The organism is Advenella faeciporci (assembly GCF_014652395.1).
GTDB classification, from domain to species: domain Bacteria; phylum Pseudomonadota; class Gammaproteobacteria; order Burkholderiales; family Burkholderiaceae_B; genus Advenella; species Advenella faeciporci.
In genome coordinates, this window is sequence record NZ_BMYS01000002.1 from 1 (window position 1) to 57503 (window position 57503).

Annotated in this window: 54 protein-coding genes and 1 tRNA gene (1 of these 55 running past the window's edge); 24 read left to right on the forward strand and 31 right to left on the reverse strand. The window is 48.7% G+C overall.

Annotated features, from left to right (window positions below):
• Positions 1-190: 190 nt before the first annotated feature.
• On the reverse strand, positions 191-646 hold the full coding sequence (locus tag IE074_RS01830) for a CBS domain-containing protein (RefSeq protein ID WP_189383746.1): 456 nt from the start codon (positions 644-646) through the stop codon (positions 191-193).
• A gap of 238 nt (positions 647-884) precedes the next feature.
• Positions 885-2198: a YihY family inner membrane protein gene (locus IE074_RS01835; RefSeq protein WP_229793853.1), complete on the reverse strand. Its 1314-nt coding sequence runs from the start codon at positions 2196-2198 to the stop codon at positions 885-887.
• A 180-nt stretch (positions 2199-2378) separates the two neighbouring features.
• Here IE074_RS01835 and IE074_RS01840 point away from each other — a divergent pair, with 180 nt between their 5' ends.
• Genes IE074_RS01840 through aroC form a run of 3 tightly spaced genes read left to right on the forward strand, consistent with a single transcriptional unit; the run spans position 2379 to position 5353 of the window.
• Positions 2379-2759 carry a DUF2069 domain-containing protein gene (locus IE074_RS01840; protein ID WP_189383990.1) on the forward strand — a complete coding sequence of 127 codons (381 nt, stop codon included), beginning with the start codon at positions 2379-2381 and terminating at the stop codon, positions 2757-2759.
• Position 2760: 1 nt separating this feature from the next.
• On the forward strand, positions 2761-4245 hold the full coding sequence (locus IE074_RS01845; RefSeq protein WP_189383747.1) for a protein adenylyltransferase SelO: 1485 nt from the start codon (positions 2761-2763) through the stop codon (positions 4243-4245).
• A 49-nt stretch (positions 4246-4294) separates the two neighbouring features.
• Positions 4295-5353, forward strand: a complete 1059-nt coding sequence (gene aroC, locus IE074_RS01850) for a chorismate synthase (RefSeq protein ID WP_189383748.1) — start codon at positions 4295-4297, stop codon at positions 5351-5353.
• A 74-nt stretch (positions 5354-5427) separates the two neighbouring features.
• On the opposite strand, the gene fahA is transcribed toward aroC, so the two are convergent.
• Together fahA and aptA are read right to left on the reverse strand one after the other, a co-directional pair.
• Positions 5428-6747, reverse strand: a complete 1320-nt coding sequence (fahA, locus tag IE074_RS01855; protein ID WP_189383749.1) for a fumarylacetoacetase — start codon at positions 6745-6747, stop codon at positions 5428-5430.
• Between the two features lie 248 nt (positions 6748-6995).
• A complete protein-coding gene (aptA, locus tag IE074_RS01860) occupies positions 6996-8312 on the reverse strand; it encodes an omega-aminotransferase AptA (RefSeq protein WP_229793854.1) in 1317 nt (438 codons plus the stop codon).
• A 360-nt stretch (positions 8313-8672) separates the two neighbouring features.
• On the opposite strand from aptA, the gene leuC reads away from it, so the two are divergent.
• The 9 genes from leuC to IE074_RS01905 all read left to right on the forward strand — a co-directional run bounded on the left by leuC (position 8673) and on the right by IE074_RS01905 (position 17432).
• Positions 8673-10079, forward strand: a complete 1407-nt coding sequence (gene leuC, locus IE074_RS01865) for a 3-isopropylmalate dehydratase large subunit (protein ID WP_189383750.1) — start codon at positions 8673-8675, stop codon at positions 10077-10079.
• Position 10080: 1 nt separating this feature from the next.
• Entirely contained in the window at positions 10081-10737 is a 657-nt protein-coding gene (gene leuD / locus IE074_RS01870) for a 3-isopropylmalate dehydratase small subunit (RefSeq protein WP_189383751.1), read from the forward strand.
• 12 nt (positions 10738-10749) lie between these two features.
• Complete coding sequence (gene leuB, locus IE074_RS01875) at positions 10750-11826, forward strand: 3-isopropylmalate dehydrogenase (protein WP_189383752.1); 1077 nt, start codon at positions 10750-10752, stop codon at positions 11824-11826.
• Between the two features lie 126 nt (positions 11827-11952).
• Positions 11953-13083 carry an aspartate-semialdehyde dehydrogenase gene (gene asd / locus IE074_RS01880; RefSeq protein WP_189383753.1) on the forward strand — a complete coding sequence of 377 codons (1131 nt, stop codon included), beginning with the start codon at positions 11953-11955 and terminating at the stop codon, positions 13081-13083.
• A gap of 2 nt (positions 13084-13085) precedes the next feature.
• Positions 13086-13286 (forward strand): hypothetical protein, encoded by a 201-nt coding sequence (locus IE074_RS01885; RefSeq protein WP_189383754.1) that lies wholly within the window; start codon positions 13086-13088, stop codon positions 13284-13286.
• Positions 13287-13294: 8 nt separating this feature from the next.
• Positions 13295-14125 carry a tRNA pseudouridine(38-40) synthase TruA gene (truA, locus tag IE074_RS01890; protein WP_189383755.1) on the forward strand — a complete coding sequence of 277 codons (831 nt, stop codon included), beginning with the start codon at positions 13295-13297 and terminating at the stop codon, positions 14123-14125.
• 239 nt (positions 14126-14364) lie between these two features.
• Positions 14365-14973: a TRAP transporter small permease subunit gene (locus tag IE074_RS01895; protein WP_189383756.1), complete on the forward strand. Its 609-nt coding sequence runs from the start codon at positions 14365-14367 to the stop codon at positions 14971-14973.
• A 2-nt stretch (positions 14974-14975) separates the two neighbouring features.
• Positions 14976-16667, forward strand: a complete 1692-nt coding sequence (locus tag IE074_RS01900) for a TRAP transporter large permease (protein ID WP_189383757.1) — start codon at positions 14976-14978, stop codon at positions 16665-16667.
• A gap of 123 nt (positions 16668-16790) precedes the next feature.
• Positions 16791-17432: a phosphoribosylanthranilate isomerase gene (locus tag IE074_RS01905; RefSeq protein ID WP_189383758.1), complete on the forward strand. Its 642-nt coding sequence runs from the start codon at positions 16791-16793 to the stop codon at positions 17430-17432.
• A gap of 134 nt (positions 17433-17566) precedes the next feature.
• On the opposite strand, the gene IE074_RS01910 is transcribed toward IE074_RS01905, so the two are convergent.
• The 7 genes from IE074_RS01910 to IE074_RS01940 form a co-directional block, all read right to left on the reverse strand.
• Positions 17567-19495, reverse strand: coding sequence for an ATP-binding cassette domain-containing protein (locus IE074_RS01910; protein ID WP_189383759.1), 1929 nt, complete (start codon positions 19493-19495; stop codon positions 17567-17569).
• 26 nt (positions 19496-19521) lie between these two features.
• The gene (gene prmB / locus IE074_RS01915) at positions 19522-20421 is read right to left on the reverse strand and encodes a 50S ribosomal protein L3 N(5)-glutamine methyltransferase (RefSeq protein WP_189383760.1); all 900 of its coding nucleotides are present in this window, start codon (positions 20419-20421) and stop codon (positions 19522-19524) included.
• Between the two features lie 28 nt (positions 20422-20449).
• The gene (gene dapE / locus IE074_RS01920) at positions 20450-21580 is read right to left on the reverse strand and encodes a succinyl-diaminopimelate desuccinylase (RefSeq protein WP_189383761.1); all 1131 of its coding nucleotides are present in this window, start codon (positions 21578-21580) and stop codon (positions 20450-20452) included.
• A gap of 5 nt (positions 21581-21585) precedes the next feature.
• A complete protein-coding gene (dapD, locus tag IE074_RS01925; protein ID WP_189383762.1) occupies positions 21586-22407 on the reverse strand; it encodes a 2,3,4,5-tetrahydropyridine-2,6-dicarboxylate N-succinyltransferase in 822 nt (273 codons plus the stop codon).
• A 77-nt stretch (positions 22408-22484) separates the two neighbouring features.
• Positions 22485-23678: a succinyldiaminopimelate transaminase gene (dapC, locus tag IE074_RS01930; RefSeq protein ID WP_189383763.1), complete on the reverse strand. Its 1194-nt coding sequence runs from the start codon at positions 23676-23678 to the stop codon at positions 22485-22487.
• 200 nt (positions 23679-23878) lie between these two features.
• A tRNA-Leu gene (locus tag IE074_RS01935) sits at positions 23879-23963 on the reverse strand.
• 230 nt (positions 23964-24193) lie between these two features.
• Positions 24194-24391, reverse strand: a complete 198-nt coding sequence (locus IE074_RS01940) for a hypothetical protein (protein WP_169294534.1) — start codon at positions 24389-24391, stop codon at positions 24194-24196.
• A 248-nt stretch (positions 24392-24639) separates the two neighbouring features.
• Between IE074_RS01940 and IE074_RS01945 the strand changes: the two genes are divergently transcribed.
• Positions 24640-24846, forward strand: a complete 207-nt coding sequence (locus IE074_RS01945; RefSeq protein ID WP_169294533.1) for a dodecin — start codon at positions 24640-24642, stop codon at positions 24844-24846.
• 126 nt (positions 24847-24972) lie between these two features.
• On the opposite strand, the gene IE074_RS01950 is transcribed toward IE074_RS01945, so the two are convergent.
• The 8 genes from IE074_RS01950 to catA all read right to left on the reverse strand — a co-directional run bounded on the left by IE074_RS01950 (position 24973) and on the right by catA (position 32855).
• Positions 24973-25215, reverse strand: coding sequence for a DUF2789 domain-containing protein (locus tag IE074_RS01950; RefSeq protein WP_169294532.1), 243 nt, complete (start codon positions 25213-25215; stop codon positions 24973-24975).
• A 191-nt stretch (positions 25216-25406) separates the two neighbouring features.
• Positions 25407-26732: an MFS transporter gene (locus IE074_RS01955; protein WP_189383764.1), complete on the reverse strand. Its 1326-nt coding sequence runs from the start codon at positions 26730-26732 to the stop codon at positions 25407-25409.
• A gap of 125 nt (positions 26733-26857) precedes the next feature.
• On the reverse strand, positions 26858-28093 hold the full coding sequence (locus tag IE074_RS01960) for a benzoate/H(+) symporter BenE family transporter (protein WP_189383765.1): 1236 nt from the start codon (positions 28091-28093) through the stop codon (positions 26858-26860).
• Positions 28094-28099: 6 nt separating this feature from the next.
• Complete coding sequence (locus IE074_RS01965; protein ID WP_189383766.1) at positions 28100-28891, reverse strand: 1,6-dihydroxycyclohexa-2,4-diene-1-carboxylate dehydrogenase; 792 nt, start codon at positions 28889-28891, stop codon at positions 28100-28102.
• A gap of 3 nt (positions 28892-28894) precedes the next feature.
• The gene (gene benC, locus IE074_RS01970) at positions 28895-29911 is read right to left on the reverse strand and encodes a benzoate 1,2-dioxygenase electron transfer component BenC (protein ID WP_189383767.1); all 1017 of its coding nucleotides are present in this window, start codon (positions 29909-29911) and stop codon (positions 28895-28897) included.
• A 78-nt stretch (positions 29912-29989) separates the two neighbouring features.
• Positions 29990-30481, reverse strand: coding sequence for a benzoate 1,2-dioxygenase small subunit (gene benB, locus IE074_RS01975; RefSeq protein ID WP_189383768.1), 492 nt, complete (start codon positions 30479-30481; stop codon positions 29990-29992).
• Complete coding sequence (gene benA / locus IE074_RS01980; protein ID WP_189383769.1) at positions 30481-31836, reverse strand: benzoate 1,2-dioxygenase large subunit; 1356 nt, start codon at positions 31834-31836, stop codon at positions 30481-30483. Before benA ends, benB begins: the two co-directional genes overlap by 1 nt.
• Positions 31837-31934: 98 nt before the next feature.
• Entirely contained in the window at positions 31935-32855 is a 921-nt protein-coding gene (gene catA, locus IE074_RS01985; protein WP_169294525.1) for a catechol 1,2-dioxygenase, read from the reverse strand.
• A 154-nt stretch (positions 32856-33009) separates the two neighbouring features.
• On the opposite strand from catA, the gene IE074_RS01990 reads away from it, so the two are divergent.
• On the forward strand, positions 33010-33921 hold the full coding sequence (locus IE074_RS01990) for a LysR family transcriptional regulator (RefSeq protein WP_189383770.1): 912 nt from the start codon (positions 33010-33012) through the stop codon (positions 33919-33921).
• Between the two features lie 73 nt (positions 33922-33994).
• Here IE074_RS01990 and ehuA read toward each other — a convergent pair whose 3' ends face one another.
• The 4 genes from ehuA to ehuB are packed head-to-tail and all read right to left on the reverse strand — an operon-like array spanning position 33995 to position 37051.
• Positions 33995-34768, reverse strand: a complete 774-nt coding sequence (gene ehuA, locus IE074_RS01995) for an ectoine/hydroxyectoine ABC transporter ATP-binding protein EhuA (RefSeq protein ID WP_308429743.1) — start codon at positions 34766-34768, stop codon at positions 33995-33997.
• The gene (ehuD, locus tag IE074_RS02000; protein ID WP_189383771.1) at positions 34765-35457 is read right to left on the reverse strand and encodes an ectoine/hydroxyectoine ABC transporter permease subunit EhuD; all 693 of its coding nucleotides are present in this window, start codon (positions 35455-35457) and stop codon (positions 34765-34767) included. Before ehuD ends, ehuA begins: the two co-directional genes overlap by 4 nt.
• Before the next feature lies 1 nt (position 35458).
• A complete protein-coding gene (gene ehuC / locus IE074_RS02005) occupies positions 35459-36133 on the reverse strand; it encodes an ectoine/hydroxyectoine ABC transporter permease subunit EhuC (protein ID WP_189383772.1) in 675 nt (224 codons plus the stop codon).
• A gap of 57 nt (positions 36134-36190) precedes the next feature.
• Positions 36191-37051, reverse strand: a complete 861-nt coding sequence (gene ehuB, locus IE074_RS02010) for an ectoine/hydroxyectoine ABC transporter substrate-binding protein EhuB (RefSeq protein ID WP_189383773.1) — start codon at positions 37049-37051, stop codon at positions 36191-36193.
• Between the two features lie 532 nt (positions 37052-37583).
• Between ehuB and trhP the strand changes: the two genes are divergently transcribed.
• Both trhP and IE074_RS02020 read left to right on the forward strand, forming a co-directional pair.
• Positions 37584-38948 carry a prephenate-dependent tRNA uridine(34) hydroxylase TrhP gene (gene trhP / locus IE074_RS02015; protein ID WP_189383774.1) on the forward strand — a complete coding sequence of 455 codons (1365 nt, stop codon included), beginning with the start codon at positions 37584-37586 and terminating at the stop codon, positions 38946-38948.
• A 300-nt stretch (positions 38949-39248) separates the two neighbouring features.
• Positions 39249-39674, forward strand: a complete 426-nt coding sequence (locus tag IE074_RS02020; protein ID WP_486303668.1) for a TolC family protein — start codon at positions 39249-39251, stop codon at positions 39672-39674.
• Between the two features lie 160 nt (positions 39675-39834).
• Here IE074_RS02020 and IE074_RS02025 read toward each other — a convergent pair whose 3' ends face one another.
• The 3 genes from IE074_RS02025 to IE074_RS02035 all read right to left on the reverse strand — a co-directional run bounded on the left by IE074_RS02025 (position 39835) and on the right by IE074_RS02035 (position 42941).
• Positions 39835-40539 (reverse strand): fumarylacetoacetate hydrolase family protein, encoded by a 705-nt coding sequence (locus tag IE074_RS02025; protein WP_189383775.1) that lies wholly within the window; start codon positions 40537-40539, stop codon positions 39835-39837.
• Positions 40540-40649: 110 nt separating this feature from the next.
• On the reverse strand, positions 40650-41858 hold the full coding sequence (locus IE074_RS02030) for a 3-hydroxybenzoate 6-monooxygenase (protein WP_189383776.1): 1209 nt from the start codon (positions 41856-41858) through the stop codon (positions 40650-40652).
• Positions 41859-41897: 39 nt separating this feature from the next.
• Positions 41898-42941: a cupin domain-containing protein gene (locus IE074_RS02035; protein WP_189383777.1), complete on the reverse strand. Its 1044-nt coding sequence runs from the start codon at positions 42939-42941 to the stop codon at positions 41898-41900.
• Positions 42942-43136: 195 nt separating this feature from the next.
• Here IE074_RS02035 and IE074_RS02040 point away from each other — a divergent pair, with 195 nt between their 5' ends.
• Complete coding sequence (locus IE074_RS02040) at positions 43137-44066, forward strand: LysR family transcriptional regulator (protein WP_189383778.1); 930 nt, start codon at positions 43137-43139, stop codon at positions 44064-44066.
• On the opposite strand, the gene IE074_RS02045 is transcribed toward IE074_RS02040, so the two are convergent.
• Complete coding sequence (locus tag IE074_RS02045) at positions 44052-45995, reverse strand: LTA synthase family protein (protein WP_189383779.1); 1944 nt, start codon at positions 45993-45995, stop codon at positions 44052-44054. The two genes, IE074_RS02040 and IE074_RS02045, sit on opposite strands and share 15 nt — an antisense overlap.
• A gap of 254 nt (positions 45996-46249) precedes the next feature.
• Between IE074_RS02045 and nadC the strand changes: the two genes are divergently transcribed.
• The gene (gene nadC, locus IE074_RS02050; protein WP_189383780.1) at positions 46250-47149 is read left to right on the forward strand and encodes a carboxylating nicotinate-nucleotide diphosphorylase; all 900 of its coding nucleotides are present in this window, start codon (positions 46250-46252) and stop codon (positions 47147-47149) included.
• Between the two features lie 85 nt (positions 47150-47234).
• On the opposite strand, the gene IE074_RS02055 is transcribed toward nadC, so the two are convergent.
• The gene (locus IE074_RS02055; RefSeq protein WP_189383781.1) at positions 47235-48557 is read right to left on the reverse strand and encodes a ferredoxin reductase family protein; all 1323 of its coding nucleotides are present in this window, start codon (positions 48555-48557) and stop codon (positions 47235-47237) included.
• 54 nt (positions 48558-48611) lie between these two features.
• Positions 48612-48887 (reverse strand): PepSY domain-containing protein, encoded by a 276-nt coding sequence (locus tag IE074_RS02060; protein ID WP_189383782.1) that lies wholly within the window; start codon positions 48885-48887, stop codon positions 48612-48614.
• Positions 48888-49077: 190 nt separating this feature from the next.
• Here IE074_RS02060 and IE074_RS02065 point away from each other — a divergent pair, with 190 nt between their 5' ends.
• The 5 genes from IE074_RS02065 to ahpF all read left to right on the forward strand — a co-directional run bounded on the left by IE074_RS02065 (position 49078) and on the right by ahpF (position 53939).
• Positions 49078-49437 (forward strand): PepSY domain-containing protein, encoded by a 360-nt coding sequence (locus IE074_RS02065; RefSeq protein WP_189383783.1) that lies wholly within the window; start codon positions 49078-49080, stop codon positions 49435-49437.
• Entirely contained in the window at positions 49437-50090 is a 654-nt protein-coding gene (locus tag IE074_RS02070; protein ID WP_189383784.1) for a response regulator transcription factor, read from the forward strand. Before IE074_RS02065 ends, IE074_RS02070 begins: the two co-directional genes overlap by 1 nt.
• 6 nt (positions 50091-50096) lie before the next feature.
• Positions 50097-51488, forward strand: a complete 1392-nt coding sequence (locus tag IE074_RS02075) for a sensor histidine kinase (protein WP_189383785.1) — start codon at positions 50097-50099, stop codon at positions 51486-51488.
• A gap of 177 nt (positions 51489-51665) precedes the next feature.
• On the forward strand, positions 51666-52229 hold the full coding sequence (gene ahpC / locus IE074_RS02080; protein WP_189383786.1) for an alkyl hydroperoxide reductase subunit C: 564 nt from the start codon (positions 51666-51668) through the stop codon (positions 52227-52229).
• 123 nt (positions 52230-52352) lie between these two features.
• Complete coding sequence (gene ahpF / locus IE074_RS02085; protein WP_189383787.1) at positions 52353-53939, forward strand: alkyl hydroperoxide reductase subunit F; 1587 nt, start codon at positions 52353-52355, stop codon at positions 53937-53939.
• A gap of 62 nt (positions 53940-54001) precedes the next feature.
• On the opposite strand, the gene mdeB is transcribed toward ahpF, so the two are convergent.
• Positions 54002-56665: an alpha-ketoglutarate dehydrogenase gene (gene mdeB / locus IE074_RS02090; RefSeq protein WP_189383788.1), complete on the reverse strand. Its 2664-nt coding sequence runs from the start codon at positions 56663-56665 to the stop codon at positions 54002-54004.
• A gap of 147 nt (positions 56666-56812) precedes the next feature.
• Between mdeB and IE074_RS02095 the strand changes: the two genes are divergently transcribed.
• Complete coding sequence (locus IE074_RS02095; RefSeq protein WP_189383789.1) at positions 56813-57295, forward strand: Lrp/AsnC family transcriptional regulator; 483 nt, start codon at positions 56813-56815, stop codon at positions 57293-57295.
• 19 nt (positions 57296-57314) lie between these two features.
• Here the strand turns inward: IE074_RS02095 and IE074_RS02100 are convergent, their stop codons facing one another.
• On the reverse strand, positions 57315-57503 hold the final stretch of the coding sequence (locus IE074_RS02100) for a tripartite tricarboxylate transporter permease (RefSeq protein WP_189383790.1). The gene runs 1299 nt beyond the window's last position; the window shows 189 of its 1488 coding nt (coding positions 1300-1488); its start codon lies off the right edge, out of view; its stop codon occupies positions 57315-57317.

Genomic DNA, 57503 nt, shown 5'->3' on the forward strand with positions numbered 1-57503 from the left:
ATCGCCGAACAGATACTCCTTTACTAATTTGACTTTGAATTGCACATCATATTTTTCCATTGAAAAACCCCTAAAAGTTGAATGGGTGTCCAACTTTTGGGGGTCAGTTCAGAGCGTGGGAACGAGTTTCGCTTGGGAACGAGTTTTGAGTTCCTTGTGGGGACAGCTTGTCTGAAAATCCGGTTGACGCTTATTCCTCTTCTGGTGTGCCTGAAGGCCAGTCACGAATATAGGCCTTGAGCATGGTGTTTTCAAATTTTTGGGCCTCAAGGATGGCGCGGGCCATATCGTAAAAAGAAATCACGCCCAGCAGGGTGGGACCATCCATGACCGGCACATACCTGGCGTGATGCTCAAGCATTAAGCGCTGTACCTCGTTGGCATTGGTGTTGGGTGAAACGCTAACCGGAGCATCATCCATGATTTTTCGAATGGTGGTGTTACCTGCCTGGTTGTTGTTGTCGCTAAGATGACGGATGATTTCACGAAAAGTAAGCATTCCGGCCAGTTGACCCTGGTCCATAATGACTAAAGAGCCAATATCATGAACACTCATGGTTTCAATGGCCTGGGCAACGGTTTGGTCTGGTGTGGCTGTATAAAGCGTATTGCCCTTAACGCGCAGAACTTCACTGATTTTCAACATATTGCTCTCCCTGATGCTTGCCAGCCGTATTTTTATAATTTAAGTGCTTTTGAAAGCCGCTTAAACGGACCTGGCTGCTTTTACTGTAATAAATGAAATTTGATATATAGAAATGTACACCATACAAAGAGTCTTTTAAAGTTAAATTTTCATGTGAAGCTGCTGGGCGACAGGGAAACAGTTGTTTTGCCAGTATTAATACCCAGGCGTATTGAATATTGGCGTTGTTGTGGATTCTTTATTGTTTTTTGATGATGTCGCCCAGTTTGACGGTGTCATCATTCAGGATAAGTGCCGGAACAGCCTTGCGGATTTCGGGTTCATCATGCAGGGGGTTGGCTTGGCGGTCAAACAGGAAGTAATTGGACAGGGCTGTTAAACTGGCGTTTTCACTGCTGGCCAGTGCCCAGCGTTCAGATCTTTTGCCAGTGGTGTTAACGATGTAACCCATTGCCTGCAGTGGGTCAAGCACCTCTGGCAACTCATCGTGGTTGATTTTAAGTGAAGAAGCAAGAAAAGCGGTACTTCTGCCAGGCGGGTTGTCATCACGGTTGGCATGAAGCAGGCGCAAAACACGTATGGCCGCCATAAACCGGGTGCCCGGCAAAGTGTTGTGCTGAAAGCTGCCAAGCCGGATCTGTGGGGCAATGGCCGTTACCGAGGCGCCAAACAGCACAACCAGCCACGACAGGTAAATCCATAATAAAAAAAGCGGGATCGTGGCAAAAGTGCCATAAATAAGCGTGTAGGAAGGAAAACGGGTAATGTAGTAGGTAAATCCGGCTTTCATGATTTCCAGCAAAATGGCCGTGGTTAAGCCGCCAATCAGCGCGTCTTTTAAGGCAACCTTGCCATTGGGGGCTACCAAATACAACAGGGTAAAGCCAATTACCGATAGCAGAATGGGTATCAGGGATACCAGGATACTGCTTAACAGCGAAAGATCATCGGTAAGGCCAAATTTTTCACGGGCCAGGAATGCAGTTGCCCACAGGCTGGCACCCAGCATGATGGGACCCAATGACAAGATGGCCCAATAAACCAGGATACGCTGGGAAATCGGTCGTTGTCGCCTGATATGCCATATTTTGTTAAGTGCCTCGTCTATCGTCATCATGAGCATGATGGAAGTAATAATCAGGAAACCCACCCCGATGGTGGTTAGCCGGTTTGCCTGCTGGGCAAACGTATTAAGGTAACTCATGATGTTTTCCGACATCGAGGGGGGCATCAGGTTGTTGGTCAGGAAAGTGTCAAGCGATGCCTTGAAGTCGATGAATAGCGGAAAGGCAGTGAAAAGGGACAAGATAACCGCAAGCAGGGGAACAATGGCCAGTACGGTGGTAAACGTAAGGCTGGAAGCGACTTGTGTGAGATTGTCACGCATAAGCCGGGTAAAGGCAAACAGAACAGCATCCCTGTAAAACAGCAGGCGGGATTGATTGGTAAACCTGGAAAGCTGCTCCTGTTCTTCTTGTGCTTCCTGGGCTTCCTGCCTTTGCTCCAGATGCTCTTCCTGGTCCAGATAGTTTTGTTTGTCTTCGGTTTTCATGAAAAAGTAGGGGGGGTGACCATTTTAAAGGCAGTATAACAAGATTATCCCCGTGCTTTAAGTCAGGCTGCGCTTATAATACGGTAATTAACGTCAACATGATGATTGAGTATTTTTGTGTCTGCACCTGTAATTGCTTCTCCTGATCCGGAAAACCCCGTTTATTCTGTCAACCATCCCATGACAGTCACGCTTAATCCGGTCTACCGTTATATCTGTTTTGCCAGTCTGTTGGCTTTGTTGCTGCTTTGTGTTCTATGGGAGCTGGTTCTGGATCCGCTGGTACCGGGGGGTAGTATCTATGTCCTGAAAGCCTTGCCCCTGATTTTTCCCTTGTATGGTGTTTACAAAGGTAATTTATATACCATGCAATGGTCTTCCATGCTGGTCCTGCTTTACATGATGGAGGGTACCGTGCGTTGGTATTCAGACTTAAGCGCTACTTCAATGTATCTGGCAATGGCAGAAACCCTGCTTTCATTGGTGATTTTTGTGAGTGCCATTTTGTATGTTCGCCCTGCCAAGAAAGTAGCGCGTGCCACCAAAAAACAGGGTAAATAAAATGCTTGCCCATTTGTCTGTCAGTAACAGCTTTGCCCAACTGTCTCCCGAGTTTTACACCCGGTTGCAGCCTCGTGGGCTGAATAACCCATCCCTGCTGCATGTCAACAGCGATGTTGCAAGTTTGCTGGGACTTGACAAAACGCAAACAGAAAGCGATGAGTTTCTGCAAATCATGTCCGGTAATGCGCCATTGCCAGGCGGAGTGACCTTATCTGCCGTTTACAGCGGCCATCAGTTTGGTGTTTGGGCCGGGCAGCTGGGTGATGGCAGGGCGCATTTGCTGGGGGCTGTTGCAGGGCACGATAGCAATGGCAAGCCCTGCGACTGGGAGCTGCAGTTAAAGGGGGCCGGTCTCACCCCTTATTCCCGTATGGGAGACGGCCGCGCGGTTTTGCGTTCTTCGGTGCGCGAATACTTGGCCAGTGCGGCCATGGTTGGCCTGGGTATTCCCACCACTCTGGCCTTATGCATTACCCAGTCTGATGATCCGGTTTACCGGGAAACCACTGAAACAGCGGCTATCGTCACGCGCGTGGCGCCCAGTTTTGTCCGTTTCGGTTCTTTCGAACACTGGTATGCCAACCGTCGGCCAGACCTGCTGCGTGAGTTGCTGAATTATGTGGTCAGTCATTTTTTTGCCGATGAAGTCAAGGTGGCACAAAATGATGCGGATTTGCCCGCAATGGTTTGTGGTTTCCTGGATAGCGTTGTCAGAAGAACAGCCTTGTTAATGGCTGACTGGCTGTGTGTGGGGTTTTGCCATGGCGTCATGAATACCGACAACATGTCCATTTTAGGTTTAACCATTGATTACGGGCCGTATGGGTTTATGGACGGGTTCCAGGCCAACCATATTTGCAACCATTCGGATAGCGAAGGGCGGTACGCCTGGAATCAACAGGCATCGGTGGGTTTGTGGAATTTATACCGTTTGGCCAATTGTTTTGTCTCGCTGGGGGTTCCCCAAGAGGAGCTCACCCAATGCCTTGATCGTTACGAGTCAGTCTTTACCGATGCTTTTCGGGAAAAAATGATACGCAAAATGGGACTTGTGCAGTGGCAGGATAATGATGAACAGCTGCTTGAACAGTGGTGGCAGATGTTACATGGCCAAAAGGCTGATTTCACTTTAAGCTTCAGGTATTTGTCCGAGGTCATGCACGATGACTCGCGGTTTCTGGGCCTTTTTTCAGACAAGCCTGCCGCGCAGCAGTGGTTGCTGCAATACAAAGCGCGTATTGCCGGTATTGAAGGGAACGAGCAGGAACGGGTGGATGGTATGAATGCGGTAAACCCCTTGTATGTTTTGCGCAATTATCTGGCCGAAAAGGCCATTTGGGATGCCAAACGTAAAAACCCGTCAACCATTGAAAACCTGTTGACAGTGTTAAGAAACCCGTTTGTGGAGCAGGCAGGCATGGAACAGTTTGCCGTCTTGCCACCCGAGTGGGCTAACGAGATTGCGGTAAGTTGTTCTTCTTAAGTAAGATACATCCTCAGCAGAAATAAAAACGATATGGGTAAGAGAAAAAATGTCAGGTAATACATTAGGAAAAATTTTTACGGTCAGTAATTTTGGCGAGTCGCACGGGCCGGCCATTGGTTGCGTTATTGATGGCTGCCCGGCCGGCATGGAGTTGTCAGCTGAAGATATCCAGCTGGAACTGGACAGGCGCAGGCCCGGTACCTCACGGCACGTGACCCAGCGCCAGGAGCCCGATCAGGTGGAAATCCTGTCGGGTGTCTACGAAGGTAAAACCACCGGTACGCCCATTGGGCTGCTTATCCGCAACCAGGACCAGCGCAGCAAAGATTATTCGGCCATTTCAGATACATTCCGCCCCGGTCATGCAGACGTTACGTACTGGAAAAAGTACGGTATTCGTGATCCGCGGGGTGGTGGACGTTCTTCGGCCCGTTTGACCGCACCCACGGTGGCTGCCGGCGCTGTGGCCAAAAAATGGCTTAAAAAAGAGTTCGGCACTATTATTCGTGGCTATATGAGCCAGTTGGGTCCTATCGAAATACCCTTCATTTCCTGGGATCACGTTACCAGTAACCCGTTTTTTGCGGCTAACCAAAGTCTGGTTTCAGAACTGGAAAGTTACATGGATGAATTGAGAAGGGACGGCGACTCTATTGGGGCACGTATAGAAGTGGTGGCCCAAAACCTGCCTGCTGGCTGGGGTGAGCCTATTTATGATCGCCTTGATGCCGATATTGCACACGCCATGATGGGTCTTAATGCCGTGAAGGGGGTTTCAATTGGCGCAGGCTTCGAATCGGTGGTCCAGCGCGGTTCTGAGCATGGTGATGAATTAACACCCGATGGCTACTTAAGCAATCATGCGGGCGGTATTCTGGGCGGCATTTCTACCGGGCAGGATATTACGGTGTCTCTGGCCATCAAGCCAACTTCCAGTATCCGTATTGAACGCAAATCGCTTAACAAGGCTGGCGAGCCGGTCATGGTGCAAACCCTGGGCAGGCACGATCCTTGTGTGGGTATTCGTGCAACCCCTATTGCCGAGGCTTTGCTGGCGCTGGTTTTGATAGATCACGCACTCAGGCAGCGGGCTTATCGCTGCTAATTAACGGGTAAGTGCCCTGCAATAAAAAAGGACGGTTTTAGGGGTCGTCCTTTTTATTGGCTAGATGAAAATGCCTAGAACAATGCTTTCAGTACGGTTCCGGAAACAGAGCCCAGACTGATATCGGGATAACCTTCTTTGCGGCAGACACCCTTGATAATGATTTCATCACCATCTTCCAGGAAGGTGCGTTTTTCACCCCAAGGCAATTCGATGGGTTTTTTGCCCCCCACGCTCATCTCCAGCAATGAGCCTGCTTCTTCAGGTTTGGGGCCAGACAGGGTACCGGAACCCAGCAGGTCTCCGGGTTGCAGATTGCAGCCGTTAACAGTGTGGTGTGTAACCATTTGCGCAATAGTCCAGTAGGCATCCTTGAAGTTGCTGCTGGCAAGATGTGCCGGAGGCTGATGGCTGTTGCGTGATTGTTCGGTACTGAGTAAAACATCCAGTTTAAGGTCATAGGCACCGGCCTTGCTGTTTTCTTCAGAAGTCAGGTACTCAAGAGGCTGAGGGTCTTCAGCCGGGCGAGAGAAGGCGGTCTGGAAGGGGGCCAGGGCTTCGGTGGTCACGACCCACGGAGAAATCGTGCTGGCAAAATTTTTAGCCAGGAATGGGCCTAGTGGCTGGTATTCCCAGGCCTGCAAGTCGCGGGCAGACCAGTCATTCAGGATACACAGGCCAAAAATGTGTTTTGGGGCATCTTCAATTTTAATGCGATGCCCCAGTTCGTTGCCGCTGCCAATGAAAACGCCTAATTCAAGTTCATAATCAAGACGTTTGCAAGGGCTTAGTTCCGGTTTGCCGTCCTCGGTGGCAGGACGCAACTGTCCAACCGGACGATGAAATTTCTGGCCCGATACCCCAATGCTGGAGGCGCGGCCATGGTAACCAATGGGAATCCATTTGTAATTGGATAACAGCGGATTGTCGGGGCGGAACTGTTTGCCGACGGCGGTGGCATGGTGGACCGAAATATAAAAATCGGTGTAATCGCCAATTCTTGCGGCCGTGGTGTATTCGGCATTGGCTTGGGGAACCAGTAAAGGCTGAATGCTGGCCTGCAGTCCGGAACCGCTTTTGAGCGCGCGAGACAAGGCCAGACGTAAAGCAGACCAGTATTCCTGGCCAAGTGCCATGAGTTCGTTCAGGTGGGTGCCTCGGCAGGCATTAAGGGCCTCTTGGGCTGCACCCTCAAACAGGTTCAGGTTTGCCAGTGCGGCCAGATCAACGATTTGATCACCAATGGCAACACCAGGGCGGAAGGATTCTTGCGAGCCGGCTTTGCGAAAAGAGGCAAAAGGCAAATTCTGGATAGGAAAACCGTTACCTGGTACGTTGGCGGATTCTACCCAGCTTTGCAGTTGGGGGTTATGTGTCTCGTTCAGTGTTGTCATGCGTTTGAATAATTTAAAAAAGAGTTTTCAATTATAGTTGAAAGCGCAACTATTATAAGGGCGTCTACAGACTTAAAACCAACGCAGGTTTGCCTGCATGGTACTGCGTTTTGTTGCCCGGTTTTGCGTAACGGATAAAACCGTAACAAATGATACTATACCTTATAAGCAAAAAAACAGCCAGAGGTAAGTCTGGCTGTGGTTGCAAAAGTCTTGTCTGGTCAGTTTTGCCTGCTACTTTTAAAGTCTTAGTCCACTTGTTTCAGGACATTGCCAAGCACATTGAATATGTGCCCGATTTGCTCTTCGTTAATAATCAACGGGGGTGAGATGGCAATAATATCGCCTGTGTAACGCAGCAGGACACCCTGTTCGTAGCATTTCTGGAACACTTCAGCGGCACGGGCGCCAGGTGCGCCGGTTCTGGGTTTTAGCTCGACTCCTGCCACCAGGCCAAGGTTGCGTATGTCCAAGACGTGAGGGAAGCCTTTCAAGGCGTGTGCAGCCTGTTCAAACATGCCACTCATTGCTTTGGCATTTTCAAAAATACGCGCTTTTTTGTACAGTTCCAGGGTTGCCTTGACGGCTGCTGCAGACAGGGGGTGTCCCGAGTAAGTGTAACCATGAAAGAGTTCAATCCCTCCAGCAGAGCCATTGACGATCGCATTGTAAATGCTTTCCCTGGCAGCGACAGCACCCACTGGCACGGCGGCATTGCTAAGGCCTTTTGCCAGGGTGATGAGATCGGGCGTGATACCAAAATACTCACTGGCCGTTGCGGTACCCAGGCGACCAAAACCGGTAATGACCTCATCAAAAATGAGCAAAATGCCGTGTTTACGGGTAATTTCTCGCAATCGTTCCAGATAGCCCTTGGGAGGAATCAGCACACCCGTAGAGCCGGCAATGGGTTCTACAATAACCGCGGCAATGGTGGAGGCGTCATGCAGTGCGATGATGTTTTCAAGTTCATCAGCAAGGTGCGCGCCCCAGGCAGGTTGTCCTTTACTATAAGCATTGTGCTCAAGATGGTGCGTGTGTGGCAAGTGATCCACCTGGGGTAGCAGGCTATTGGAGAAAGTTTTTCGGTTGGGGCTAATGCCGCCTACCGAAATACCCCCAAAACCAACGCCATGGTACCCGCGTTCACGGCCAATCAAGCGTGAGCGGGTGGGTTCTCCGTTAGCCCGGTGATAGGCCAGGGCAATTTTCAGGGCCGTATCCACTGACTCCGACCCGGAATTGGTAAAGAATATTTTGTTGATTCCGTCTGGCATGAATTCTGCCACAGCCTGGGCCGCTTCAAATGCAATGGGATGCCCCATCTGGAAACCGGGGGCGTAATCCAGCATATTTATTTGTTCAATCATGGCCTGGGTTATTTCCTCACGGCCATGCCCGGCATTCACGCACCATAAACCGGCGCAGCCATCCAGTATCTGCCGATCATCGGTAGACGTGTAATACATGCCTTTAGCCGCCTTTAGCAGGCGAGGAGCAGCCTTGAAGTTCTTGTTGGCGGTAAAGGGCATCCAAAAATGGGAGAGATCGGGTGTCTGGCGCATGGCTTTACTCCGAAAAATGCGTGATTGAGGAAGGTGGTTTTGTCTTATATGAAAAAAAATTTATTATCTGCAATTAACCCGTGCATTATGACATGTTGTCAACATGGAAAAACAGGCGGGTTTTACCTATGAATTTTGGCTATATGATTGTTTTGCATCAGTTTGATGGGCTGAAAAAGTTGAAAAGGCAAGACCTGGTGCCTTAATTTTGAGCGATTAATGCTTTTTTATAGTAGTACCACTACTAGTATAAATAATGGGCTTGTTAAGCATAGACAATCAGCGATAATTATTGCATTGTTGACTAAAAGATTTTTGTCAACCCAACAAAACTATTCATTTAGTTGTGCGGAGAAAAAAATGGCGCAAACACTTTACGATAAACTCTGGGATGCCCACGTCGTGGACCAGGGAGAAGACGGTACCTGTTTATTGTACATAGACCGTCAATTGTTGCATGAAGTAACCAGTCCGCAGGCCTTTGAAGGCCTGACTCTTGCCGGACGCAAGCCATGGCGTTTAAGCGCCAACCTGGCAGTGGCCGATCACAACGTGCCCACTAAAGACAGGGCAGAAGGTATTGCAGACCCTGTCTCCAGGCTGCAGGTTGATACCTTGGACAAAAACTGTGAAAGCTTTGGTATCACCGAGTTCCGTATGAATGACATGCGTCAGGGAATTGTGCACGTGATTGGCCCTGAGCAGGGGGCAACTTTACCAGGCATGACTGTTGTTTGTGGCGACTCGCATACCAGTACACATGGTGCGATGGGTGCCTTGGCTTTTGGTATTGGCACATCTGAGGTAGAGCACGTTTTGGCCACCCAGACACTGTTGATGAAAAAGAACAAAAACATGCTCATCAAGGTAGAAGGGGAGCTGCCTTTCGGTTGTACGGCGAAAGACGTGGTATTACATATTATTGGCGTGATTGGCACTGCTGGCGGTACAGGCCATGCCATAGAATTTGCTGGCAGCACCATTCGTGCCCTGTCAGTTGAAGGTCGCATGACCGTGTGTAATATGGCCATCGAGGCAGGTGCCCGTTCAGGCATGGTGGCCGTTGATGAAAAAACCATTGAGTACTTCCGTGGCCGTCCTTATTCGCCAACCGGCATTTTGTGGGATGAAGCCGTCAAATACTGGAAAACATTGCACTCTGATGAAGGCGCAAAATTCGATACGGTAGTGGAAATCAATGCCAAAGACATCAAGCCACAGGTTACCTGGGGTACCTCACCTGAAATGGTGCTTTCCATTGAAGACCGCATTCCCGACCCTGACAAGGAAAAAGATGACGTGCGTCGCAGTGGCATGGAACGGGCGCTTGAGTATATGGGTCTGAAACCCAACACGCCTATCCAGGATATTCGGATCGATCGGGTTTTTATTGGTTCCTGTACCAACTCCCGCATTGAGGATTTGCGTGCCGCTGCCAAGGTGGCCCGTGGCAAGCATGTGGCCTCAAACGTTATCCAGGCCATGGTGGTGCCAGGTTCCGGTCTGGTCAAGAAACAGGCTGAACAGGAAGGTCTGGATAAAATCTTTATTGAAGCCGGTTTCGAGTGGCGTGAACCAGGCTGCTCAATGTGCCTGGCCATGAATGCCGACCGTCTTGAACCCGGTGAGCGTTGTGCCTCAACCTCAAACCGGAACTTTGAAGGCCGTCAGGGTCAGGGTGGGCGTACCCATCTGGTCAGCCCTGCCATGGCTGCTGCCGCTGCAATTGCCGGTCATTTTGTTGATGTCAGAAAATTAGGAAACTGAAATGGAAGCTTTTACAACACATGAAGGCCTTGTAGCCCCCTTGGACCGTGAGAATGTGGACACAGACCTGATTATTCCCAAGCAGTTTCTGAAATCCATCAAACGTACCGGTTTTGGTCCTAACCTGTTTGACGAATTGCGTTATCTGGATCATGGCGAGCCAGGCATGGATAACAGCAAACGCCCGCTGAACCCCGATTTTGTCTTGAACCAGCCCCGCTATCAGGGCGCTTCAATTTTGCTTGCCCGTAAAAACTTTGGTTGCGGTTCAAGCCGTGAACATGCTCCCTGGGCGCTTACCCAATACGGTTTCAAGGCTATTATTGCACCGTCTTATGCGGATATTTTCTTCAATAACAGCTTCAAGAATGGCCTGTTGCCCATTGTGCTTTCAGAACTGGAAGTGTCTCGCCTGTTTGATGAGGTGAAGGGTTTTGCCGGTTATAAACTGCGCATTGATCTGGAGCGTCAGGTTGTGATTGCAGCCGATGGCCGTGAAATGCCCTTCCAGATTGACGGGTTCCGCAAACATTGTCTGCTGAACGGGTTTGATGATATCAGCCTTACCTTGCAAAAGTCAGACAAGATCAGGGCTTTTGAGGCAGAACGCCTGGCCCGTCATCCATGGCTTGAAGGCAATGCCGGCTTGGTTAAATAACAGGATACTTACATGACTTATAAAATTGCAGTATTGCCAGGTGATGGCATTGGAAAAGAAATTGTGGATCAGGCTGTGCGCGTGTTAACCGCGCTTAAGCTGGATATTGCACTTGAAGAGGCACCGGTTGGTGGGGCTGCTTACGATCAATTGGGGCATCCTTTGCCACCCTCAACACTGGAACTGGCTAAAAATTCAAATGCCATCCTGTTTGGTGCGGTAGGTGACTGGAAATATGATTCTTTGCCACGTGAGCATCGCCCCGAACAGGCTATCCTGGGTTTGCGTAAAAACATGGGCTTGTTTGCCAACCTGCGTCCCGCCATTCTTTACCCGCAACTGGCCAATGCCTCTTCCCTTAAGCCCGAAGTGGTTTCCGGCCTGGATATCCTGATTGTCCGGGAGCTGACTGGCGATATTTATTTCGGTACGCCACGCGGTGTCCGTACCGCCGAAGACGGTGCTTTCAAGGGTGAGCAGGAAGGTTTTGATACCATGCGTTACGCCGAAACCGAGGTGCGCCGGATTGCCAGAATCGCCTTTGAAGCAGCCCGCAAGCGTAATGGCAAATTATGCAGTGTTGACAAGGCCAATGTACTGGAAACATCCCAGTTCTGGCGTGACATCATGATTGATGTGTCCAAACAGTACCCTGATGTTGCCCTGACTCATATGTATGTCGATAACGCCGCCATGCAGCTGGTTCGTGCTCCCAAAGAGTTTGACGTGATCGTTACCGGTAACCTGTTCGGTGACATCCTGTCTGATGAGGCAGCCATGTTGACGGGCTCCATTGGCATGTTGCCTTCTGCATCCCTGAATGCATCCAACCAGGGCCTGTATGAACCCAGCCATGGGTCGGCTCCGGATATTGCCGGTAAAAACATTGCCAACCCCTTGGCGACTATTTTATCTGCCGCGATGCTGTTGCGTTATTCACTTAATGAATCGGCTGCGGCAGACAAAATTGAAGAGGCCGTCCGCCAGGTACTGGCTCAAGGGTTGCGTACAGCCGACATTTATGAAGAGGGAACGGAAAAAGTTTCAACTTCTCAAATGGGTGATGCTGTATTGAAGGCATTAAGCTGATATAGTGTTGTAATATAAGCACTTAACAGTAAAGAGGGGCTTGTTGCGTAGGCAGGGATCTGCCAGCGTGACAGTGTCCCTTTTGTTGTCTGAATTTTTTGTAATTTGAAATTTTGTGAGTTAAAAATGACACAATCTGTCGGTTTGGTCGGTTGGCGCGGGATGGTAGGCTCTGTTCTCATGCAGCGTATGCGTGATGAAGGGGATTTCAATCTTATTAATCCTGTCTTTTTCTCTACCAGCAATGCGGGTGGCTCTGCGCCTGCCTGGGCGCAAGGCGCCGGTCCGCTGCAAAATGCCTACGATATAGAGGCGCTTAAGAAGCTGCCTATTATTCTGACGGCACAGGGCGGAGACTACACGACAGAAGTGTTTCCAAAGCTGCGTGCTGCCGGTTGGGATGGCATCTGGATCGATGCCGCCAGTTCATTGCGCATGAAAGACGATGCCATTATTGTGCTTGATCCGGTTAACCGTGGCGTGATTGATGCCGCGCTTGCCAAAGGCGTTAAAAACTTCATTGGTGGCAACTGCACAGTCAGCTGTATGCTAATGGGGCTGGCCGGTTTGTTCCAGCAAGACCTTATTGAATGGATGACCAGCATGACTTATCAGGCGGCTTCCGGTGGTGGTGCCAAGCATATGCGCGAACTTATCACGCAATTCGGCTTGCTGAATGCCTCGGTCAAACCCCTGTTGGACGATCCCGCCTCAGCAATTCTGGAAATTGATCGTCAGCTGCTGGCTGCCCAGAAAGATGATGCTTTGCCCCATGAGAATTTTGGCGTGCCATTGGCTGGTAACCTGATTCCCTGGATTGACAAAGACCTTGAAAACGGGCAGTCCCGTGAAGAGTGGAAAGCCGAAGCCGAGACCAATAAAATTCTTGGTCGTGGAGAGGGTTTTGGCAGTGATCCCGTACGTATTGATGGATTGTGCGTTCGTATTGGCGCCATGCGTTGCCACAGCCAGGCTTTAACCATTAAGCTTAAACGTGATGTGCCCCTGGATGAAATTACCGATATCCTTAAGCAGGGTACACAGTGGGCCAAAGTGGTTCCCAATACCAAAGAAGCTTCCATGGAATGGTTAACACCGGTTGCAACAACCGGTACTTTGGATATCCCTGTTGGCAGACTGCGTAAAATGTCCATGGGCCCTGAATATCTAAGCGCCTTTACCGTGGGTGACCAGTTGCTGTGGGGGGCTGCCGAGCCTTTGCGCCGTATGCTGCGTATTGCGATTGGTGAGCTGTAGTCATGAATTTACCTGCCTGGCTGGCCAATGAAACGGCTGTGTTGATTATTGCAGTTTGTCTTGTCATGCTCATTGTGCCTGCGGTGGCGATTGCGGTTCTTAAAAAAAAGGTCGCGCAGCAACCGAAAATGATGTCTGATGGGGAATTGAAGGCAAAACTGGAAAAAATCAACCTTGATCTTGATTCTCCAGAGAGCAAGTAAGCCTGTTTATGGATATCAAAACCGAATTGCCATTAAAAAGAATAGCCTTGGGGGTGGCCTATAACGGCACCCCTTATTATGGCTGGCAAACCCAGCCAAATGGCCAAACGGTACAAGATAAGCTTGAAGCGGCGTTGCGGCAGTTTACAACGCAGGCAACATCCACCATTTGTGCCGGACGCACTGATACCGGTGTACACGCACTTTCCCAGGTCGTTCACATAGATACACAGGCTGTGCGTCGTGATGAATCCTGGGTCAGGGGGCTGAATGCTTTGTTGCCCGATAGTATTTCGGTACGTTGGGCCAAAGAAGTGGCTCCGGATTTCAATGCTCGCTTTTCCGCCTGTTCCAGGACTTATGTGTATGTACTCAGGAACGAACGCATCTTGTCACCGCATTGGGTGGGCAGGGCAGGCTGGGATTTTCATCCCTTGAACCTTGAGGCCATGTGCAAGGCAGCTGAACACCTGGTGGGTACGCATGATTTCAGCAGTTTTCGCTCATCCCAGTGCCAGGCGGCCAGCCCGGTCAGAACCTTGGAATTGCTAAGGATAGAAAAGCAGGGTACTTTTATTGTTTTTACATTAAAAGCCAATGCTTTTTTACACCATATGGTGCGCAATATCATCGGCTCTTTGGTGTATGTGGGTAAAGGGCGTTTCCCAAGTGAGTGGGTGGCATCGTTGCTCCAGGAAAAAGATCGCAAATTTGCAGCTCCCACCTTCATGTCTGACGGCTTGTATTTGGCCCACGTTGATTACCCCGAAGAATATGGCCTGAATTCATTCAGTCAGTTCAATCCTCACCAACCTTTACGTTCCCTGTTTCAGGCCTAAGGAAAACGTGAGCACGGTGTAAATCTGCATGAATAAATCCCATGCCAATTCTGGTTTGTCAAACTAAAATTGCGTCAAGGGTTAATCTCGGCTTACAAAATGTGGTTAATCAGTTATCATCTTGCATCCCGGAATACATCCGGATCGTTCAGATAAAAAAATATATTCAGCGGATATCCTTTATTTAGCGTGTCCGGGCCTGAATATCAATGGGTTTATGTTTTACTATTGAGAGCTTCATGGGTTTTTTACTTTCCATTTCACGGCTGATAGATTCGCTCAATACCTTTACAGGCAAGTTTGTTACCTGGTTAACGCTTCTTGTGGTGGTGATTAGTGCCGGAAATGCCGTTTTTCGCAAAGTGTTTCATATCAGCTCCAATGCCTGGCTTGAAATCCAGTGGTATTTGTTTGGGGCAATTTTCCTGCTTGCCGCCGGTTATACCTTCCTGAAAAACGAACATGTACGTGTTGATATTCTTTCACAGCGTATGTCCGAGCGTACGCAGGTCAAAATTGACCTGGTCTGCGTGTTGCTGTTCATGCTTCCGGTCTGCGGCTTGATCATTTATCTGTCATGGCCTTTTTTCATGTTGTCTTATGAAACCCTGGAGCAGTCTTCCAATACTGGTGGTCTGGTTCGCTGGCCGATAAAACTGTTAATTCCGATTGGTTTCCTGTTGCTGGCATTATCCGGTATCTCTCATATCATAAAATGCACGGCTTTCCTTGGTGGTCATGGGCCTAATCCATTGGCTCGCCAAAGCACTAAATCATCTGAAGAATTGCTGGCAGAAGAAATTGCCCGTGAAGCGGCACAGCGTGAACAGCAGGCAGGAGTGAAATAAGCATGGAATTCATCATCAATAACATGCCGCCAATCATGTTCCTGACCCTGATTGGCTTTTTGCTGTTAGGCTTTCCGGTCGCATTTTCTCTGGCGGCAAACGGTATTTTGTACTGTTTGCTGGGTATTTTCATGGGAGAGTTTACCTTTGCCTTCCTTCAGGCCTTGCCTGAACGTATTTTTGGCATTGTACAAAATGACTCCCTGCTGGCGGTACCGTTCTTTACTTTAATGGGGCTTGTGCTTGAACGATCGGGGATGGCCGAAGACCTGCTTGAGACGATTGGCCAATTGTTTGGCCCCATCCGCGGAGGTCTTGCCATTGCCGTTGTTGTCGTGGGAGCCATGCTGGCGGCCACCACCGGGGTGGTTTCCGCATCGGTCATTTCCATGGGCTTGATTTCCCTGCCCATCATGTTGCGTTATGGCTATGATCGCAAGCTGGCAACCGGGGTCATTGCCGCCTCGGGAACCCTGTCGCAAATCATCCCGCCGTCTTTGGTGCTTATCGTTCTGGCCGATCAGCTTGGCCGTTCAATTGGCGATATGTACCGTGGCGCCATTGTGCCGGGCTTTTTGCTAACTGGCACATACATTCTATATATTATTATTTCATCCATCATTAAACCTTCATCAGCACCCGCATTGCCTGAAGAAGCGCGTGTTTATAATGAACCCAATGGCAGCCGGGGTCTTGGATCCCTGCTGGTGGTTACATTGATTGCCGCTGTTGCTGCCTATTATCTGGACAGTATTCTGGTCAGCGAGAGTGCGCCTGTTGATGAAAAAGTGGTGGTTTCCCTATTGTTATGGGGCGTGATTGCTTTTGTGATTGCCCTGGTTAACAAGTTTCTTCGTTTAGGCTTGCTGTCGCGTATTGCCGAACGGGTGATCTTTGTGATGGTTCCCCCCATGTTCCTGATTTTTCTGGTGCTTGGAACCATTTTTATCGGGGTGGCTACGCCAACAGAGGGCGGCGCGATGGGGGCGGTTGGCTCCATTTTGCTGGCCATGTCGCGGGGCAGGTTAAGTCTGGATCTTTTGAAACAGGCTATGGAGACCACCACCAAAATCACCAGTTTTGTGGTGTTTATTCTGGTGGGTTCAACCATCTTCACCCTTACTTTTACCGGGTTTGGGGGCCAGGTCTGGGTTCATCACCTGTTTGAGTCATTGCCGGGTGGGCAGTTTGGCTTTCTGGTTGTTGTCAGTATTGCCGTTTTCTTCCTGGCATTCTTCCTGGACTTTTTCGAGCTGGCTTTTATCGTGGTACCGTTATTGGGTCCTGTTGCAGAAAGCATGGGCATTGATTTGATCTGGTTCGGGGTGTTACTGGCCGTGAATATGCAAACATCGTTTATTCATCCGCCGTTTGGATTTGCCCTCTTTTACCTGCGTTCAGTGGCAGCCAAGGATGATTACATAGACAAAATAACCGGCAAGCTGATTACCAAGGTAACAACCGGGGATATCTACAAGGGCTCCATCGCCTTTATTGTTATCCAGTTGCTGATGGTGGCCTTGGTCATGTACTGGCCTGATGTGGTCATGCACTACAAAGGGCAGGGCTCTGGGGTTGATCCAAGTACGATCATTATTGATAGCGGTGCCGGTTCTTACGGTTCGGATCCTTACGGTTCACCTAGTCCGTATGGCGGAGACGGTTTTTCCAGTCCTGCCGATGCCTTCAAGTAGAAGCTGTCAAGCCGAGTGCCAGCCGGGTTCGAGTCTCTGTGCAGGCACCGGCTGGTCTAAGTAATTAATTTCAAATAAGTTTGTGGCTTTTTATAAAAAAAGCATCCTGGACATACATTCATTATGAGAACACGGGTAAAAATTTGCGGCTTGCGCAGCAAAGAAGACATCCATATGGTGGCTGATGCAGGTGCAGATGCCATTGGTCTGGTTGTTTATGCCAGCAGTAAACGGGCAGTCAGCGTGCAAGAGGCTGTTTTATTGCGTCGCGAGATTCCCGCTTTTGTTTCTGCCGTGGTGCTGGTGGTTAATGCCAGCCAGGCAGACATAGAACAAATCATTCATGATGTCAAACCCACTTTATTGCAGTTTCATGGTGATGAATCCGCTGAGTTTTGTGAGCAGTTCCGGTTTCCCTATATCCGGGCATTAAGGGTTGGCGGGGGTTCATTGCTTTCGCCAGACGCGGTTGCCCGAGAGGTACAAAAATACCCTAATGCCAGCGGTTTTTTGTTTGATGCTTACAGTGCAGGATATGGTGGTTCGGGCTTGACCTTTGACTTGTCTTTGCTGGAAAAAGTGCGTGAAATTCTGCCAGCCAGAAAAATCATCATTGCCGGTGGCCTGAATGCCGGTAATGTGCAGCAACTCATCAGGGATGTAAAACCCTACGCCATTGATTTGAGCAGTGGGGTAGAGTCTGCGCCTGGGGTGAAATCAGCAGAAAAAACCCGCGCCTTCATGCAGCAAGTGGCAAACGCCTGAGTTACCGAACGCAAATCTGCGTGTATAGAAGGATTTCATTCCCACGCAGAGCATGGGAATGAGAAAAACATCTGAGTTGCTGTACTCGTTCCCATGCTCCAGCGTGGGAACGAAAGTGTGCAAGGGAACGCCTGTCACACGGCAAGTGCTTCTATCTCTTCCTGCAGCATGAGCCATTCCTCTTCCAGCTCATTATGACGCTTGCTGAGTTCTCCATGCTCGTTAAGCACCTTAACGCGCTCATCGCGTCGCTCATCGGCGTAAAAAGACTCATCGGCAATGAGCAAGTCAATCTCTTCCAGCCGCTTTTGGCTTTTGATCATCTCGCTTTCCACTTTCTTGAGCTTGCTTTCCAAAGGCTTGCGCAAGGCTGAAAGGCGCTGGCGTTCTTCAGCTTCCAGTCGTTTTTGCGCCTTGCGGTCAATACTGTCCTTGCCGTTGTTTTCTGCCGCTTCCTGGCGGGCTTCGCTACGCTCAGCCTGGTTACGCTGGTTCAGCCAGTCACGGTAATCTTCCAGGTCACCGTCAAATTCCTGAACCTTGCCATCGGCCACAATCCAGAAACTGTCCACGGTGGTGCGTAAAAGGTGCCGGTCGTGGGAAACCATCAGCATGCTGCCGTTGAATTCAGCCAGGGCCGTGGCCAATGCTTCACGGGTATCAACATCAAGGTGGTTGCTGGGTTCGTCAAGCAAAAGCAGGTTGGGCTTTTGCCAGACAATTAATGACAGGGCCAAACGGGCTTTTTCACCACCAGAAAACGGGGCTACTTTGGAATTGACGCTATCACCGCCAAAACCGAAACCGCCCAGATAGTTGCGCAGCTCCTGTTCACGGGTATCGGGCGCAATCCGGGCCAGATGCTGCAAGGGCGTGGCGTCCAGATCCAGCATATCAAGCTGTTGCTGGGCAAAATAACCAATTTCCATCCCTTTGGACGGCTTGTATTGACCAGCCAGCGGTGCCAGCTCGCCGGCAATGGTTTTGATAAGCGTACTTTTACCCGCACCGTTAACGCCCAGTACGCCAATTCGGGCACCACCCCGGACCATCAGGGTGACATCGGACAGAACCGTTTTAGGTTCGCCATTTTCACAGGTGTAGCCGGTAGACAGTTTATCCAGCACCAAAAGCGGGTCTGGCATATTGGCCGGAGAGGGAATATGAATGCTGATCCCGGACTCCATTTGCAGTGGGGCCAGTTTTTCCATGCGAGCCAGGGCCTTTACACGGCTTTGTGCCTGTTTGGCTTTGCTTGCCTTGGCCTTGAAGCGATCGATGAAGCCTTGCAGGCGGGCACTTTCCCGTGACTGGCGGTCGATGGCAATTTGGGCCTGCTTCAGGCGTTCGGCACGCTGTGTCAGGAAGTCTTCATAGCCGCCTTTGTAACGAACCAGTTTGCATTGGTCAAAATGCAGGATTACTTTGGCCACGGCATCCAGAAATTCGGTATCGTGGGAAATCAGGATGACCGTGCCCTGATAAGCCGCCAGCCATTTCTCAAGCCAAAGCATGGCGTCAAGGTCAAGGTGGTTGGTGGGTTCATCAAGCAGTAGCAACTCGGAAGGAGCCATTAGGGCGCGTGCCAGGGCAAGGCGCATCTGCCACCCTCCTGAAAAGCTGTTGACCGGGTTCATCCATTGGTCTGGTTTGAACCCCAGTCCGGCCAGCAATTGTTCGGCACGTGAGGGAGCGCTCCAGGCATCTGCTTCTATCAGGGCTGATTCCAGTTCGGCAATTCTTGTGCCATCGTGTTCATCAACCTGTGCGCGTTCAGCCTGCAAGGCACGAAGATGCGTGTCACCGTCAATGACAAATTCCCGGGCTGGCTGGTTGCTAGAGACCACTTCCTGCCGGACACTGGCGATTCGCCAGGTATCTGGCATCGTTAATGAGCCGGCATCCTGATCCAGTTCGCCCTGTAAAAGGGCAAACAGAGTGGATTTTCCGGCTCCGTTTTTACCGACGATACCCACCCGTTCTCCGGGGTGTATGACAAATTCAGCGTTATCCAATAATACTTTTGTGCCTCGTCTTAGCGTGAGGCCGGTAGAACGAATCAAAATAAATCCAGATAAAAAGAAGTTTCTTATTCCAGGGTCAGCAACTGGGTCCGGTTCAACAGCAAAATGCTGTGTGAGGTGGTTTCTGTTTCAAGAAAAACAGGATCCAGGGTAGGAAAGGCATTAATGAAATTTTCATATTCATGGCCAATTTCCAACACGATGAAGCCATCATCTTTAAGATGGCTGGGAGATAGTTTCAAAATGCGACGGATAAGCGCCATGCCATCTTCTCCACCATCCAGTGCCAGTTCCGGCTCGTTCTGGTATTCAATTGGCAGGGCCTTCATAGAGGTGCTGTTTACATAGGGCGGGTTGCAAATAATAAAATCATATTGTTTATGGCCCAGCGCCTCAAACAGGTCGCTTTGTATCACATTGATTTGATGTTCAAGGCCATACATGGCCACATTCACGTTTGCCAGACGGATCGCGTAATCGGAAATATCAACCGCGTCTATGGTTGCGTTCGGAAAAGCCAATGCGGCCAATATGGCCAGGCAGCCGGAGCCGGTGCACATATCCAGGATATCAGCGGTGTTTTCAGGATCAACCATCCAAGGGTTCAATTGCTCTGAAAGCAATTCTGAAATGGGCGAACGGGGAACGATTACACGTTTATCGGCAATGAACTTATGTCCTTGCAGCCATGCCTCACCAAGCAAATAGGCCAAGGGGATCCGTTTCTTGACGCGTTGGTCTATCAGCTTGAGGCAACGTTTTTTTTCTTCTTCGAGTAAACGCGCATCCAGAAACGGGTCCAGCGTATCAAGCGGCAGGTTCAGGGTATGCAAAACAAGGTAAACCGCTTCATCCCATGCGCTGTCGGAGCCATGGCCAAAAGACAGCTTGGCTTGGTTGAATTGGGAGACCGCAAAGCGGATCATGTCCCGGACGGTTTTAAGTTCGTTATGAGTTTTTGTCATGAAGGGCAGTTAAGTGCAAAGTAAATAATTAAAGCAGAAGATGTTCGAGTGTGCGACGGTAAATGTTTTTCAGGGGTTCCAGCGTATTGATGGCGATGTGTTCGTTGACTTGGTGAATACTGGCGTTTATCGGGCCGAATTCAATCACTTGCGGGCAAATTTTGGCAATGAAACGTCCATCAGAGGTACCACCGGTCGTGGATAATTCGGTGTTGATACCGGTTTCATCCATAATCGCCTTGGCAATGGCATTGCTTAATTCTGCCCTTGGCGTCAGGAAGGGCTCTCCGCTGAGTGTCCAAGTCAGGCTATATTCTAACCCATGCTTTGTTAAGATTGTGTTAACCCGGTTTTTAAGCTGCTCGGCGGTGCTGGCGGTTGAAAAACGGAAGTTGAATAAAATGCGGGCCTCACCGGGCACGACATTGCTGGCGCCGGTGCCTGCATGAAAATTGGAAATCTGGAAGGTGGTGGGCGGAAAGTATTCATTGCCCTGATCCCATTCAGTCCTGGCCAATTCATCAAGGGCGGCTGCGCACAGGTGAATCGGATTGCGGGCCAGGTGTGGGTAGGCAACATGCCCCTGTTTTCCCTTGATGATCAGCTCTCCGTTGAGGGAACCCCGGCGCCCGTTTTTAACCACATCACCCAGTTGCTGGTCTGAAGTGGGTTCACCCACAATACAATAGTCAAGACTTTCATTTCGTGCCTTTAATGCGTCACAAACCTTGACGGTGCCGTTAACCGAAGGCCCTTCTTCGTCAGCGGTAATCAGCATGGCAATAGAGCCTTTGTGATGGGGATGGGCCTGCACAAACTCTTTGGTGGCCACCATAAAAGCGGCAATCGAGCTTTTCATGTCGGCAGCCCCGCGCCCGAATAAAACGCCGTTTTTTTCTGTTGGGGTAAAAGGGTCGGTGTCCCATTTTTCAAGTGGCCCAGTCGGGACGACGTCAGTATGTCCGGCAAAAACAAGTACCGGAGAAGCCGTACCTTTCCTGAGCCAGAGATTGTCGACCTCTTCAAAGCGCATGTTTTCTGCAATAAACCCCAAAGGGGCCAGATAGGTGGAGATTAAATCCTGGCAATCCTGGTCTTGCGGGGTTACCGAAGCGCGGCTGATCAGATCTTTGGCCAGGTCAAGCACAGCTGTTGTCATGTCAATCAAGCCCTTAGCAAGTCGTTGATACTGGTTTTGGAGCGGGTTTGTGCATCAACCCGTTTTACGATGACTGCGCAGGCAAGGCTGTGTGAGCCATCGGCAGAAGGCAGGGAGCCAGGAACGACCACAGAGCCAGACGGAATGCGACCGTATGTGATTTCACCCGTTTCACGGTTATAAATTTTGGTGCTTTGGGAAAGGAATACACCCATGGCCAGAACCGAATTCTCTTCTACAATGACCCCTTCAACCACTTCCGAGCGGGCACCGATAAAACAGTTGTCTTCAATAATGGTGGGGTTGGCCTGCAAAGGCTCCAGCACACCGCCGATGCCTACGCCACCGCTCAGGTGAACGTTTTTTCCAATTTGGGCGCAGGAGCCAACGGTTGCCCAGGTGTCCACCATGGTGCCTTCATCGACATAAGCACCAATATTTACATATGATGGCATGAGGACTACATTTTTTCCGATAAATGCGCCACGTCTGGCAATGGCCGCTGGCACGACCCGGAAGCCGCCGTTGGCAAAATCCGTGGCGGTATGGTTTTGAAACTTGAGTGGCACCTTGTCATAAAACTGCATGGGTGCGTGATTCATGATTTCATTGTCCTGGATCCGGAAAGATAATAAAACGGCTTGCTTCAACCATTGGTTGACAACCCATTCTGTTTGTTTTTTTTCTGCGACGCGAAGGCTGCCGTTATCCAGACCGGCCAAGGCCGTTTCTATGGCATCTCGCACTTCAGGGCTGACATTTGATGGTGACAGCTCGTTACGGTTTTCCCATGCTTGTTCAATTGTGTTTTGCAATGCGCAGTTCATGATATTTTTCCCGGTGGGGAGGTTGTGTTGGAAAAGGGTGTCGAATAAATGGGTTCACATGCTGATGAGGCGTGCTTTCAACGGTTGTTTTTAATAAAGCGGGCCATCCGTTGCGCACCCTCAAGGCATTGCTCAAGAGGAGCAACCAGGGCAATGCGAATGCGGTTTCTGCCCGGGTTAATGCCATGGGCATCGCGTGCCAGATAGCTGCCTGGTAAAACGGTGACGTGCTCTTGTTCAAATAATTGCAGTGTGAATTCGTCATCGGGCATAGGGGTGCGTGCCCAAAGGTAAAAAGAAGCGTCGGGCATTTTTACGTCCAGGACGTTGGCCAAAATGGGGTACACCGCTTCAAATTTGGCTTTATACCGGGCGCGGTTTTGTGCGACATGCGCCTCATCATTCCAGGCGGCAATACTGGCGGCGCTGAATACCGGACTCATGGCGCTGCCATGATAGGTTCTGTATAGCAGGAATTTTTCCAGCAGGCGGGCATCGCCAGCCACGAAGCCCGAACGCATGCCGGGAACATTGGATCGTTTGGACAGACTGGAAAAACAGACCAGATTGGGGTAGTCGGGGCGTCCTGCCAGTTGGGCTGCCTGCAGGCCGCCTATTGGCTTGTTTTCATCGGAGAAATAAATTTCTGAATAACACTCATCTGAGGCGATGATAAAGCCATAGCGGTCAGACAGTGCAAACAGGGTTTTCCAGTCTTCAAATGGCATGACATTGCCCGCGGGGTTGCCGGGAGAGCATACAAATACCAGTTCGGTTTTTTCCCAGACATCCGCCGTGACGCTAGACCAGTTGCTGCCAAAATTTTTGGCGGGGTCTGCATTCAGATAGTAAGGGGTGGCACCCGCGAGCAGGGCTGCTCCTTCGTAGATTTGGTAAAACGGGTTGGGGCAAACAACCAGGCTGTTCGGTCCGCCGTTGATCATGGCTTGCGTGAAGGAAAAAAGTGCCTCGCGTGAACCGGTGCAGGGTAGAACCTGGATTTCAATATCAGGGGCAGGAATATCGTAGCGACGGGCTATCCAGTTGGCGATAGCCTGGCGTAAAGCCGGATCCCCTTTGGTGGGCGGATAGGAAGACAGGCCGGAAAGATTGTTTTTAATGGCCTCTTCAATCAGCGCTGGGGTAGCGTGTTTGGGCTCGCCAATAGATAGATTGATGTGCGTGTTGTGTGTGGGAGGGGTGGCATTGGCAAGCAATGTCCTGAGTTTTGTGAAGGGATAGGGCTGTAGTAAATCTAGTCTGGCATTCATGTGATTGAAATGTCCGTTTGGGTTGCAAGGTCTTGTTTTTTATTATGCAGGACACATCATTCTATCACTGGATTTGCTTTTGTTTTGTTTGAAAAAATGAATATGGCCTCAAAAAATAGGCAATTTGAAACACGCAGACTAAGGGGGGCAGACAGTGACGAATGCACTGATAAGGAGAGGGTGTTTTTTATGATTTCTTATGGTGCGAGCGGAGAGACTCGAACTCTCACACCTTTCGGCGCTGGAACCTAAATCCAGTGCGTCTACCAATTCCGCCACGCTCGCAACAAAGAAGAAGTAATATAATTCATTTATCTGGTTTCTGGCAAGATAAAGTACTGAGAATATTGTGAATTTATGAGTTTTATTGATTTTTTGTGGTTAAAAAACAATAAATCACCTTGGTTTTAATGGATCAGGTCTTATTCGAGTTTTATGGTTTCAGATAAAAACCATAATATCCTGCACAAGAAAAATGGTTTTTCGGTATGTGGCATAGGCTAGGCTTGCTAGTGCTAGTCGCCAGTGCTGTCCAGATCCTTAATCAGGTTTTGTTCTTCAAGTAAATCCAGGTATCTTCGGTATTCAGATTGACTCAACCAACTTAAATTGCTTTTGGCCCATTCTTCTGTGTCTGGTTCCTGTTGAGCCTCATTCTCTTGTATTGTGTCTTTTTCATTCAGTTGCTCCTGGTTTTTTATAATGGGCCTCATAGGTGGTTTCTCGGTTTGATTTAGATAAGTTTTATTGGTTTCGTTGGTAATGACAATGCGTGACGGGCATTCGCACGGATATTGCCGCCAGTTTCATTATGAACTTTTATTATAAAAAAGCATGTTAATAAATATCAAATGTTTTCAAAAATTGATATTTGTTATGAAATACGGAAAAGGCTTTTGTTGAATAAATAAGCTTAACGGACTACTATATTCTTAATTCCCATTGTTTAAGGAGAAGTGTGATGAGTGATCATGTATATAAACAAATTGAATTGACGGGATCATCCAAGACAAGTATTGAAGATGCCGTGAGTAATGCCTTGGCAAAAGCCCATGAAACCATCAGGAATATTCAATGGTTTACCGTTACGGAAACGCGGGGGCATGTGGTAGAGGGTAAAGTGGCTCATTGGCAGGTATCCATCAAAGTGGGTTTCACGTTAGAGTAACGGCAGAAGGCCCGCCTGTTAAAATGGGGCAGTTTCCAAAGAAAAGGTCTGGTATAACACCAGACCTTTTTTGTTACCCGTTTGTCGGTCTGGCGGGCAGGTCGACACAATTGAACGAATGGTTTTTCAGTTCAAATTTTCCCGGAGAGCATTGTCAAGTTGATCGATCACTTCAGCCCAGTCGGCATCTTCAATTTTCTCTTCCCTGAGCAAGGCTGCCTGCGCTTCGTTCCAGAATGGGGCATCCTCGAGCAGAATATCGGGAGGCAGTGGAGAATGCTGAACCAGAAAATGGCGTATGCCCGCTTCATCGGACGGCAAACCAAGTTGGGCAAATAATTCCGAAAAACGGTGATATGACTTTTCCATGGTGATCCTTTATGAAGTTTGTCTTTACACGATCTTTTTAATACCTTTTATCGGGTTTGGCAAGCGCAGATGATGGAGATGGCAATGGAAAACCCCGCATGGTTATTGTTTCAAATGCTTGTCATAAACAAAATTGGCCTGATATCAATTCAGGCCAATTTTTCAAACATCCAGGCAATTTTCAGGATGCGTTAAGCTTTAACAGCTACTTTTCGGGTTTCGTAAAACTTCAATCCCACCAAGGCAATGGCCAGTGCGGCAATAATACCCGGTACGGCAAAAGCCATGAAATTCTGGTGATGGGGCAGGCTAAGTTGCATCAATACACCGCCCAACATGGGTCCTACAATGGCGCCAATTCTTCCCACACCCGACGCCCAGCCCAGGCCGGTGGAACGGATATGCATGGGATAATATTGCGCCACATAGGTATAAAGCAGGATTTGTGAGCCGATCGTGGCTGCGCCGGCGATCATGACCAGAAAATACAGGAAATAGGTGTTGCTGCGAAAGCCAAGCAGGGTAATGGCGATGGCACCCAAAATGAAGAAGGTGACCAGTACGCTCTTCAGGTTGAATTTATCGGACATGTGGCCGCCCAGGATGGCACCTATCATGCCGCCAATGTTCATGGCAAACAGGAACATCAGACCTGATTTCAAAGGGTAGCCAGCGGTTTGCATTAATTTGGGTAACCAGGAGCCAAGGGCATACACCATGAGTAGGCACATGAAAAAGCTGATCCAGAAAGCAATGGTACTGATTGCCCGTTTTTCACTGAATAAGTCCAGAATGGGTATTTTCCTGGCAACCACTTCCTGGCGGACCAGTTCATATTGATGGGTGGCAACGATTTGAGGATCGATTTTGGCCAGAATCGTTTTAACCTGGTTATCTTTATTGTCCCGTAACAGGAAACCCAGTGACTCGGGCAGCAGCTTCATGATCAGTGGCAACAGAAGCAGTGGAATGCAACCCAGATAGAACATAATTTCCCAGCCCCAAGTTGGCACAATCCAGATGCCCAGGCCGGCCGATAACATGCCGCCAACCGCATAGCCGCTAAACATGAGGGCAACCAGTGTGCTACGGATTTTTTTGGGCGCATATTCGGAAATCAGGGCCACGACATTGGGCATTACGCCTCCAATGCCCAGACCCGCGATGAACCGCATCACGGCAAATTGGCCGGGGGTTTGGGCAAAGCCGCAAAGAAATGTAAACAGGCTGAATAAAATGATACAGAGCAGAATCATTTTTTTACGCCCGAATTTATCGGATGCCGTACCCAATGTCATGGCCCCCACCATCATGCCGAACAGGGCAATACTGCCCAGGGAGCCCGCTTCAATCGGCGTCAGTTGCCATTGATCCATCAGGATCGGCAGAACCACACCATAAATAACCAGGTCATAACCATCAAAAATAATGATCAGGGTGCACCAGAATAATACATTCCAGTGAAACGACCTGAATTTTGCCTCGTCAATGACATGGTTTATGTCAACTTTCCTCATTTTCCTTCCTCCTTGTTGATATAACTGCAAATAATTTTTTAAAAGTGGTTACTGAAAAATTTTTTGTTACATTGAGTTTTTTTTATTTCATTAAGCGGTGTTTTAGTGATTGATACTCAGTGTTTTCAGGATGTTTTTTTGTCGGTTAAGGCTGTTTTGCTGTTCATGATGAAAAATGCCAGCAATCCGATAACAATCCCCCAGAAGGCCGAGCCCAGACCCCACATGGACATGCCTGAGGCAGTGGCCAGAAAAGTAATCAGTGAAGCTTCGCGGTGTTTCGTGTCTTCAATAACAATGGTCAGGTTGGCTGTAATGGCGCCAATCAGGGCCAGTCCGGCCAGAATGGTAATCAGTTCCTTGGGCAAGGCCGTGAAGAGCATCACGATGGTGCCCGCGAAAAGCCCGCCGATGAGATAGAAAAGCCCGTTTGAAATGCCAGCGACATACCTTTTACTCGGGTCTTCGTGGGCATCTTTACCGGTGCAGATGGCCGCTGTAATGGCAGCTAGGACAATGGTGATACCACCGGTAAAGGCAACCATTGCAGAGGCCAGGGCAGTAATAACAATAATGGCCTTGGCCGGTACCCGGTATCCCGCCAGATTCAGGATCGTCATGCCAGGCAGGAATTGGCCGGTCAGGCTGACCAGGGTGAGCGGGATGGTAAAGCTCAGGAATGTCGCCAGATCAAACTCTGGCGCAATCAAAACCGGCATGGCCAATTTTGGGGACAAAATGCCCAGGTTGGTTTTGTCCAGTAAAAAGGCAATGGTAAAACCCACAATGGCTACAATGACAATGTTGTAGCGGGGCAGGTAACGCCGGGACAGAATATAGGCCAGAATCATCCCCACGGACAGCAAGGGGGACAGGGCGCTGGCCTCAAAGGCCCGCAGCCCGAACTGCAATAAAATACCGGCAATCATGCCCGCGGCAATGCCCTGGGGAATCAGGCGAACCGCCTTGTCAAAGTAGCCGGTAATACCAATGATAAACAGCAGCAGGGCCGAACTCAGGTAAGCACCCACGACCTGGCCCATGGTAATTTCCGGGAAAAGGGATATCAGCAACACCGTGCCGGGGGCTGACCAGGCGGTGACCACAGGTACTTTAAGCCACCAGCTAAGAAAAATACCCGAAATGCCGGCACCGATGGAAATGCCCCAGACCCATGAAACCATCATGTCATTGGAAATATTGCCCGTGGAGGCCGCCTGGAAAAATATAACCAGGGGGCCGGCATAGGAAATAAGTACGGCCAGGAATCCGGAAACGATAGCGGAAATTGACCAATCAGTGGTTTTTTGTTTTAAGGGATATTTTTGCCCGGTATGTACCTTGTCTAGCCTGTCATTCATGACGGTTTACCCCATTCCCAGGTCGCCGCCGCCAACAGGCAACACCGTGCCGGTGATGTAGCTGGCTTCATCAGAGGCCAGGAAAAGAATGGCGTTAATCTGTTCCTGTATGGTCCCATAGCGCTTCATCAGGCTGCTTGATACCGTCTGGTCAACAATGGCCTGGTACCAGACTTTCTCCTGTTCTGATAACGGTTTTGGGTTGCGGGGTATTTGACGCGGTGGCGCTTCGGTGCCTCCCGTGGCAATCGCGTTGATGCGAATGTTGTTTTCAGCATGCTCCATGGCAAGGCTCATGGTCATGGCATTGACACCGCCTTTGGCTGCCGCGTAGGGGATGCGATGGATACTGCGCGTGGCAATGGATGAAATGTTCACAATAACACCGCTTTTCTGGCTGATCATGGTGGGCAAAACGGCGCGGCAGCTCCATAGCGTGGGAAACAAAGAACGGTTCACTTCTGCCAGGATTTCGTCGGGCGCATATTCCTGATAGGGTTTGGCCCAGATGGTGCCTCCTACGTTATGAATCGAGACATCAATTTTGCCGTATATCTCAAGGGCACTTTGGGCGACTGCCTGGGCACCTTCCCAGGTTTCCAGGTCAGCCAGTACCGCATGCGCTTGACCGTTATTGTTATTAATGCGTTTGGCAACGTCCTGCACCAGCAGGTTGCGGTCTGCCAGAATCACTTTGCCACCTTCAGCAGCAATGGCGCAGGCCACGCCTTCACCAATGCCCTGGGCAGCGCCAGTAACAATGACAACCTTGTTTTCAAAGCGTGCATTCCGGTTCATGAATCATGCCTCGCTGGGTGAAAATTTTTCATAATGGAAGTTTTTGGGTGTCAGATTTTCCTGTTCCAGCCAGCCGCGCACGGCTTCCACCATGGGTACCGGGCCGCACAGGTAAATATCAACATCCCCTTCATTCAGCCATTCTTTTTCGATATGCTGTGTGACATACCCTTTTCTTGGGTGCCGGCTTTCTTCAGCCACGACACAGGTTGTATAGTTGAACCAGTCGTGTTTTTCACTCAGGCGATCCAGTTTTTCAAGTTCTACCAGGTCTTCATCATTGGTGACGCCAAAAACCAGGTTGATTGGATAATGGCAACCGGATACTTCCAGACTGTCAAGCATGGACAGGAAAGGGGCAATACCGGTACCACCCGCCAGGAACAGGGCAGGGCGCACGACCGGGCGCAGGTAAAAACTGCCATACGGGCCGGTAAACGAAATGGGCTGGCCAACCTGGGCCTGGGTGGTCAGGTACGTGCTCATTTTGCCTTGGGGTACATTGCGTACGACAAAGCTGCTGTTCTTGTCCATAGGGGCCGAGCTGAATGAATACGAACGGGTCAGGTCCGTGCCGGGAATCTGGACGTTGACATATTGGCCGGGCAAGTAAATCAGGTTTTCCGGGTTGGGAAGATGAATGCTGAAGGCAATCGTTGAATCGGAAACTTTTTCAAGCGAAGAAAGCGTGCCTTCAAAACGGGTGACGCCTGTCTTGCAGGCTTCAGAGGAGGCGTTAATCTTGACCACACAGTCGGAAGTAGGTCGCATCTGGCAGGTCAGGACAAACCCTTGCTCCGCTTCTTCTTCAGTCAGAGCATCTTCAATATAAAGCTCTGCCGGCATGTCGTAATTGCCTGATTCGCAGAAGCTGCGGCATGTGCCACAAGCGCCGTCGCGGCAATCCAATGGAATGTTCAGCTTTTGGCGATAGGCGGCATCTGCCACGGTTTCGCCTGATTTACAGCTAATGAAGCGGGTTATACCATCTTCAAACTGCAGTGCAATAGTATGCTCCACAACATTTCTCCTGGGTTTTGGGATAGATGAATAAAATGCTTTCGGGCAAGCCTGTCCTTAGCCGGACAGGCACCGAATTTAAATGTGATAAATATCAATCAGCTGGTTGATGTAATCGTTTTTCAGAACCACATATTTGCGTTTTATGAGGGGGTCGGCATTGGAAAAATCAATCGTGTAACGGGACATGCCAAAATAACTGTAGCAGGTTTTGTAACGAAAGCTCAGTGTATGCCAGTTGAACCGGATGGTCACCACCTTGCCTTCCTGTGATTCAATTTCCAGGTTGGAAATATTGTGGCTGGTACGGGTATCAGGCAATGTGGCGCTAGAACGCTCTGTCTTGATCCTGAAAACACGGTCTTCCAGTCCACCCCTGTCAGGGTAGTAAATCAGGGAGATTTCCTGCTCGGGATTGGTGGTCAGGGTATCGTTATCGTCCCAGGCGGGCATCCAGAATTGCGCATCCTGGTCATAGCAGTTTAACCACTCATCCCATTGTGCATCATCAAGCAGGCGTGCTTCTTTGTACAGGAATTGCTGTATGGTTTCGTAAGGAATAGCGCTCATTAATTTTTCTCCTGTTGCTGTGCAAGAGCTTTTTTCATGACTTCTGACCAATATCTGTGCTGAACGGTATAAAGGCCTTCATCTTCGGTTTTCAGGCCGCTCAGGACCGGTTTCAGTCCCAGGGTTTCGGCTGCCTCATCGGGGCCATCGATCCAGTGTACGGAACCGCGGCTCATGTCATTCCACTCCATGGCAATGCCGTTATAGCCAGCCTGGCAGGAGCGGAACTCTTCCAGATCATCGGGGGTGGCCATTCCGCTGGCATTGAAAAAGTCTTCATATTGGCGGATGCGACGGGCCCTGGCTTCCTTGTTTTCACCCTTGGGGGCAATGCAGTAAATGGTGACTTCGGTTTTGTCAACGGACAGGGGGCGCAATACCCGGATTTGTGAACCGAACTGGTCCATCAGGTAAACGTTGGGGTATAGGCACAGGTTGCGTGAACGTTCAATCATCCATTTGGCTTTTTCTTCACCAAAATTCTTGATGTAGTCTTCTTTTTTGGGGAAATTGGGGCGGTCTTCAGGGTTGGCCCACTGTGTCCACAAAAGCATATGACCATAATCAAAAGCGTAGAAACCACCGCCTTGCTGACCCCATTTTCCGGCGCTCATGGCCCGGATTTTGTCTTCCTGGGCTTCTTTTTCCTTGCGCTGGTTGGTGGTTGCCGCATAATTCCAGTGAACCGCTGTTACATGGTAGCCATCGGCGCCATTCTCGGCCGTCAGTTTCCAGTTGCCTTCATAGGTATAGGTTGAAGAGCCTTTGAGCACTTCAAGGCCTTCTGGCGACTGGTCTACAATCATGTCAATGATTTTTGCCGCCTCACCCAGGAATTCTTCAAGGGGCACGACGTTTTCGTTCAGGCTGCCAAACAGAAAGCCACGATAGTTCTCAAAACGGGCCACTTTTTTCAGGTCATGTGAGCCGTCCTTGTTGAAGCATTCCGGGTAACCGGCCTCAACAGGATCCTTTACTTTCAGCAGTTTGCCACTGTTGTTGAATGTCCAGCCGTGAAACTGGCAGGTATAGGTTGCCTTGTTGCCGCGTTTGAAACGGCACAATTGCGCACCCCGGTGCGAACAGGCATTAATGAAGGCGTTCAGTTCCCCCTGACGGTTGCGGGCAATAATTATGGGCTGGCGTCCCATATAAGTGGTGTAATAATCATTGATTTCCGGAATCTGGCTTTCATGGGCGAGGTAAATCCAGTTACCTTCGAATATGTGTTTCATTTCCAGTTCAAACAACTCCTGATTGGTGAAGATGCTTCGGTGGACGCGATAGTCGCCTTTTTCCTTGTCTTCAATCAGTAAATTGTCGATATTTATCTGGGTTTCCAGTGCTGCAGTCATCAGCTTTCTCCATTTTTAAGCAAAAATCTGGCTTGCCTGCGGCTAGGGGCGGCAGGCAATTGGAATTGAATGGGGGGTGTGGGCAGGAAAGCCGGGTGTCAGGCTGCAGCCCTGCGGCGCTCAACAACGGAAGAGGGGGCTTCCTGGATGTCTTTCAACAAATGAATATCAAAGACGATGTTTTTGTAGGGACGTTCAAGGCCGTTTTGTTTAATCAGGTCTGGATCGGTGATTTCATTAACAGGTGGAACCAGGCCTTCGCGGCTGGCAAAAGCAAAATCGTCCCACAGATATTCATCACCATCGATATTGATCTGGGTTGTCAGTTTGCGATGCCCGGGAGCCGAGATGAAATAATGGATATGGGCGGGACGATTGCCGTGACGGCCAAGCATATCGAGTAACGCCTGGGTGGTGCCTTCAGGAGGACAGGCATAGCCGACGGGCATGATACTTTGTGCCTTGTAGTGGCCATTGGCGTCGGTGTAGATGGTACGGCGCAAATTGAAAGCGGATTGGGACTTGTCAAAATAGGAATAACAGCCATTGGTATTGGCATGCCAGATTTCAACTTTGGCATTTTGCAGGGGTTTGCCGTCTGCATCATAAACCGTACCTTCGATGATCAACGGGTCAGCCTTGTCGCTTTCGGTGCCATCATCCATACGGGTAAATCCTATACTCTCGGGGGCACCGGCAACATATAATGGACCTTCAATAGTCCTGGGTGTTCCGCCAGTCAGGCCCAGTCTTGCTTCCGCTTCATCAGACCGAATGTCAATAAAGCGCTCCAGGCCCAGGCCTGCGGCCAGCAAGCCCAACTCATTGGCTTTTCCGGCATCCGTCAGGTATTCAATGCCTTTCCAGATTTCAGCAGGCTGAAGGTCAAGATCTTCAATGGCCTTGAAAAGATCGCCCAGCAAACGGACAACAACGGTTTGTACGCGATGGTTGACATCGCCTTCTGCCTTGTCCTGAATGAAGGTTTTAACCAGTTGATCTATTTGAGCGTGGTTCATGTTATCTCCTTTGACAAATCCAGTTAACTTTAAATTTAAATCAATATCTGTTATTTTGGTGGTGATTTTTATTATTTTGACGTAAGGTTAATCTTGATCGGTTAGCTTGTCTAAGACTGTTTCAGTATGTTTTTCATACTTTAAAGGTATTGAGTTGGAATTAAGACATTTGCGCTATTTTGTTGCGGTTGCCGAGGAGAAGAATTTCACTCGCGCAGCTGAAAAACTTTTTATTGCCCAGCCGCCATTAAGCCGGCAAATCCAGCAGCTGGAAGAAGAGCTGGGCGTCAAGCTGTTTGAAAGGGGAGTCCGGCCCTTGAAAACAACCATGGCAGGGGAATTTTTTTATGAGCATGCCAAACAATTGCTGGTGCAGGTCAATGAGCTGAAACTCATGACCCAAAGGTTGGGCAATGTCAATGAAAGCCTGAAGGTGGCCTATGTGGCTTCGACACTGTATGGCAAACTGCCGCAAATCATCAATATTTTCCGGCAACGATACGGCAATATAGCGCTGGAGCTGTTTGAAATGACCACCATGGAGCAGATACATGCCCTGAAAGAAGGTGACATTGATATTGGTTTCGGGCGTCTTTACCTTCAGGACCCCAGTGTTCGGCGTATTGTTTTAAGAAAGGAGCCGTTGGTATTGGCCGTTCCGTTCAATCATCGGTTTATTGGCAGGAAAGAAATCACGCTTGATCAAATTGTCAGTGAAAAAATCATTATCTATCCCCAAAAGCCAAGGCCCAGTTTTGCCGATCAGGTACTGGAAATATTCAAGTTCATTGGCTTGCAACCAGAAAGGCTGTTTGAGGCCAGGGAATTGCATATAGCCATGGGCCTGGTTGCCGCCGGAGAAGGGGTTTCACTGGTCCCTGAAGGTCTTGCCAGGGTCAATGTACAGGATATCGCATTTATTCCCATTGTGGATGACCATGCGTTTTCTCCCATTATGATGAGCACCCGGACCAAGGATAAATCTGACAATATCAGGAATATGCTGAATGTTATTTATGATATTTATGACCAGGAGAAAATCGCTTATATCCGTCGCAAAATATAAACGGGTATGCCTTGCTGGCATACCCGCTCCGGTTAGTTGATATTTTTTAGGTATGAATCAGGCCAGAGAAATTTCAGGCTTGAATGAAAGACTTGAGAAAAGCCTGCGTCCTTTCCTCTTTGGGTGAAGTGAAAACCTCTTCCGGAGGGCCTTCTTCCACAATATTCCCCTTGTCAATAAAGCAGATCCGGTCGGATATTTGCCTTGCAAACTGCATTTCATGGGTTACCAGTAACATGGTTAAATCATGCTTTTCGGCCAGGCGCTGAATAACACCCAGTACTTCACCAACCAGTTCAGGGTCCAGGGCAGAGGTGGGTTCATCAAACAGCATGATATTGGGGCGGGTGGCCAGCGCCCGCGCAATCGCCACCCGCTGTTGCTGTCCACCGGAAAGCTGGGAGGGGAACTTGTCTGCGTGTTCGCTTAAGCCAACCAGGTCCAAATATTCATCAGCCAGCTCATTGGCTTCTTTGTGGGATAACTTGTGAACATGGATAGGCGCTTCGGTAATGTTGCGCCTGACCGTCATATGCGGAAAAAGATTGAACTGCTGGAAAACCATGCTCATTTCCTTGCGCATCTGCCTGAGGTGATGCTCGCTGGCGGGAACTGTTTGGCCATTTTTGTATTCATGCCATAATGGTTTGCCGGCAACGTGAATGATACCATCATCAATGGTTTCAAGTGTCATGAGGATGCGCAAAATGGTTGACTTGCCAGACCCCGATGGGCCGATGATGGTCACTTTTTCATTCTTGGCGACTTCAAAATTCAATTTGTCCAATATCGTGACATTGCCGAATTTTTTGGTTACATTTTCAAACTTGATGATGGCATCGTTCATTTCAATGGAATTCCTTTTTTTGGCAGGCGCTTGTCCAGATACCGGATGCCTGCCGAGGCCAGCAGGGTTAGCAACAGATAAATGATGCCAACCATGGAAAGGGGGATGAGGTAGTTAAAGGTGCGGTCGCCAATAATTCTGGCCACATTCAGTATTTCAAGAATGGCAATAACAGAAAGGACCGGCACGTCTTTCATGATGGAAACCAGGTAATTGCCCAGCGCCGGGATAATGCGGGGGATGGCTTGCGGCAAAATGATAAACATGAAAGTGTGTAGGGGCGTGAAATCCAGCACCCGTGAGGCTTCGGTCTGGCCATGTGGGATGGATTCCAGGCCGGCCCGGTAAACTTCAGAAGTATAGGCGCTGTATTGCAGGCCCAGGGCCAGGGCGCCTGTCATGAAAGCCGGCAAAATAATGCCGTATTCGGGTAATACATAATATAAGAAAAACAGTTGAACCAGCAGGGGCGTGTCCCTGATGAATTCGGTAATGAAATATGCGGGCCAGGAAATAATGCGTAACCGGGCCCCTTTAAGTGCGGCCAGTACCAGGCCTAATACCAGGGCCACTAAAAAACCAACCAGTGTAGCCTGTATGGTAACCACCAGTCCTTTGAAAAGGATGGGCAGGATAGACAAGGCAAAAAACCAATTGTTGGCGGTGTCCCACTCTATGCCAAATAACATGTTAAATTTTCCTTGTGCGCCAGCGGCTTGCGTAGCATTCAAGTATTTTCATCAAGGCGCTTAAGACCAGTGCCATGCCAAAATACATGAACAGCAAGAGGGTGTAAATGGTTGTGCTGTCCTGGGTGTAGTTGCGCAACTGTTCAGCCCGGAAGGTCATGTCGCCCAGGCTGATCAGGGAAACCAGGGCCGTGTCTTTCAGGTTCTGGATGGCAAGATTGCCAAAACTGGGCATCATTTCAGGAATGGCCTGGGGCAATACAATCCGCCACAAGGTTTGCTTGGGCGTAAAGTCCAGTGCCTTGGCAGCCTCGTATTGATTCCCGGGAACTGCCTGAATGGCGCCACGCACCACTTCGGCACCGTAGGCGCCAATGTTAAGGCCCAGGGCAATAGTGCCTGCCAGTAAGGGGGGCATACGTAAATCCACCCCAATTGCCTGCCCCAGGATGGGCAAGGCAAAGTAAAGCCAGAACAACTGCACCAGTAAAGAGGTGCCACGGAAAAACTCAATGAAGCAAATTGACAGCCACCGGGTGGCGCGGTTTGTTGACAGCTTGCCAATGCCTGCCATAAAAGCAACCATGCCACCCAAAATGGTGGAATAGAGGGTTAGCTGCAAAGTCACCCATGCGCCATCAAGCAAAGGGTCTACATACGATAGCAGGTTATCCATGATGCCTTTCCTGACTTATTCCCGTGTAACACCTGCTATTCATAACTGCGGAGCGAATTACTTTGCACATAGTTGCGCGGTGGTTTTTTTAGGTGATTCCTGAATATCGGTTTCACTGAAACCGTAGCCGGCCAGAATGTTTTTCCATTCATCGGTTTGCTTGATTTCAAGCAGTTCCTTGTTGACGGCATCACGCAGATCAGTAGAGGCAAGTGCGAAAGTGAAACCACCCCAGCTTCTGACCGGATTGCCATTCACCACAGGGTCTGTAAATCCGCTGGCTGCTTCAACGCGATCGCTTTTGGAAGCAAGCTCACTAACGGTCAGGCTGGTTGCTGCATAAGCTGCAGCGCGTCCGGTTGAAATAGTAGAGATGGCATCGGCATTATTGGCGATGGTCACCATTCTGTTGTCATCGACCTTAAGGGCCTGCATCATTTCAAGTTGGTCGGCGCCCGCCATGATGGCCACTTTGAGCTTGTTGTCGGTGAAGTCTTCATATTTGTGAATGTTCTCCGGGTTGCCTTTGGCAACCAGCAGGCCTTCACCATACGAGCTGTTGGGCTCTGAAAAATGCACTTCAGTACAGCGCTGGGGCAAAATGGCCATTTCTGCAGCCACCATGTCAAAACGGTCTGCTTTCAGGCCAGGAATAAGGGAACCAAAATTGGTGGTGACCCAGCGGATTTCCTTGATGCCCAGTCTTTCCATAATCAGTTTTGCCACATCGGGACCGGCGCCTTTTGCTTCATTGCCGGGGGTCATGTAGCCATATGGAATTTCATTGGCAACGGCAATGCGGATATAACCGTTATCCTGGATGTTCTTGAGACTTGCCGCATTACTTGAAGCTGAGAATAATAATGCCGTTGAAGCAAGTGATAGTGCAGATATAAATGAAATATGAGCTTTTTTCATCGTGGTCTCCAGTTTTTAAATTATATATTTCTTATTTAAAATAATTTGCTAATTTAAAAAAAGTATACATTTGAAATAAAAAATATAATGAACGAACTCTATTTTTAGAGTAACAGAAAAGCATGGCTGATGAACGGATAAGGATGTTATATACCCTGACTTTGTGTAACAAAAAACTACAAAAGAAACAATGGTTACATCTTGGTTTCAAAAAATAAACATATAAATCAAATGCTTGGATGCCACAAAAAAATACTGCAAAGTGTTGGGTGAGACATACATTAATTATTATTTGCAGCAATCTATATCAACAATGCTATATAAAATCTTTTATTTCTATTGGATGTATTTGATTTTTCTGAGTGGTCAAATAAAATGATGGCTATATCTTTATTGAATATTTTTATTAATTAAGCTGTTTGGCCTTAATAAATATTAGCGTTCATAAGGCGATTAATAATATATATTGCATATGTGTTTATGGGGTTGGTTCCCACACATGGCAAATACACTACTACACTTATCAAGAATCATGAAATCTCCCGAATTATTACTGCCTGCCGGTGGTCTGGAGCGCATGCGCGCCGCCTTTGATTTTGGTGCCGATGCCGTTTATGCCGGTCAGCCCCGTTACTCATTGCGCGCCCGCAATAATGAGTTTGTACGTATCGCTAAAATGCAGGAAGCGATTGATGAAGCGCATACCCGCGGCAAGAAATTTTATGTGGCCAGCAACATCCTGCCGCACAACTCCAAACTGAAAACCTATCTGGACGATATGGTACCGGTCATGGAGATGAATCCGGATGCCATTATCATGGCAGATCCCGGTCTTATCATGAAGGTCAAGGAACGCTGGCCCGATGCGGTCATTCATTTATCTGTCCAGGCTAATACCACCAACTATTGGGGTGTGCAGTTCTGGCAGAAAGTGGGAGTTGAACGCATCATTTTATCTCGTGAGTTGTCAATTGACGAGATTGCTGAAATACGCCAGCAATGCCCCGATATGGAACTTGAAGTTTTTGTGCATGGTGCTTTGTGCATTGCCTATTCAGGCCGGTGCCTGCTGTCGGGTTACTTTAATCACCGTGACCCCAATCAGGGGACCTGTACCAATGCCTGTCGCTGGGACTACAAGGTGCATAATGCGGCAGAAAGTGATGCCGGCGATGCGCAACTGTTAAGCGGCTTTAATTTCCAACAGTCAAAGGAAGAGGCGGACGCCAGTTTTGCTTCTTGTGGCGGGGCGAAACGGCATCCGCTGGCAGACCAGGTTTATTTAATAGAAGAAGCCAATCGTCCGGGCCAGATGATGCCCATCATGGAGGATGAGCATGGCACTTATATCATGAACTCCAAGGATTTGCGCGCGCTTGAGCAGATTGAAAAGCTGGTGAAGATCGGGGTTGATTCCCTGAAGGTGGAAGGCCGGACCAAATCCGTTTATTATGTTGCCCGGGTTGCCCAAACCTATCGCAAGGCTATTGATGATGCTATTGCCGGTCGCCCCTTCAACCCGGAATTGCTGGCTGACCTGGACGGCTTGGCCAATCGGGGTTACACACCCGGTTTCCTTGAACTGCACCAAACCCAGGACTACCAGAATTACCTGCACGGCTATTCCATTTCCAAACAAAGCCAGTTTGCCGGCCTGGTGACCGACGTGGATGAAAATGGCTGGGCCACGATTGATGTGAAGAACAAGTTTTCGGTGGGTGACACCCTTGAGATTATTCATCCGGATGGCAACCAGCTGATTCGCCTGGACACCATGCGCAATAATGGCGAGGCCATTGAGGTGGCGCCTGGCAATGGCATTTTTGTGCAAATACCCAATATGCAAGGCAAAGAAAAAGCCTTGCTGGCAAGAATCATCAACCCTGCCGACATGTAAGCTGCCGGAAAGTAAGCCAGTTAACTTGAATCCCGCCACATAAACGGGCGGGATTGTTTTTTTGTTCAGGCACTCACAAGTTGTCATGACCTTCACGCAGTTAAGCAAGAGTGCGCTCAGGTCCTGTTTTTTAACTGATGTTCCCTGCCAATTCTTAGTTCAATTCTGTGGCGGGCTGTTTGCATCGCCTCAAGCATGGATTCTATGTTTTTTGGAAACCGTGAGCTTGGCATGGTGATGGAAATCGAGAAGCTGCCCAGATAAGTTTCAAGCGGTACGGCAATAGAAGATATACCTTCTATATATTCATTCTGTTCAAATGTCAATATTCCCGTCTTCAATGCGGGCCGCTTGAGTGCAAGTCTGGATTATGCTGAAATCCAGAAAGATATTCATGTGGCGCAATATGAAAAAACCATTCAGAATGCCTTCAGGGAAGTAGCTGATGGCTTGGCCGCGCGTGGTACGTTTAGCGAACAGCTGGCTGCCCAGAAAAAACGGGTGGACAGCACCCAACGGTATTACAGCTTGGCAAACACCCGTTATAAAGCGGGCATAGATAGCTACCTTACCGTGCTTGATGCACAACGTCAGCTGTTGGGGGCGCAACAGCAGGTGGTGGTCGTGCAATTGGCCAAATTAAGCAGTGAGGTTTTGTTATACAAGGCGTTGGGTGGTGGCTGGCATGAAAACGGCCAGGCCACCAAGCAGGGGCGGGATGGCTAGAATACTCATCATGCCTTCAATGAGGCGGTCATTTACATGTTTGATTTAATGTAAAAAAATCGGTTGCGGATATCGCAACCGATTGATTTTAAATTTTTATAAGTACTTTTTATGTGCAAATGGATGTTTGCACATAAAAGAAATAAATGTTTTTATCAGCCTATTTTACTGCAACAGTAATGGACTTCAAACCGTCAATGGTGGCAACCATTGTGTCACCGGCTACCACGGCACCTACGCCTTCGGGTGTACCTGTCATGATCAGGTCACCTTCTTTCAGTTCAAACAGGGTGGAAAGGTTGGCAATCGTTTCTGATACAGACCAGATTAAATGCGTCACATTGCTTTTCTGGGTGGTTTTGCCGTTAACTGTCAGGTGAATCTCACCATTGTTAATTTCACCGGTTTTAGCGATGGGGGTAATTTCACCAATAGGTGCGGAATAATCAAAGGCCTTGCCAATTTCCCATGGACGACCGACTTCACGCATTTTCATTTGCAGGTCACGACGAGTCATGTCAAGGCCAACCGCGTAACCAAAGATATGTTTGACAGCATCTTCAACTGAGATGTTTTTACCACCTTTGCCAATCGCCACAACCAGTTCAATTTCGTGGTGATAGTTACCGGTTTGGACAGGATAGGGAATTTCAATGGTTTGGCCATCTGCAACCGGAACAATAGATTCAGCGTCGTTAGGTTTGCAGAAGAAAAATGGTGGTTCGCGATCTGGATCAAAGCCCATTTCACGGGCATGGGCAGCATAGTTACGTCCTACGCAGTAAATACGGCGTACAGGAAATAAATCTTCAGAATCGGTAACGGGGATACCGACAGTTTTCATCGGTTCAAATACGTAAGACATGTTAAGTTCCTTCCTTGTTAATGTCAGGTTTTTTCAAGATATACAGTTTACAGGGTAAGCCTTTGGAATAAGGCTTACCCTGTATTCTTCATTTATTGAAAATTGTTATTTCATTCTGCAGAATAGTTTTTCGCTGCATCAAGGCAGTTGGAAACATTCCAGCCATACAGCCACTCCATCGCATCGTAGAAGCGTTCGGTAGAGCGGCCACGCCATAGATCATTACGAATCATGCGCTGGACACCTTCAGCATGATATAAGCGACCCATTTCACGAGAAGATAAAACAATGCGGGCGGTTCTGGCAACACGGGCACGCTGATACAGCTCGAAGGCTTTTTCAATATCATTGTCGCAGGTACGCAGTGCTTCACCCAGGGTAACGGCATCTTCCATGGCCATGCAGGCGCCTTGTGCCATGTATTGGGTGGTTGGATGCGCGGCATCGCCAAGCAGGGTGGCACGGCCGTGGGTCCAGTTGCTAATGGGCTCACGGTCTGCGGTAGACCAGCGCTTCCATGATTTGGGCAATGAAAGTAATTGTTTGGCTTTTGGACAGATATCAGTAAAGTAGCTTAATACTTCTTTACGGCTGCCATCCTTGACGCCCCAGACTTCCTGTTCACGACTGTGGAAGGTCACCACCACGTTGTATTGTTCACCGCCACGTAGTGGATAATGAACAAGATGGCCTTTGGGGGCTGCCCACAAACTTGCGGCATTCCAGCGCAGGTCTTCGGGGAAATCCTCTTTGTCTACAACAGCACGATAAACCACATGGCCGGTTACCAGTGCTGGGTCACCCACATATTTTTCACGAACTACAGACTTGCCACCATCAGCTGCAATGAGGGCAATTCCAGTATGTTTATTACCCTTGGTGTCAGTGACCGTAACGGTTTTGCCGTCCTGTTCGATGCCTTCGATACGCGTGTTGGTATGGATTTGAACCTCGCCGGTTTCCTGTGCGCCTTCAACCAGGGAAGAGTGGATGTCAGCACGGTGGATGACGGCATAAGGGTTGCCAAAACGCTTGCGGAAATTTTCATCGGTGGGGATTTTGCCGATCACGTATTCGTTAAGGGCATCATGCATGACCATGTAATCCGTGTAGACGGCACGTGAACGGGCTTTGTCTCCGATGCCCAGTGCATCAAAGGCATGAAAGGCGTTGGGGCCCAATTGAATGCCCGCCCCGATTTCACCAATTTCCGGTGCCTGTTCAAACAGTTTTACCTTGAATCCCTGACGCACCAGTGCCAATGCTGCGGCAAAGCCTCCGATGCCGCCACCAGAGATCAGAATAGGTAATTGTTCCATTTTTTGTTTCCTCTATGAAAATAGTTTTTTTGATCTGAATTATTGATTGTTTGGGCGTTCAGAGTAAAGACCCAGTTTTTTCTGTACCGGAGATTCGTCAGCAATAAAAATGAAGGTGGGCTGATCTGCATTTTTATTCACAAAAGTGACCGGTGCAAAACAGGGTACGCAGCTGATATCTGATTGCTTCATGTCAAAGTTGTTGTTAGTTGTTTGCACTTGTGCATGCCCTTCAATAATATGGAATACCATTGCACTGGAACGTAAAGGCAATGTCAGGGTTTCATTCGGGCGTAACATCAAGGCAGAATAACCAATAATTTTCTGGCAGTCATCGCCATTTTCAGGATTCACATAGGTGATCTGGATGGATTTTGCCTCTGGCTGGTTCTTGGCCATGCTTTCCAGCGCTTTACGTGCATCTTTCCATGCATAGCGTAACATGGGGTAGTGTGAATTCCGGCGTTCAAAAACAGGGGTTGGCACAATACCGGGACCGTAATCGGTTTCGTCCGAGCTGCCTTTGATATTCTGGTGTTCTCCGGGTTGGACGTATGAGGCTTCCATGAAATACACCAGTGGCAGGTCAAGCACGTCAAGCCAGACCACAGGGTCAGTACCTTCATGGGTGTGTTCGTGCCACATGCCGGTAGGTGTCAGGATCAGGTCACCGCGCTCCATTGGGCATTTCTGGCCATCAACGGTTGTGTAGGCATCGTTGCCTTCAACAATCATGCGAACGGCATTGGGGGTGTGACGGTGTGAAGGAGCCCATTCACCGGGAAGCAGAAGCTGCATGCCCAGATACATGACAGAACTGGCACGCATGTTTTCCAGGCCATGTCCAGGGTTGGCCAGAACCAATACACGTCGTTCGGCTTTTTCAATCGGGGTGAGTTCGCCGGCTTGAAGCAGCAAAGGGCGCAATGCCTCATATGACCAGAAAACAGGTTTGGTTTTGGGTTGGGGAATTTCTGGGGGAAGAACATCACGCAGGCTGGGCCAGAGCGGAACCAGGTTGAGCTTCTCAAGGTTATCCCGGTATTCCTGGGGCAGGTCTTCAAGTTTGGCTAATTGATCCACGATAATTTCCTCGTAAATAGTGATAAATTTTTTGATTTTTTTGATTATTGTTAATGAAATCGTCAGTTTTTAATTTAACAAGGCTAATCTATTTCATCCATACAATAATATAAATAATCTGTATTAAAAAAATTAATAGTGGTATGCTTGGCTGTCCCTGAAACTCTGGGGGAGGTCAGTAAAGGCAGGTATAACATGAAAGACTCAGGAAAAATAGATATCCGTCAGTTACAGGTGTTCCATGAAATTTATCGTGAAAAAAGCGTTTCAAAAGCGGCTGAAAATCTTGGCATGGGGCAGCCAGGGGTTAGCATAGAGCTGAACAAGCTCAGGAAGCATTTCAATGACACCCTGTTTGTCAGGGTTGGCAATACGATGCAGGCGACGGCAGTTGCCGAATCCCTGAATGGGTATATTATGGATTTGCTGGATAAATGGAAACGCATTGCTGAATTTACCGAAGAGTTTGATCCAGGCACTTCAACCCGACGTTTTACCATCAGTATGATGGATATCAGCCATATGGAAATTTTACCTAAACTGGTTGCCTATCTTCATGTGAATGCGCCAAATATTGCCCTTGATATAGTACCCATCACCCCCGAAACTCCCGTGCAAATGTCCAACGGTGCGGTAGATTTGGCCATTGGTTTTGTGCCACAGCTAAAAGCCGGTTTTTATCAGCAAAAATTGTTTCGCCAGCAGTACGAATGTCTGGTCAGCAGTCATCATCCCCGTATACAGGGTAAATTAAGCCTGGAGGATTTTCAGCGTGAAGGGCATGTGGTTTTTTATCACCAGGGAACCGGTCACTCTATTTTAGAGCAGAAAATCCGGCGTTTGGGTATACAGCGTAATATTTATATACAGCTTTCATCATTTTTGGGATTGGGGCTGCTGATAGAAAAATCAGATTTGATCACGAGCATACCCACGCGCTTAAGCAAGATGTTTGCCCGTAATCCCAATTTGCGTTCGTATGCCTTGCCGTTTGAGTCTCCCCGTTATGTAATCAGGCAGCATTGGCATGCCCGTTTTCACCAGGATGCGGGCAGCCGCTGGATGAGAAAAATCATCTATGAGTTTTTCAACACATCTGAAAACACGGATTCAGGCAACCACTGACGGATTATCTGGAACTTCAGCTCCATGGGGTAGGATATTGGAAGTAAAGGCCTTGTAACTTTTATCACGGTATACGCTAAAAGGCCAAATCGCATGTGCCAGGGCTTCATTTGCCAGCGCCTCATCAAGCTGGGACCGTTGAAATATATCAGGTGCCAGATAGGTAAACTGTTGCGGTTGCATGTGAGGATCCAGGACAAGCAGTTGGTCGGCCTTCAGGTAGCCATAGCGGTTGTCATATTGCATCATGGCCCGGTTGGGGGTTTGTCTTGAGAGGTCATGACCAATCATGGGATGCACGCACGATGCACCTGCCAGGGAAAGCAGTGTTGCGGGTAAATCAATCTGGCTGATTATCCGTTCATCAAGTCGGGGCTTTATGTCTGCACCCAGTAGCAGGGCAGGAATATGGAAATGTTTCAGGGGTATCAATTCGGCGCCAAACACGCGTGAATCATGGTCGGCAACCACCAGGAATACGGTGTTTTGCCAGTAATCCCGTGTTTTGGCATTTTCAAAAAACTGCCCTAGGGCATGGTCGGCATAGCGAACGGTATTTTCAACACTGGCCGGTTCACCTTGGGGCTGGATGCGGCCTGTCGGGTATTCCCAAGGGGAATGATTGGAAACGCTGAAGGCCAGGGTAACTACAGGCTGGTCTCTGCTTCCATCTTCTTGCAGCAGCCTGTCAAGTTGATTGAACATGTCTTCATCACTGTAACCCCAGGTTCCCTTGAATTGCGGATTCTTGAACGAGGGGCTATCAATAACCTCCTTGAAACCGTTACCCAGGAAAAAACCTTTCATATTATCAAAATGGGCCTCTCCGCCATACAGAAAACGGGAATGATAATTGTATTGCTGCCCCAATGCTTCGGCGATGGTGAAAAAGCCGGTTTGGGCGTTGGGTAGTTTGAAAACAGATTGTGTAATCGTGGGTGGAAAACCGGCAGACAGGGCTTCCAGTCCACGAACCGAGCGTGTCCCGGTTGCATAAGCACGCAGAAAACCCCAGCCTTCCCGGTAGAGTCTGTCCAGATTGGGTGTCAGGCATTCTCCTCCCAGGGTTTTGACATACTGGGCACCCAGGCTTTCTTCAACGATAATAACGATATTCCGGGGCGTGACCGGGTGATGGTCAGCTATTTGCCTGTGCATGGTGGCTATGGTATCTGAGCACTGGGCGGCGTTGATGCCCGCCGCTTCACGCACTATCCGGTTCATTTCATCTGACGGCATTTTGCCATATACATCTTCAGCCGACATCTCGTATTTCATTGCATAAATCGCGTATAAAAGGCTGTAAATGGAATTTAGTGCCAGACTGTTAACCAGGCCATCTCCGGCAAAGGCGACGGTTGATGGATTAATGGGTCTTTTTTTCAACGTGCCACGAATGCACAGGAAAGAAAGCAGCGTATAGCAAAATGACTCGATGACTCTAAGCCAGACGGGCCCCAATTGCTCAGGACCATAACCAAAAAAAAGTGAATTGGCCAAGGCTGCCATTAAACCAAAAAGCAGCAATCCGCCCGCCAGCACGCCCTTATAACCACGCCACAGCATCCCAAAAACTTCCTTGGGGTGCTTCAGGTACTCAACAAATAGACGATTGGGGCGGGTGTCGTATTCGGTAATAAATTGCGGAGTGGCAATTTCCATGAAAGCAGACAACAGCCACCAGAATGTAAACCAGGTGGCGGTAATTGCCAGGAACAGAGTGCTGTTTTCCAGCCATGGCATCAGCAGGGCCGGTACCGAGGCGTAGGTGGCGATCTGGTTAAGGTCTATGCGTAATCCACCCAGTAGAATGGGCCACAGCCCCTTGGCTTGTTGCACCCGCTGATGTTGCCAGGTCATTAGCAACAGGCGACTCAGGGTAAAAAGAGCAAATAAAGCGACAATAAACGTAATTAACTGAATTCTCAAATCTTAACCTGCATGACAAATCCTGATGGAACTCAGGAGGATTGATTGGGTTTAGTTATCCGTAAATGGTAGATTTAATGCCCTCAATCAAATATCAATTAAATATCAATTAAATATCAAAATGTTTATCTTGGGATCGGCAGGCAGTACAGGCTATTGCGTGGATTTGCAGCACTTGGGGCAAATATAATTCATAAAGCCAGGATGGGCATATAATTGTTTTTTTTGAACCTATGAATATTAAAGCATTAAAAATGAGTATTGCCCATTCTTTGCAGACAACTTCCGGTAACCATCATGAAGTCCGTGTCCCTCCCTTGCCAAAAGTAATGCTGGAACCCGTTGTTCGCATGGCCTTGTTGGAAGATCTTGGCAGGGCGGGTGATTTAACCAGCGGCAGCATTATCCCGCCACAAACCCAAACAACCATGAATCTGGTGGCTCGCCAGACGGGGGTTTTGGCCGGTCTTGACCTGGCCTGCCTGGCATTTGACCTGCTGGATGAAAATATTAAGGTAAGCATTCATCGTAACGATGGTGACCGTTTGAGCCCCGGCGATCTTGTTGCCAGCATTTCAGGTCCGGCAGGTGCCATTCTTAGCGCAGAGCGTACGGCACTTAATTTTCTGGGGCATTTAAGCGGGGTTGCAACAGCAACGGCTTCTATTGCCGATGCCATTCGCGAATATGGCACCAAGGTTACCTGCACCCGTAAAACCCTGCCAGGCTTGCGGGCCTTGCAAAAATATGCGGTACGGGTTGGTGGTGGCAGCAATCATCGCTTTGGCCTTGATGATGCCGTATTAATCAAGGACAATCATATTGCCGTGGCTGGCAGCTTGCGTGAAGCCGTCTTAAGAGCTCGCGCCAATGTAGGGCATATGGTCCAAATTGAGCTGGAAGTGGATACCCTGGAACAGTTGGCCGAAGCGCTGGAATTGGGGGTTAATGTCATTCTTCTTGATAACATGAATCCTGAAATGCTGAAAAAAGCGGTGGCCATGGTTGATGGGCGTGCCGTTACGGAAGCATCAGGCAGAATCAATGCGCAAACGGCACCTGCCATTGCCCAAACCGGTGTTAACCTGATTGCCGTTGGCTGGATTACCCATAGTGTGTCTGTTTTTGATTTCGGGCTTGATGCGGTTGAATAAAATTCAAAAAGGAAATTTGTATATCATGTCCGATCAAGCCGTGCTGCAAGCCTATTACCCTGAATCCTGAAGGCCAGTCAGTGCCTTAGCGCATTTCAAAAGCTTCCTGATGGAAGGAAAACTTGCCATGCCACCATTTTTTCAGGTTTGATTTAAGGCTGTCAGCCAGACTGCTTGGTCCACAGAACCAGATTGAAGTTCGCTCTTTCTGCGCCAGTGTCTGGGCTAGTTTTTCAGCATTGAGGTAATCTCCTTTTTCACTTTCATGCACATGAAGCCTTACAGCTGGCAGTGCCTCGCAAAGTTGCCTGATCCGGTCAATGAATGGATCTTGTTGCGCATTACGCAAGCAATAATGCAAGTCTGTCGAAGGAGTGGTGTCAGGCGATTTCTGACATGCTTCCAGCCATGAAAGAAATGGAGTGATGCCAATGCCACCAGCAATCATGGTATGGTGCGATCCTGCATCAAGCCGGTTCAGGTCAAAACAGCCGTATGGCCCTTCTGCCTTGATTTGTTGACCCACATTGATCTTCCTGGACAAGTGACGGGTATAGTCACCCAGCGCCTTTATCTGAAAACTGATGCGTCTGTCATTGCCAGGCGCACTGGAAATGGTGAACGGGTGTGCGCCTTCATGTCGATCAAAAGTCAGAAAGGCAAATTGTCCTGCGTGGTGAGCTTTCCATGAGGCATCCATTTTGCAGGTGATTTCCGTCATGTCTTCATTATGAACCCGAATGGATTCAATGGTGCCGGTTGCCTGGCGCGGCTTGCCAATTAAGCCGGTCAGGGAAATGATGCTGGCAATGCAGGCGGGTACAAACAGGATGGCAAGCAATATCCCAACCGGTTGTGTCCAGTAGTTGGACGGTGCAAGGACAACTGTGTGAAATACCAGCAAAAGAAAGAAAACCGGCATCACCTTATGGACGTAACGCCAGAATTTATAGGGAAATTTTTTCCACAGGGTGAGCACCAGCATGATAAGCAGGGCATAGATAATCAATTCACCACTGTCTTTGGCAAAAGAACGGAACATGGTGGCAAACTCGGTCAGGTCGCCTTTGGGGGGGCGTCCTGTTTTGCCAATCCATGACTTGAGCAGGTCGCTGGACATATCAAGCAACCAGTGCAGGCCGGCCGCAGAAATGCCCAGGATACCCGCCCATTTGTGCAGGCGGTACATTTTATCCATGCCGCCCAGTGGCTTTTCAAGCCAGGCCGGGCGAATGGAAAGCACCATGACCAGCGACATGAGTGCAATAGCCCACAGGCCGCTTAAATAAAGCCCCTGTCTTTGAATCAACCACGGCAAGGCTCCCTGCAGGGGCGGGTTTAGGTAAAATACATCATATCCCCAGGCCAGGGTGATGAGTGACACAAAAGAAATCAGCAGTGTTTTCATGCTTAACCTTTACGATGATTATTCAAGACAGGGTTTGTCAGTTTCCTTCAATCTTTATTTGCTTTTTGTCTTGGTATCAATGATTTCTCCACTTCTTGCATCAACCTTGATTTTCACACGCTCTCCCTTTTGGTCATGCGCCTTTACGTCATAGATATTGTCATCAAGATCAATTTCAGTAATGTTGGTATATCCGGCCGTTTCCACTTTGTCGTAAATTTGTTTAATATTTAACGGTGTTTGGCTTGGCGCAGTCTGTACCTGCGCTGTATTTGTCTGGGCTAACGCGGTATTAATTGCGGCGCCAGAAAAAAGCAGGCTGGAACTCATGGCAAGTGCAGTCATTAAACGGGTTGTGTTCATCATCTTTCTCCGTGATTCAGGTATGATCGACATTGATCATGGAGGTATTATGCGGGTGGTTAAATGAACAGGATCTGAAGCCTGTGTTCATCTTCCATTCATCTTCCCCATGTTATAAAAGGTTTACTTATTCATTGCACAGATCCCGGAAGACCCCATGACAGGAAAGAAATTTTTTAATCGTATGCTAGGCGGTATAGTGGTTTGTACTCTGCTGGCACCCACATTTGTCCGTGCAGACTCAAACGACCATGAGCAGGCCCGCCAGGCTCTGGCAGAAGGCAAAATCATACCTTTGCGCGCGGTGTTGGAAAATATTGAAAAGCAATACGCCGGACAGGTTGTTAAAATCGAATTCGAGCATGACGATGATGATGGCCAAAACCGTTGGCTGTATGAAATCAAGCTGCTTCAGGACTCGGGTGATATGCTGAAATTACTGGTAGATGCCGAAAATGGCAAAATCCTGAAGCTGAAAGGTAAAACACGACACAATAAAACACAGGATAATGACTGATGCGAATACTGGTTGTGGAAGATGAACCTACGCTTGCCTTGCAGTTGAAGGAAACGCTGACTGAAGCCGGCTACGTGGTTGATGTGGCCATGAATGGAAAAGACGCCTGGTTCATGGGAGAGGTGGAAACATTTGATCTGGCCGTTCTTGATCTTGGCCTGCCATTGATGGATGGCATTTCTGTCTTGAAAAAATGGCGTGAAGCCGGGCTGCAAATGCCCGTACTGATATTAACAGCACGGGACAACTGGCATGAAAAAGTAATGGGTATTGACGCCGGTGCCGACGACTATATGACCAAGCCTTTTCATATGGAAGAACTGCTGGCAAGAGTCAGGGCCTTGCTGCGACGTACTGGTGGCCATGCCAATGCCATTCTTAAAAACGGCCCGATAGAAATGGATACGCGCAATGCCAGGGTCAGCGTCAATGGTGTGCCGCTTTCCCTAACCAGTCATGAGTTCAAGGTGCTGGAATATTTGATGCACCATCCTTCAGAAGTGATTTCCCGCTCTATCCTGACCGAGCATATATATGCCCAGGATGCCGATCGTGACTCCAATACCATCGAAGTTTTTATTGCCCGCCTGCGCAAGAAGCTGCCTGCCGGTACGATAGAAACGGTCCGTGGCATGGGGTATCGATTGGGCTAGAAAACCATGATGCCACACAAAAAAAACCTGTCTTTCTGGTCGTCACTCAGGTTTCGCCTGCTGGCAGGCACGCTGGCCTGGGTCTTGCTGACCATTATTGTTGCCGGCTGGGGGCTTGATAGCCTGTTCAAACAGCATATGATGCAGCAGGTAAGAGCAGAGTTAACCTTGCACTTTAACCAGTTGCTGTCTTTTGTGGCGGTTGATGCCAATGGCAAAGTCAGCGTTCCACACGCCCTAAGCGATGCACGGTTTGATCAGCCCTTATCGGGTCTTTACTGGCAAATAGACCAGTTAGATGAGCAAGGGCAGGCAGAAACAACAGGTTTGTTGCGTTCCCGTTCACTTTGGGACAATGTTTTGCCTACCGCGGGCATTGGCAATACCAGTGCTGCATTGCAGGAGTTTATTATTACTGATGCCGATGGAAGTGTGCTAAACGCTGTGGGTAGAATTATTCAACCGGAAGAAGAGTCATCCCTTCCCTTGAGACTGGTTGTGGCTATTAACCATGATATTGTCGCATTGCCTGCCGAGCGCTTTCGCAATATGTTGATACTGGCGTTAACGGTGTTGGCTGTTGGTCTTATGGTGGCGGTTACTACGCAGGTTATTTTGGGGTTGCGTCCTTTTGGCCGGCTCAGGAAAAGCCTGGCCGATGTGCACGAGGGCAAGACTTTACATATTGAGGGTGATTTTCCTGCAGAACTTGAACCACTGGTTAATGATTTCAACCAGGTTCTGGACGTGAACGCCAAGGTGATTGAACGGGCCAGAACACAGGCCGGGAATCTCGCACATGCCGTAAAAACCCCTTTGGCAATCTTGTCCAATGCAGCTGCCAAAGAACAGTCTTCTTTTTCTGCCTTGGTCAAGGAACAGGTTGCGATGGCACAACGGCAGGTTAATTATCATCTGGCCAGAGCCAGGGCAGCAGCGGCCATGCAGGCAAGCAGCAGCCGCACACCGGTAAAAAAATCACTGGAAGCCCTTATCAGGGTGATGCAACGATTGTATGCAGAGCGAAATCTGGATATCAGCCTGCACTTGCAAGAGGACAATTGTACATTCAGGGGTGAAGAACAGGATTTTCAGGAAATGCTTGGCAATTTATTGGATAACGCCTGCAAATGGGCCAGTCATGCGGTCAGCATAACCGTGGTTTCAACTCAGAATGAAATTGTCATCACTGTTGACGATGATGGAGAGGGATTGCCAGAAACCCAGCAAGACCTGATTTTCCAAAGAGGGATAAGGGTGGATGAAAAAAAACCGGGTACCGGATTAGGACTGGATATCGTCCGGGACCTTACCGATCTGTATCAAGGGACCGTAATGACAGCCACTTCTTCTTTGGGCGGGTTACGGGTGGTATTGCGATTACCCGCCGCCAACTAGGGGTTAAAACATTAAATTGTAATGATGTTCTGATATAGTATAACTATGTGACTGTCATATTCGTTATAGTTAAAACTAAACTTGTTTATAAAAACAATAAATTATACATATTAGCTGTACGGGGCTATACTGGTCACATATCAAGTTTTCTAACCCAACAAATAAAGGAAGAAAGAAATGTCATTAATCAATACAGAAATCAAACCTTTCAGCGCAACCGCTTATCACAACGGTAAATTCATTGACGTTAACCAGGACAGCCTGAAAGGCAAATGGTCTGTTGTTGTGTTCTACCCTGCCGACTTTACATTTGTTTGCCCGACAGAACTGGAAGACCTGGCTGATCACTATGCTGAATTCCAGAAACTGGGTGTTGAAGTTTATGCGGTATCAACCGATACACACTTCTCACATAAAGCATGGCACGACACTTCTGACGCGATTTCTAAAGTCCAGTACCCAATGATTGGTGACCCAACCCATGTCTTGGCTAACAACTTTGAAGTTCTGATTGCAGAAGAAGGTGTTGCTCTGCGCGGTACATTCGTGATTAACCCGGATGGTCAAATCAAAGTGATGGAAGTTCACGATAACGGTATTGGCCGTGACGCTTCTGAACTGCTGCGTAAAGTTAAAGCTGCCCAGTACGTTGCCGCTCACCCAGGTGAAGTTTGCCCTGCCAAATGGGAAGAGGGTGCTGCTACATTGACACCTTCACTGGATCTGGTTGGCAAAATCTAATTAACTGCCAATTCAGTCAGTAAGTTATTGCACCCCGAAATAAGTTCGGGTTGCCTGGTTCGGGCTTTGCCCGAACCCTATCCCCCAAAGTTAAATAAATCAAGATCCGGAGAGTTCATCATCATGTTAGACGCAAATATCAAGACACAATTAAAAACTTACCTGGCAATGGTTTCACAGCCTATCGAAATTGTTGCTTCACTGGATGATGGCGCTAAATCGAAGGAACTGAAAGAACTGTTGCAGGAAATCGCTTCTGTTTCAGACCGTGTTACTTTAAATGAACAAGGCACTGATTCACGCAAGCCCTCTTTTACCATTAACCGTCCCGGAACCGATATCAGCGTGCAGTTTGCCGGTATTCCGATGGGCCACGAATTCACTTCACTGGTACTTGCCCTGTTGCAGGTCGGTGGGCATCCCATCAAACTGGATGAAGCCGTCATTGAACAGATCCGTAATCTGGATGGCGATTACAAGTTTGAGACCTATTTTTCACTGTCATGCCAAAACTGTCCGGACGTTGTCCAGGCACTGAACGTGATGTCAATTATCAACCCGCGTATCAAGCACGTCGCCATTGATGGCGCCTTGTTCCAGGACGAAGTCGATAGCCGCCAGATTATGTCTGTTCCCACCATGTTCCTGAATGGTGAGTCATTTGGTCAGGGTCGTTCCAGTGTCGAAGAGATTCTGGCAAAACTGGATACTAATGCAGGGAGCCGCAAGGCAGAAGAACTGAACGCCAAGGAATCTTTTGATGTATTGGTGATTGGTGGTGGTCCTGCAGGTGCCGCCGCAGCCATTTATGCCGCTCGCAAAGGTATTCGTACCGGTGTGGCCGCAGAACGTTTTGGTGGCCAGGTATTGGACACCATGTCTATCGAGAACTTCATTTCCGTAAAAGAAACCGAAGGCCCCCGTTTTGCCGCCCAGCTTGAAGAGCACGTACGTGCCTATGAGGTGGATATCATGAACCTGCAGCGCGCGGAAGAACTGATTCCCGGCGATAAGGAAATTTCTGTCAGAATGGAAAACGGTGCCGTCTTGAAAAGTAAAACCGTCATCCTGGCTACTGGCGCCCGTTGGCGCAACATTAATGTTCCTGGTGAACAGGAATACCGTACTAAGGGTGTTGCTTACTGTCCTCACTGTGATGGCCCTTTATTTAAAGGAAAACGGGTTGCCGTTATTGGTGGTGGTAACTCGGGTGTAGAGGCCGCCATTGACCTGGCTGGTGTTGTGGCCCACGTGACATTGATTGAGTTTGGAGAACAGTTGCGCGCAGATGATGTTTTGCAACGCAAACTGCGCAGCTTGCCTAACGTTGATATCATTATCTCTGCCCAAACCACCGAGATTCATGGTGATGGCAGCAAGGTAAATGGATTGTCTTATAAAGACCGTACTACCGGAACCATCCATAAAATTGATCTGGAAGGCGTGTTCATCCAGATTGGTCTGGTACCTAATACCGAATGGCTGAAAGGTACGGTTTCCCTGAGCAAGCACGGTGAAATCGAAGTTGACGCCAAAGGCCAGACATCGGTTCCCGGTGTATTTGCAGCAGGTGACGTAACTACGGTTCCATATAAACAGATCGTGATTGCGATTGGCGAAGGTGCAAAAGCTTCTTTAGGTGCTTTTGATCACATCATCCGTACTTCAGTTACCGAGGAAGAAACCACAGCTGAGGGTGTTGCTGCCTAGTTGCAGCTTATTCAGATAATGTAGTTTGAAATGGCACGTAAAAAATACGTGCCATTTTTTATTTAAGCCAGTTGTTTAAGTGCCATCTGGACAATTGACTGTGCATTGACACCAAAATGTTGGCGTAATTCAGCACGGGTATCACTTCGGCCAAATCCATCTGTTCCCAGAGTAATATATTTGCGTCCTGCCGGCGTATAAGCCCGGATTGATTCGGGTAGCATCCTGACGTAATCGCTTGCGGCAATAATGGGCCCTTTACTGTTTTGTAATTGTGTTTCAATGAAAGGTGCCAGAGGCTGGCCGGAAGGGCTGGTTTCATGTTCAGTGCGTTGGCCGTCACGGGCCAGTTCGGTCCAGCTGGTAATGCTGAAAACATCACACGCAATGCCAAGTGAGGACAGCTCTTCGGCGGCAGCCAGCACTTCAGTAAGAATTGCACCGGAACCCAGCAAGGTTACGGAGTTTTCCCCTTGCAGACCGGACACCGACTGTGCAGGGTAGTGCCTGAAATGATAGGCACCTTTAAGAATATTTTCACGCATCCCGGGTTTCAGGGAAGGCTGCGGATAGTTTTCATTCATGACGGTAATGTAATAAAACACATCTTTTTGCTCCGTCATCATTTCCTTTGTGCCCTGTTCAATAATAACGGCCAGTTCACCCGCAAAAGCCGGGTCATAGGATTTGCAATTGGGAATGGTGGCAGACCAGATATGACTGGAACCATCCTGGTGTTGCAAACCCTCACCGCCAAGAGTGGTTTTTCCCGAGGTGGCACCAATCAGGAAACCGCGCGGGCGCTGGTCAGCCGCGGCCCAGATCAGGTCTCCAATGCGCTGGAAACCGAACATGGAATAATAAATATAAAAGGGGAGCATGGGTGTGCCATGAACGCTATAACTGGTTGCCGCAGCGACCCAACTGGAAATGGCACCTGCTTCACTAATGCCTTCTTCCAGGATTTGTCCATCAAGCGCTTCACGATAACTCAGGATAGAGCCGATATCTTCGGGCTCATATTGCTGGCCTACGCTAGAGTATATGCCGACCTGCTTGAACAGGTTGGCCATGCCAAAAGTACGTGCCTCATCAGCCACAATGGGAACAATGCGTTGGCCGATTTCATTGTCTTTTAAAAGGCTGCCCAAGATGCGTACAAAAGCCATGGTGGTGGACATGTTTTTATTTTCGGCCTGCAAGGCAAAACCGGCCCATTGTTCTACCGGTGAAGCCTGGCGTGTTGGTGTATCGGTATAGCGCTTGGGTAAATAACCCCCCAGTTTTTGACGCTGTGCATGTAAATAACGTATTTCTTCGCTGTTTTCATCGGGTCGGTAAAAATCCAGGTTAAGGGTTTGTTCATCGCTTAACGGCAAATTGAAACGATCCCTGAAGGCAAGCAACTCGGTGTCCCCGAGTTTTTTCTGTGAATGGGTGGTCATTTTCCCCTGGCCTGCATTGCCCATGCCATAACCTTTTTTGGTATGGGCCAGAATAACCGTGGGCTGTCCCTTATGATTGACGGCAGCCGCGTATGCCGCGTAAATTTTGACTATATCATGACCACCGCGACGGAGCTTGTCGATTTGTTCGTCGCTCATACCTTCAACCAACCGTTGAAGTGCTTCATTTTGCCCAAAAAAATGCTCACGGTTAAAGGCACCATCTTTAGCGGCAAAGGTTTGCATTTGTCCGTCAACGGTTTCGCCAAGAGCTTTTGTCAAGGCACCCGTCAGGTCTTTGGCAAACAGAGGGTCCCAGTCGCTGCCCCATAGCACTTTAATGACATTCCATCCGGCACCGGTAAACAGGCGTTCCAGTTCTTTGATGACTTGTCCATTTCCCCTAACCGGGCCATCAAGACGTTGTAAATTGCAGTTGACGACCCAAACCAGGTTGTCCAGTTTTTCACGGGCAGCCAATGTCAGTGCGCTCATGGATTCGGGTTCATCCATTTCGCCGTCACCAAAAATGCCCCATACTTTGCGGTTTTCGCAGTTTTGCAACTGACGATGTGTCAGATAATGCATGAAACGGGCCTGGTAAATGGAACTGATGGGACCAATTCCCATAGATCCGGTGGGAAATTGCCAGAAATCAGGCATCAGATACGGGTGAGGGTAGCTGCATAAGCCTTGTGCACCTTCACGGTTGGCACGCAACTCTTGCCTAAAAAAGCTTAAGTCCTTTTCAGTCAGGCGGTTTTCAAGAAAGGCGCGGGCATAAACTCCAGGAGCACTGTGAGGCTGGAAAAATACCAGATCTCCCTTATGGCCGTTTTCTGAGTTTTCACGGGCCCTGAAAAAGTGGTTGAAACCCACCTCAAACAAATCGGCAGCACTGGCGTAACTGGCAATATGCCCCCCCAATTCACCATAGGCGCTATTGGCCCTGACCACCATGGCCAGTGCATTCCAGCGTATCAAGGCACCCAGTTTTTCTTCTACCTGGATATTACCAGGATAGGCAGGCTGTTCTTCAAGAGAAATTGTGTTCACATAGGAATAACTGTTCGCAGGGGCCGCTTGCTGTTTCCAGCTTATTTGTAATTGTTGGGCTAAAACAGACAGCTCATCAAGGATAAAAGCAGCCCGTTCACGACCATGGGTGGCCACCAATGAATGCAATGAGTCTTTCCACTCATTGGTTTCATCCGGATCAATGTCTCTTTGCAAAAAAATATTTGTCATAGTCTCAATGTTTTTGGGTAATGGGGCATTCATACGATCCCTCCTTTTTTGTTGGCTGTTTATTTTGAATATCGTTCTTGATATTCTAATGAAAAAGACCAAAAATAAGATGCTGGATTTCTTGAATTAACATTCTATTTCAGCATAAAATGCTGTAAATATTATTTATTACGGCATTTTATGAAACTTGATATTGTTGATCTTAGAATTCTGGACGAGCTGCAAAAAGACAGCTCTTTAAGTAATGTGGAGCTGTCAAAGCGTGTGCATTTATCGCCTTCACCTTGCCTGTCGCGCGTCAAGGCGCTTGAAACAAACGGCATTATTTCCCGTTACGTGGCTTTGGCCAATCCTTCGGCACTGGGTCTGGATCTGAATGTTTTTATTTCAATTAGCCTTAAGTCCCAGGACAAGCAGGCACTGGCGGATTTCGAGCAACGGATTTCCGAGCACGATGAAGTCATGGAATGTTATTTAATGACCGGAGATTCTGATTACCTGATCAGGGTGGCGGTTACCAATATTGGGGCACTTGAAAGGTTTATCCTTGAGCAGCTTACCCCAATACCAGGTATTGACAAGATCCGCTCAAGTTTCGCGCTTAAGCAGGTTTTATATAAAACAGCGTTGCCTCTGACCCGAATACAGAATAAAACGGCTTAAAGATTATGCATGGCTATTTTCAGGCAACCTTCCGCAGTTTTCTAATCAGGAAGGGGACAAACAGGAATAAGAAGGAAAGGGTCAGGAAAACAATAGACATGGGGCTCTCGACCAAGACCGCCGGATTTCCCTGGCCGGCAGCCAGTGCTGTGCGCAGCTGATTTTCTGCCATAGGCCCAAGAATCAAACCAATTAACAGGGGAGGGAT

What these genes read in the sequence shown, in the direction of transcription:
- IE074_RS01830 (WP_189383746.1), bottom strand. Translation starts at nt 646, where the DNA reads ATGTTGAAAATCAGTGAAGTTCTGCGCGTTAAGGGCAATACGCTTTAT.
- IE074_RS01835 (WP_229793853.1), bottom strand. Translation starts at nt 2,198, where the DNA reads ATGAAAACCGAAGACAAACAAAACTATCTGGACCAGGAAGAGCATCTG.
- IE074_RS01840 (WP_189383990.1), top strand. Translation starts at nt 2,379, where the DNA reads ATGACAGTCACGCTTAATCCGGTCTACCGTTATATCTGTTTTGCCAGT.
- IE074_RS01845 (WP_189383747.1), top strand. Translation starts at nt 2,761, where the DNA reads ATGCTTGCCCATTTGTCTGTCAGTAACAGCTTTGCCCAACTGTCTCCC.
- aroC (WP_189383748.1), top strand. Translation starts at nt 4,295, where the DNA reads ATGTCAGGTAATACATTAGGAAAAATTTTTACGGTCAGTAATTTTGGC.
- fahA (WP_189383749.1), bottom strand. Translation starts at nt 6,747, where the DNA reads ATGACAACACTGAACGAGACACATAACCCCCAACTGCAAAGCTGGGTA.
- aptA (WP_229793854.1), bottom strand. Translation starts at nt 8,312, where the DNA reads ATGCGCCAGACACCCGATCTCTCCCATTTTTGGATGCCCTTTACCGCC.
- leuC (WP_189383750.1), top strand. Translation starts at nt 8,673, where the DNA reads ATGGCGCAAACACTTTACGATAAACTCTGGGATGCCCACGTCGTGGAC.
- leuD (WP_189383751.1), top strand. Translation starts at nt 10,081, where the DNA reads ATGGAAGCTTTTACAACACATGAAGGCCTTGTAGCCCCCTTGGACCGT.
- leuB (WP_189383752.1), top strand. Translation starts at nt 10,750, where the DNA reads ATGACTTATAAAATTGCAGTATTGCCAGGTGATGGCATTGGAAAAGAA.
- asd (WP_189383753.1), top strand. Translation starts at nt 11,953, where the DNA reads ATGACACAATCTGTCGGTTTGGTCGGTTGGCGCGGGATGGTAGGCTCT.
- IE074_RS01885 (WP_189383754.1), top strand. Translation starts at nt 13,086, where the DNA reads ATGAATTTACCTGCCTGGCTGGCCAATGAAACGGCTGTGTTGATTATT.
- truA (WP_189383755.1), top strand. Translation starts at nt 13,295, where the DNA reads ATGGATATCAAAACCGAATTGCCATTAAAAAGAATAGCCTTGGGGGTG.
- IE074_RS01895 (WP_189383756.1), top strand. Translation starts at nt 14,365, where the DNA reads ATGGGTTTTTTACTTTCCATTTCACGGCTGATAGATTCGCTCAATACC.
- IE074_RS01900 (WP_189383757.1), top strand. Translation starts at nt 14,976, where the DNA reads ATGGAATTCATCATCAATAACATGCCGCCAATCATGTTCCTGACCCTG.
- IE074_RS01905 (WP_189383758.1), top strand. Translation starts at nt 16,791, where the DNA reads ATGAGAACACGGGTAAAAATTTGCGGCTTGCGCAGCAAAGAAGACATC.
- prmB (WP_189383760.1), bottom strand. Translation starts at nt 20,421, where the DNA reads ATGACAAAAACTCATAACGAACTTAAAACCGTCCGGGACATGATCCGC.
- dapE (WP_189383761.1), bottom strand. Translation starts at nt 21,580, where the DNA reads ATGACAACAGCTGTGCTTGACCTGGCCAAAGATCTGATCAGCCGCGCT.
- dapD (WP_189383762.1), bottom strand. Translation starts at nt 22,407, where the DNA reads ATGAACTGCGCATTGCAAAACACAATTGAACAAGCATGGGAAAACCGT.
- dapC (WP_189383763.1), bottom strand. Translation starts at nt 23,678, where the DNA reads ATGAATGCCAGACTAGATTTACTACAGCCCTATCCCTTCACAAAACTC.
- IE074_RS01940 (WP_169294534.1), bottom strand. Translation starts at nt 24,391, where the DNA reads ATGAGGCCCATTATAAAAAACCAGGAGCAACTGAATGAAAAAGACACA.
- IE074_RS01945 (WP_169294533.1), top strand. Translation starts at nt 24,640, where the DNA reads ATGAGTGATCATGTATATAAACAAATTGAATTGACGGGATCATCCAAG.
- IE074_RS01950 (WP_169294532.1), bottom strand. Translation starts at nt 25,215, where the DNA reads ATGGAAAAGTCATATCACCGTTTTTCGGAATTATTTGCCCAACTTGGT.
- IE074_RS01955 (WP_189383764.1), bottom strand. Translation starts at nt 26,732, where the DNA reads ATGAGGAAAGTTGACATAAACCATGTCATTGACGAGGCAAAATTCAGG.
- IE074_RS01960 (WP_189383765.1), bottom strand. Translation starts at nt 28,093, where the DNA reads ATGAATGACAGGCTAGACAAGGTACATACCGGGCAAAAATATCCCTTA.
- IE074_RS01965 (WP_189383766.1), bottom strand. Translation starts at nt 28,891, where the DNA reads ATGAACCGGAATGCACGCTTTGAAAACAAGGTTGTCATTGTTACTGGC.
- benB (WP_189383768.1), bottom strand. Translation starts at nt 30,481, where the DNA reads ATGAGCGCTATTCCTTACGAAACCATACAGCAATTCCTGTACAAAGAA.
- benA (WP_189383769.1), bottom strand. Translation starts at nt 31,836, where the DNA reads ATGACTGCAGCACTGGAAACCCAGATAAATATCGACAATTTACTGATT.
- catA (WP_169294525.1), bottom strand. Translation starts at nt 32,855, where the DNA reads ATGAACCACGCTCAAATAGATCAACTGGTTAAAACCTTCATTCAGGAC.
- ehuA (WP_308429743.1), bottom strand. Translation starts at nt 34,768, where the DNA reads ATGAACGATGCCATCATCAAGTTTGAAAATGTAACCAAAAAATTCGGC.
- ehuD (WP_189383771.1), bottom strand. Translation starts at nt 35,457, where the DNA reads ATGTTATTTGGCATAGAGTGGGACACCGCCAACAATTGGTTTTTTGCC.
- ehuC (WP_189383772.1), bottom strand. Translation starts at nt 36,133, where the DNA reads ATGGATAACCTGCTATCGTATGTAGACCCTTTGCTTGATGGCGCATGG.
- ehuB (WP_189383773.1), bottom strand. Translation starts at nt 37,051, where the DNA reads ATGAAAAAAGCTCATATTTCATTTATATCTGCACTATCACTTGCTTCA.
- trhP (WP_189383774.1), top strand. Translation starts at nt 37,584, where the DNA reads ATGAAATCTCCCGAATTATTACTGCCTGCCGGTGGTCTGGAGCGCATG.
- IE074_RS02025 (WP_189383775.1), bottom strand. Translation starts at nt 40,539, where the DNA reads ATGTCTTACGTATTTGAACCGATGAAAACTGTCGGTATCCCCGTTACC.
- IE074_RS02030 (WP_189383776.1), bottom strand. Translation starts at nt 41,858, where the DNA reads ATGGAACAATTACCTATTCTGATCTCTGGTGGCGGCATCGGAGGCTTT.
- IE074_RS02040 (WP_189383778.1), top strand. Translation starts at nt 43,137, where the DNA reads ATGAAAGACTCAGGAAAAATAGATATCCGTCAGTTACAGGTGTTCCAT.
- nadC (WP_189383780.1), top strand. Translation starts at nt 46,250, where the DNA reads ATGAGTATTGCCCATTCTTTGCAGACAACTTCCGGTAACCATCATGAA.
- IE074_RS02055 (WP_189383781.1), bottom strand. Translation starts at nt 48,557, where the DNA reads ATGAAAACACTGCTGATTTCTTTTGTGTCACTCATCACCCTGGCCTGG.
- IE074_RS02060 (WP_189383782.1), bottom strand. Translation starts at nt 48,887, where the DNA reads ATGAGTTCCAGCCTGCTTTTTTCTGGCGCCGCAATTAATACCGCGTTA.
- IE074_RS02065 (WP_189383783.1), top strand. Translation starts at nt 49,078, where the DNA reads ATGACAGGAAAGAAATTTTTTAATCGTATGCTAGGCGGTATAGTGGTT.
- IE074_RS02070 (WP_189383784.1), top strand. Translation starts at nt 49,437, where the DNA reads ATGCGAATACTGGTTGTGGAAGATGAACCTACGCTTGCCTTGCAGTTG.
- IE074_RS02075 (WP_189383785.1), top strand. Translation starts at nt 50,097, where the DNA reads ATGATGCCACACAAAAAAAACCTGTCTTTCTGGTCGTCACTCAGGTTT.
- ahpC (WP_189383786.1), top strand. Translation starts at nt 51,666, where the DNA reads ATGTCATTAATCAATACAGAAATCAAACCTTTCAGCGCAACCGCTTAT.
- ahpF (WP_189383787.1), top strand. Translation starts at nt 52,353, where the DNA reads ATGTTAGACGCAAATATCAAGACACAATTAAAAACTTACCTGGCAATG.
- mdeB (WP_189383788.1), bottom strand. Translation starts at nt 56,665, where the DNA reads ATGAATGCCCCATTACCCAAAAACATTGAGACTATGACAAATATTTTT.
- IE074_RS02095 (WP_189383789.1), top strand. Translation starts at nt 56,813, where the DNA reads ATGAAACTTGATATTGTTGATCTTAGAATTCTGGACGAGCTGCAAAAA.